This is a genomic window from Paraburkholderia monticola (assembly GCF_001580545.1).
Taxonomy (GTDB): Bacteria; Pseudomonadota; Gammaproteobacteria; order Burkholderiales; family Burkholderiaceae; genus Paraburkholderia; species Paraburkholderia monticola.
Map to the genome: position 1 here is coordinate 1 of NZ_LRBG01000039.1, position 57,487 is coordinate 57,487.

Below are 57,487 nucleotides of genomic sequence, written 5' to 3' on the forward strand. Positions count from 1 at the left end.
TACTTCTTCCAGATTGGCTGTGGCGCACACCCTGCGACGCAGCAACCCCTCATGCCTGATGACCATAGCGAGTCGGTCCCACCCCTTCCCATCCCGAACAGGACCGTGAAACGACTCCACGCCGATGATAGTGCGGATTGCCCGTGTGAAAGTAGGTAATCGTCAGGCTCCTTACCCCGTCAGAAACCCCACCCCCTACAGGGTGGGGTTTTTGCGTTTACGCGCCGATTTTGCGCGCTCCATCACTTTCCAGTCCGCAGCGCACCGGCGTAACCCGTCAGTTCCAGATAGGCGCGTCCTACATCCGCATTCTGTCGACTCACCCGCACTGCGCCTTCCCAATACACCGCGCCAGCCGACTGCCGTGAGTCGAGTTCCTGATCATCCATCAACGGATCGAGTCGCCACGTCTCGGAACCCGTTCTCACCGTCATCGAGACGGGATACAAAGCACTCGTGCGCGGTGAGCGCCATGTGCGACGCGGCGTGAATTCGACGTCGGCGGGGCCGAAGTTCGTGACCTGCCCGTCGGGCCTGCGAAGCGTCGCGTGGGCCCATAGTGCCTGTCCATCGCGGCTGCGAATCCTGAATGCCATCAGCGCCGAGCCGTCCGTCAGATTGGCGCCGAGCCAGTCCCATCCGACCGCATTGGGGTCGAGCAGCGTGCTCGACCATTCGTGATCCAGCCACGCCGCGCCCGACACCGCAGTATCGCGCGTCGAGTGGTTGCCTCCCGCGGCCGGGCGGACCACCGAGCCCGTCACGTGCAGTTGCGGTTCGCTGTAGTAATAGCTCGCCTGTTCGGGCCGCGGTCCTTTGCGCGAGTAGCCGCGCTCGCCCTGAAGCAGCGCGGGCTGCGTCGGCGTGAGTTTGAGATGTAGCGAGAATCCGCTCGCGTCGGCGGTGACGTCGTAATGGCCGTCCGCGCCGCGAATCATTTTCCATCCGTCGAGTTTGACGTCGGTGTTGGCGGCCTTCGCATAGGCCAGCTCGAATCCCTGGCGAGCGACGTGCTGATCGTGAACGAGGTGTCCGACGGCAGGATCGCTCAACGCGGCATGCGCGATGATCAGTTGCGAGGGAGCGAAGGCGCTGGGATCGGCGGCGTCGTGACCGGTCGCCGAACGGAAAAACGTGATTTGGAAGCCGAGCGGCTGCTTGTCGGGCGTCGTGAGCCAGCCCGTCGCGTACCACCATTCGGTGCGGAAAGCCGGATGGGCACCGCCGTCCTGCGGCAACGAGATAGGATGGTCCGGCGTGACTGTCGCGAAGGCGGCGGACGTCGACGTGGAGAAGTCGTTATTCGCCGCGAACGAGTGTGTCGCAGCGGCTATGCCAACGCAAAGCAGGCCCGGAAAAAGCAGGCGAGGGCGTCTCATCGATGACCCGCTGCGCCCGCGCGCAATTGCAATCGGAATCAGGGACTGCACTTCAAGCAGCCTTGCGCGCGCAGTCATCCTGAACCTGGTCACACCCATTCGCAGCGAAACGCTCGACCTCCGAACCATCCAAGTCGCGCATCGCCACAGCGAGGAGCAAACCTCGCCAATAGCGACGTGATCCGAGATCGACCGCATTCCCCGGGCATACCGCACAACTCGCATCACCAGTCCTCCTTCACCGCGCGCACCGCATCCACGGACACCGCGCCGCGCCCCGCGACCACCGCCGTCGAGCACGACAGCACCAGCATCACCAACGCGACTGTACCCAGCACGAACCACGGCACATGGAGCGACATGCTCCAGTGAAACGACTGCGGATTGACGACGAACACGAGAATCAGGCTGATCGCGAAACCCAGCGCGAAACCGAGCGCAATACCGCATGCGGTGAGCAGGCCACCCTCTGAAGCGAGAATCGAAAGAATTTGCGCGCGCGTCACGCCGACGTGGCGCAACATCCCGAACTCGCGGGCGCGCGCGAGCGTCTGCGCGGAAAACGTGGCGGCGACCCCGAACAATCCGATCACGATCGCCACCGCCTCGAGAAGATAAGTGACGGCAAAACTGCGATCGAAAATCACGAGCGTGCGCGCGCGAATCTCACCCGGTTGCGACAACTCGAGCGACGCGCCGAACGGCAACGCCTTCAATCCTGCGACGACGCGTTCGACACTCACGCCCGGCTCGACGGTCACGGCGACATCGGTTGCGCTCGACTCGCCGGTCAGCCGCCGGTAATCGGCGAGCCGCATCTGGATCGCGCCGCTTTGCCGCGCGTAATCGCGCCAGACGCCGGCCACGACGAACATCTGTCCATGCTCGCCAAGCGGCAACTGCAGTCGCTGACCCAGCTGATAGCCATACAGGTCGACCATTGCTTCGGAGACCCAAACAGGCACGTCACCGGCGTGAAATGCGGACGGCGGCAGCACCGCGCCGGTGATCTGCAGGTTCGCGCCGGGATCTGCCGCATCGATTTCGCGCGCGAGCAGCGCGACGTCCGGGCGCGCGGGATCGAGCGTCAGATGGCTGATGCGCGCAAACGCGGCGCGGCGGATGCCGGGCACCGCTGCAATGCGCGCCTGTTCGTCGGGCCGCAAACCGCCACTGTCGCCGCTGTTGCCGCCCGACGCCACGCGCACGTACAGATCGGCGGACAGCAGATGCGTGACCCAGTCGTCGACGGAGACACGGAAGCTCGCCACCATGATCGCCATCGCGACGATCAGCGCGAAGCTCGACAGCACGCCGCCCATCGCGATCGATGCCTGCCCCGGCGCATTCGCGAGACGCGCGATTGCGAGCGTGCCCGTCGCGCCCGCCCGGCGTCGCGTTGCGTGCATGCGGCTTGCCGCGCCGAATATCAGCGCGGTCACGCGCGGCATCAGTGCAATGCCGCCGACGAGCGATAACCCAACCGCCAGATAGCCGGCGATCGGCGCGTCGAACCACGGCGGCACGCGCGTCAACACGGCGGCCAGCAGCAAACAGCCGAGCGCGGGCCAGGGTGTCGCGAGCCGCGCCAACGCATTTTCCTCGGCGCCGGCTTTCAGTGCGGCGGCAGGCCGTGCGCGAGCCGCGTCGATGGCGGGCGCGACGCTGCCCAACACCGACACCGCGACCCCGAGCGCCAGAAACACCGCGCTCGCGAACGGCTCGAAGCTGACGCGCGGTTGCACGCCCGGAAAATAGCCGCCACCGAGATCGCTGCCGAAAAAGCGCAACGCACCGCTGGCCATCGCGTAGCCGAGCGCAAGTCCGCACAGCGAGCCGAGCAGCCCGAGCAACGCGCCTTCGAGCAGGATCTGCCGTAACAGCTGCGCGCGCGTGAGTCCGAGCACGCGCAGCATGGCGAATTGCGAGCGGCGTCGCACGACACCCAGCGCCTGCGTCGAAAACACGAGGAACGCGCCTGTGAACAACGCGACCAGTGCGAGCACGTTCATGTTGATCCGATAAGCACGCGACAGCCGATCGGTGCGGCTTTCGGTGTCGCTCGTCTCGGCGACCACCCACGCGTTGCCGAGCCGCTGCTGCAGATCGCGTTTGAAGCGTTGCCGATCGACGCCGCGTTCGAGTTGCACGTCGACGCGCGTTAGCTTGCCCACCTTGTCGAACTTCCACTGCGCGGCGGCGATGTCCATCGCCGCTAGCCGTTGACCCGGCCGGGTCCGCACGAGGCCTCCAGCGACACGCAGAGGCAAGTTCGCCGTACCACTGCGCAGTGTTATCAGGTCGCCGGTCTTGACGTTCAGCCATTGCTGCGCGGCCGGAGACAGAAATATCGCATCGGAGGCGAGCGAGTCGAACGGCTTCTCCTGCGAGGGCACGCCGATCAGATCAGGCGTGATCCGGCTCGCCTTGAACACGTCGATGCCGAGGACGGGCAGCGCACCGTAGTGTCCCGGTACCGCGACGTCGAGCGCGAGCACGGGACTCGCCAGCGCCACCGCCGGGTCGTTGGCGAGTCGCGGATAAAGGGACTCGTCGACGAAAGGCTGCGCGCCGCGCACCTGCAGGTCCGCTTCACCGGACAGGCTGCGCGCGGCTGCCGAGAATTCGTTGAACGCCGCGCTGTTGATCAATTGCACCGCATAGCCGAGCGCGACGCCGAGCGCGATCGTCGCGATGGCGACGAGTGCGCGCCCACGATGACTGCGCCATTCGGCTGCCAATAGCCAGCGCGCAAGCACGCGATATCCGGGCGTGCGCGGCAGTGGGCGAAGGTCAGCGGCCATCGTCGGTCGAACGGGCCGCGGCGTGCGCGGCGACGTTCGCGGTCTTATCGCGGGCGGCATGCAGGCCGCCGTCGCTGAGGATCAGCACCCGATCGGCCACGGCGGCCGCGGCCTCCGAATGCGTGACCATGATCGTCGCCGCGCCGGTTGCCTTGCTTTGCGCGCGGAACAGGGCGAGCACATCGTGCGCGGTGGTGGGGTCGAGGTTGCCGGTTGGCTCGTCGGCGAGAAGCAGTGTCGGACGATGCACGAGCGCACGCGCAATCGCGACGCGCTGCAGCTCACCGCCGGATAGCTGGCGCGGAAAGTCATCGCCGCGTCCGCCGAGGCCGACCTCCGCGAGCATGTCGAGCGCGGCCGCTATCGGCAGATCGTTCAGCAGCAGAGGCAGCGAAACGTTCTGTGCGAGCGTCAGATGCGGCAGCACATGAAACGCCTGAAAGACGAAGCCGAGCTTCTGGCGGCGCAGACGTGTCGCGGCGTTATCGTCGAGTTGCTCGACGGCGCGTCCGTCGATTAACACGCAGCCGCTATCGGCGCGGTCGAGTCCGGCGATCAGGTTGAGCAGCGTCGATTTGCCGACGCCCGAGTCGCCCATGATCGCGACGAACTCGCCTGCCGCAAGTGTGAAGTCGAGCTGATCGAGCACGATGCGGCCGGTGCCGTACCGCTTGCTGAGACCGCGGCATTCGAGTGCGGGTACGACGATGTCGTTACGAAGCGCCATGCGAAGATCCGGGAAAGAAACCGGGCGAGGGGAGCCGGTCGGGCGAAATGAGTGTGCCTCGCCGCGAGAATTTCCGCAGCAGGTAGCTTGGCACATCGCATTATCTGTAAGGAAATTGGAAGTTAGGCGTATCGGAAGCGCGCGGCTTCGGCGTTCGGTCATCGAAGCGATTGGCATGGTTGCCGCCGCGCTTGCGATTGGTTTTTAGAGCGCCGGCCCAAAAAATTTTTTATCTTCGGAAGGGCAAATTTTCGTTTCATTACCGACCGACCATGCGGGTCACAGAGCACTAGACAGCACGATCCGTTCCAGCCGAATCGACCCCATAAGAAGCGAACGCTTAAAAGTTGTCAAACTACGGGTAATTGCTAGCTTTTTCTGTCAAATTTGTGAGGTCGCCCGAGCCCTTTGTAACAATGTGCAAACGCACATTTCGATGCGATTTGCAAGCGCCCAAGTCGCAACAATGTATTGTGGTGCGGATTCTGCCGCTGTTGCGCTGCAAAAATATTCTTATCTTGGTAATCTCCCACCCTTGGTCAGTCGGCTGCGGGTAAACGTGTAGCAGGAAACCCCTTCGCACGTCAGTTTCAGCACACTCCAACTTACATTTCCATTTCAATGCCTGCTGTTTCGGGGGCGTTGATGCGGCGTTTTGTACTTCAAGTTTTGACAGAGCACATGCCATTGCCTCTCCTAAGTCTTCTCATCTGGATTCCCATCGTCGCCGGGTTCGTGGTCCTGCGCGCCGGGTCCGACGCGGCGCGTAATCGCACGCGCTGGCTCGCGCTGATCGGCGCGGTGGCGGGTTTCCTGCCGGTGATCCCGCTCGTGGCGAATTTCCGTAACGACGTGACCTCGATGCAGTTCGTCGAGAACGTCCGCTGGTCGCCGACGTTCGATATCGCATGGCATGTGGGGATCGACGGGATTTCGCTGTGGCTCGTCGCGCTGACCGCGCTGACGACGATCATCATCGTGATCGCGTCGTGGGAGTCGATCACGCAACGTACCGCACAGTACTTCGGCGCGTTCCTGATGCTGTCGGGCTTCATGCAGGGCGTGTTCACGTCGCTCGACGGCATGATGTTCTTCGTCGCGTTCGAGGCGACGCTGATTCCGCTGTATCTGCTGATCGGCACGTACGGTCACAAGAACCGCACGTACGCGGCGGTCAAGTTCTTCTTCGTGTCGTTCCTCGGCTCGCTGATGATGCTGATGTCGATGCTCTATCTGTATAGCCAGACGCACAGTTTCGACCTCGCCGTGTGGCGCGAAGCGCATCTCGACATGGTGCCGCAGGCGCTCATTTTCCTCGGCTTCCTCGCCGCATTCGGCGTGAAGGTACCGATGTGGCCGCTGCATACGTGGCTGCCCGACGTGCACCTCGACGGCCCGACCGGCGCCGCGGTGATGATCGGCATGCTGAAGATCGGCGGCTACGGTCTGCTGCGTTTCGCGTTGCCGATCGCGCCACAAGCGAGCCACTTCTTCGCGCCGATGATGATCACGCTGTCGCTCGTCGCGGTGATCTACTCGAGCCTGCTCGCGCTCGTGCAAACCGACATGCGCCGCCTGCTCGCGTATTCGACCGTCGCGCACATGGGCCTCGTCACGCTCGGCCTGTTCGTCTTCAACCGCTTCGGCCAGTCCGGCGCGATCGTGCAAATGATCTCGTACGGTGTAGTTTCCGGCGCGATGCTGTTGTGCACCGGCATGCTCTACGACCGCACGAAGAGCGCCTCGATCGCCGAATACGGCGGCGTCGCCAACACGATGCCGAACTTTGCCGCGTTCGTGATGCTGTTCTCGATGGCCAACATCGGTCTGCCGGGCACGTCGGGCTTCGTCGGCGAATTCATGGTGCTGATGGGCGCGATCCGCTTCAACTTCTGGATCGGTGCGATTGCCGCGACCACGCTGATTCTCAGCGCGGCCTACACGCTGTGGATGTACAAGCGGGTGATTTTCGGCGCGATCGCCAACGCGCGCGTCGCGAAACTAAAGGACCTCGGCAAGCGCGAATTCGTGCTGCTTGGTGCGATGGCGCTGCTCGTGCTCGCGATCGGTCTCGATCCGAAGCCGTTCACCGACGCGATCGATCCGTCGGTCGGCACGCTGCTCGCGCAATCGGAGCGCTCGGCGCTTCCTTCTGACGCCGCGCCGGGCGAAGGCAGTGAGCATCTGCAGGCAGCGGCGCCGGGACCGGCTCCCGTCGCCGCGCACACTCCGGGTTAAAAGAAAAGAGCGCAAGAGTCGTTGTCGCATCCGCGCGTCAGGATGCGGCGACGTTCTTGCGCTTTCGCGCGTCGCAACCAATCCCTTCGTTAATGAAGCCGCTGCCTGTCCAGCGATTTTTAGCGCCTATTTCAAGGGACTTTGCGATGCGTCAACTTTTCGATGCTTCGTTTTGAAGCATTGCAAACGACGCTGGTGAATAGGGTGTGCGGGGAAATGCGGCAACGTGTCGCACTGCGTCACGGCGCAATAGATCGTTGCGAAATCGAGTGTTTATCGGCATTCGATGCCCCCCTATTATGCGAGCGCTTATTAAGGAGAGCCGTCGAATGACGTTCGTTGAAGTCAAAAAAACGAGGCAGTGGATATGAAAGGACGGACGCTGAGAAGGCCGGCAAGTTTCATTTCCGCCAGCCTCATGTTGCTGCTCTCGGGTTGCAGCAACCTCGATATTCTGAATCCGAAAGGGAGTGTGGGGCTCGCGGAGCGTGATCTGATCGCGACTTCGACCTGGGCCATGCTGATCGTCGTGGTGCCGGTGATCGCGTTGACGCTCTGGTTTGCATGGCGTTATCGCGCGTCGAATAAAAACGCCGAATACAAACCGGGCTGGACCCATTCGACCGGTATCGAAATCGCCGTCTGGACGATTCCGACGCTGATCATTCTGTTCCTGGCCGTGTTGACGTGGAAGAGCACGCATGAGCTCGATCCGTATCGTCCGCTCGAGTCGCAGGTCAAGCCGATCAACGTCGAAGTCGTCGCGCTGGACTGGAAGTGGCTGTTCATTTATCCGGACCTCGGCATTGCATCGGTGAACCAGCTGGCGATTCCGGTCGGCACGCCGGTGAACTTCCGCATCACGTCGGACACGGTGATGAACTCGTTCTTCATCCCGCAGTTGGGCGGCCAGATCTACGCGATGGCGGGCATGCAAACGCGCCTGCACCTGATCGCCGATCACAGCGGCGACTACGCGGGTCTCGCGGCGAACTTCAGCGGCAAGGGCTTCTCGGACATGAAGTTCCGCACGCTCGCCACCTCGCCTGAAGACTTCAACGCGTGGGTTGCGAAGGTGCGCGCTTCGTCGGACCGCCTCGACATGGACCGCTACCACGCGGTGTCGGAGCCGAGCGAAAAGGACCCGGTGCGCTACTTCTCGACCGTCGATCCGAAGCTCTTCAACAACATCATTGCCCGATACAACAACGGCAACGTCATCGACAACATGAAGGACGCCAACTGTGCGCCTAAGGGGTAACGCATGTTCGGAAAACTAACGCTCGATGCGATTCCGTATCACGAGCCAATCATCGTCGTGGCCGGCGCCGGCATGGTGCTCGCAGCGCTGGCGGTGCTCGGCGGAATCACGTATTTCGGCAAATGGCGCTACCTGTGGAGCGAATGGCTGACGTCCGTCGATCATAAGAAGATCGGCGTGATGTACATCGTCGTTGCGTTCATCATGCTGCTGCGCGGCTTCGCCGACGCGATCATGATGCGTATGCAGCTGGCGCTGTCGTACCTGAGCCCAGGCTTCCTGCCGCCGCATCACTACGACCAGATCTTCACCGCGCACGGCGTCATCATGATTTTCTTCATGGCGATGACGTTCATGGTCGGCCTGATGAACCTCGTCGTGCCGCTGCAGATCGGTGCGCGCGACGTCGCGTTCCCGTTCATCAACTCGCTGAGCTTCTGGATGACGGCGGTCAGCGCGATTCTGATCAACATCTCGCTGGTGATCGGTGAATTCGGCCAGACCGGCTGGCTCGCTTATCCGCCGCTGTCCGAACTGCAGTTCAGCCCCGGTGTCGGCGTCGACTATTACCTGTGGAGCTTGCAGCTCTCCGGTATCGGCACGTTGCTGACCGGTGTGAACTTCTTCGTGACGATCGTGAAGATGCGCGCGCCTGGCATGTCGTTCATGAAGATGCCGGTGTTCACGTGGACCGCGCTGTGCACGAACGTGCTGATCATGGCGTCGTTCCCGATCCTGACCGTCACGCTCGCGCTGCTCGGTCTGGACCGTTACCTCGGCATGCACTTCTTCACGAACGAAGCCGGCGGCAACGCGATGCTGTACCTGAACCTGATCTGGGCCTGGGGTCACCCCGAGGTGTACATCCTAATCCTGCCGGCGTTCGGTATTTTCTCGGAAGTCGTCGCGACCTTCGCGAAGAAGCCGCTGTTCGGCTATAAGACGATGGTGTGGGCGACCTGCGCGATCATGGTGCTGTCGTTCCTCGTGTGGCTGCATCACTTCTTCACGATGGGTTCGGGCGCTGACGTCAATGCGTTCTTCGGCATTGCGACGATGGTGATTGCGATCCCGACCGGCGTCAAAGTGTTCAACTGGCTGTTCACGATCTACAAGGGCCGTCTGCAATTCACGACGCCGATCCTGTGGACCCTCGGCTTCATGGTCACCTTCACGATCGGCGGTATGACCGGCGTGATGATGGCAATTCCGGGCGCAGACTTCGTGCTGCACAACAGCCTGTTCCTGATCGCTCACTTCCATAACGTGATTATCGGTGGCGTGCTGTTCGGCTATCTGGCCGGCTTCAACTACTGGTTCCCGAAGGCGTTCGGCTTCAAGCTGAACGAGAAGATCGGCAAGGCCGCGTTCTGGTTCTGGCAAGTCGGCTTCTGGGTCGCGTTCACGCCGCTGTACGTGCTCGGCTTCATGGGCATGACGCGTCGTCTGAATCATTACGACAACCCGGCATGGCATCCGTGGCTGATCGCCGCCGCGTTCGGCGCGGTGCTGATCGCGATCGGTATCGCTTGCCAGTTGCTGCAGCTGTTCGTCAGCATCCGCGACCGCAATCTGCCGGAAAACCGCGACCTCACGGGCGATCCGTGGGACGGCCATACGCTGGAATGGGCGACGAGCTCGCCGCCGCCGGCTTATAACTTCGCGCACATCCCGACGGTTCGCTCGCTCGACGCGTTCACCGAAATGAAGTCGCGCAAGGGTGCCCAGAAGGTGCCGGTGTATCGCGACATTCACATGCCGTCGAATACGTCCGCGGGTCTGCTGGTGGGTCTGTTCTCGCTGGTGCTCGGTTTTGCAGGCGTGTGGCACATCTGGTGGCTTGCGATCGTCGGCTTCGTCGGCGCGATCGTCACCGTGATCGTCCACAGCTTCCAGGACAACGAGGGCTATTACATTCCGGCCGACACTGTCGCGCTGATTGAAGAGAAACGCAGCGGCGGTGCTGCCGTAGCCGGTGTTGGCGCAGGTGCTCGCGCCGATGCGCAGGTCGCGCTGGAGGTGGACTGATGTTACAGAAGACTATTGCGGTTGAACCGCAACTCGCGCCGGACCACGTGCCGTCGCACTCGGTGTTCGGTTTCTGGCTGTATCTGATGACCGACTGCATCATCTTCGCGGCGCTGTTCGCGGTGTTCGCGGTGATGAGCCACCAGTTCGCGGGCGGTCCGAGCGGCAAGGACCTGTTCGAGATCCCGGGCGTCGCGCTCGAAACGGCGATGCTGCTGCTCTCGAGTATCACGTACGGCTTCGCGATGCTCGGCGCGCACAAGAATCGCAAGGGCCAACTGCTCGGCTGGCTCGGCGTGACGTTCCTGCTGGGCCTCGCGTTTCTCGTGCTGGAAATGCGCGAGTTCTCGCATCTGATCGCCGAAGGCGCAGGTCCGAGCCGCAGCGCTTTCCTGTCGTCGTTCTTCACGCTGGTCGGCACGCACGGTCTGCACGTGACGTTCGGCCTGATCTGGATGGTGGTGCTGGCGCTGCAGGTGATGCGTCATCGCGACCTGACCGAACGCGACATGATCCGTCTGACGTGCCTGAGCCTTTTCTGGCACTTCCTCGACGTCGTGTGGATCGGCGTTTTCACCTTTGTCTATCTTGCGAGCGTGATCTAAATGGACCATAGTCATAGCGCCCATGGCGCACACTCGGAAGGCGGCCACGGCAGCTTCGGTAGCTATACGGCGGGCTTCGTGCTCTCCGTCATTCTGACCGTCGCGGCATTCGCGATCGTGATGACCGGCACGTTGACGGGCCAGAACGCGTTGCTCGCAATCGCCGGCCTCGCGTTCGTGCAGATCCTCGTGCATCTGGTGTTCTTCCTGCATATGAACACGTCGTCGTCGCAGCGCTGGAACGTGACGGCGTTTGCGTTCACCGTGCTGACTGCGGTGATCGTGGTTGGCGGCACGTTGTGGGTGATGCATAACGTCAGCATGAATATGATGTCGCGGTAAGCGGATAACGCTTTAGCGATAGGCTGAAAAAAGCCCCGCAAGATTTCGGTCTTGCGGGGCTTTTGTTTTGTGCGGCCGGTTTGTTCCTATTGAATCCGTGAGCCGTGCTTCTGCTGAATACGCCACGCCGATTCATTCGCCGCGTGCCCGAACATTTCCGTCGACCACGCCGAGGTGCAGTCGGGCGCGTATCTCGGCGGGGACGACATCGTGCGGTTCGAGGATACGAATGGGCGTGTGGCGAAGGTTTAAGGCGCTCGACCATTAGTCTCGGCGATGCGTTTCAAAGGCCACCGGTCGAAAGACCGGTGGCCTTTTTTCATGGCCGCACAGAGCGTCAGGCGGCAGTGCACAATAGCCTGAGGTACCTACCCAACCGCCGCCAAGGAGCCCGCATGAGCCAGCCCAAACCCATCGAATACGCCGACGCGCCGCCCGAAGTCAAAGCCGTCTTCGACGACATCAAGGCGACCCGCCAGGTCGACGACGTGAACAACTTCTGGAAATACATCGCGCAGCATCCACCGACACTCGCGCGTACATGGGACAGCCTGAAGGAAGTGATGGCGCCGGGCGCGCTCGATCCGCTCGTCAAGGAGCTGCTGTACGTGGCGGTCAGCGTGACGAACAACTGCGGCTATTGCGTCGCGAGCCACACGGCAGCGGCGCGCCGCGCCGGCATGACCGACGAGATGTTCGGCGAGCTATTGGCAATCGTCGGGATGGCTAATGAAACGAACCGGCTCGCGGTCGGTTATCGTGTGCCGATCGATCCGGCTTTCGAGTAAAGCGCATGAAACGCGCGATGCGGCCCAGTCGTACCGACCCGGGCCGCATGCATGATCGCGCCGTCCCACGCGACGGCGCGAGACCTCGTGCTTACAGCGGCACGATCTTGACCGGACCCGGATGGCAGACCGGGGTGTAGACCGGCTCGCAACCGTAATGGACCGGGTGGCAGGGGTTGTAGGAGGGCGGGCTGTAGTGCGGCGGGCTGCAAACCGGCGGCTTGTAGCACGAAGGTGGGTACTCGGGCGTGTAGCACGAGTGGCCGCCGCGCACGGACTGTGCATCGGCATGGTCGAGATCGTCGCAGCGCGACAGGTCGGCAAGGGTCAAGAGGGACATGATGTATCTCCGGCAACGTTGAGTGGGCATCGAGCGCGCGAATACTCTGCGCTCGGGTGTTCCCGTTGCACGCACCATGCCATGCGGCGCGATTCACCGTCCGTGCTGGCGCGAGCGCCGATCGACGGCCTCTCTACACCCGCAAACTGATCGCCGTCGGCCAACTTGCGACAGGCCGGTGTCGTTCAGCCGCCAACACGTAGGACACGTCGCACGATCAGCGTTCGACCCATGCCGCGAGCAAGGCCGGCAACTCGGCCATCTTCCTGAACACGTGCACCGCGCCCGCGCCATGCAATGCGGTCGCGCTGCTGTGGCCGAGGTGAGTGGGGCAATAGCCGAACACGGTCGCGCCGGCCGCGACGCCCGCGGTCGCGCCCGTCACCGTATCCTCGATCACCGCGCAGCGCGCCGGATCGACACCGAGTCCTGCGGCCGCGGCGAGGTAGACATCGGGAAACGGCTTGCTGCGCGGCATTTCGTGGCCGCTGAAGATGCGTCCGCCGAAGCAGTCGAGGATGCCCGCTTTCGCGAGCTGCAATTCGATCTTCACGCGATCCGCGCCCGATGCCACCGCAATGCGTCCGTTCAGCGTCTGCTGTAGCGCGCGCACCGCCTCAGGTGCGCCTTCGATGGCGCTCAGTTCGTTGTCGAGCGCCTCGTTGCGGCGCGCGCGGAAGTGCGTCAGCCACTCGGGCGTGATCGCAAAGCCGGTGCGCGCCTCGATCAGCGCGGCCTCGTCCTTGACCATCTTGCCGACGAAAATGCGCATCGTCTCTTCGACGCTCAAATGCCAGCCAAGCTCGCCGAGCATCTCGGTGAGCACGCGGTTCGTGATGGGTTCTGAGTCGACCAGCACACCGTCGCAGTCGAAGAGCACGGCGTCGAAAGGGAAATTGGCCATCGGGCAGGGTACAGATCAGGTTCGCGAAGCGAGAGAGCATACCGCATCGGACTCGCGCGTCGTCGGGTGCACGGCGAAGCGTTCGTCCGCGAATTTTTTCGCCGATCCAGCGACGGATTTTTCTCGCTGCCGCGTTCAAGTAGAAACGGAGCCGATCGAGGCTCCGACCTGTTCCGGCTTTGAAGGGAGAAACCGACATGAACACCAACCGCATGATCCGTCTGCTGGGTTCCACGTTCGCCGCCGCGCTGTGCTGCGCGGCCACGCTGACGGCCGTACCCGCATCCGCCGAAGTCATCATCGCGCCGCTGGCGCCGCCGCCGCCCCGCGTCGAAGTCGTCCCCGCGCAGCGAGACGGCTATGTGTGGGATCAAGGGCGCTGGCGCTGGGATCACGGCCGCTACGTGTGGGCGCCGGGCCACTGGCAGCCGGTGCGCGTCGGCTATCACTGGGTGCCAGGGCACTGGGCGCAACGCGGGCCGCATTGGCGCTGGATCGAAGGACATTGGGCCTGAGCGAGGTTCATGATGAAAACACTCGTGATGATTCTGCTGGCGGCCTCGCTCGCCGGCTGCGTGGTCTATCCGGCACGCCCAGCCGTTTATCGGCCAGCGGTCGTCGTATATTGATCGCGTACGTGATACCAGACCGGGTCGCGCCATAGCGGCGTAGCGGCATGGCGACAGAGCGGCACCAAACCATAACGACACCACGGCTTAAGGAGCGGCGGCAAGTGAACGAGGTAGATCCCGTGATGCGGTCTTCACGCGCGCGCGTGATGTCGCGACGGAGCCGTGCGCCTTGAGCGACGTGCCACCCGATCCGGACGCCGAGCTGATCGCGCGGGTGGGCCGCGAGGAGCCCGGTGCGGTTCGTTCGCTGGTCGCGCGCAAGCTGCCGCGCCTGCTCGCGCTCGCCACGCGCATGCTCGGCGATCGCATGGAGGCCGAGGACGTCGCGCAGGAGGTGTTCGTGCGAATCTGGAAACAGGCTGCGCGCTGGCGTGAAGGCGAAGCGAAGTTCGACACGTGGATGCATCGCGTCGCGCTCAATCTTTGTTATGACCGTCTGCGCGGCCAGCGCGAAGACCCGAGCGACGAGCCTCCCGATTCGATCGATCCCGCCGCGCTACCCGAGGCGCGGCTAGAAGCGCGCGCCGACGAGGCGCGCCTACGCGCGGCGCTGGCCGCGCTGCCGGCGCGACAGCGCGAAGCGCTCGTGCTGACCTACTACCAGGAAATGTCGAACCTCGACGCTGCCGCCTTGATGGGCGTCAGCGTCGATGCGCTGGAGAGTCTGCTGACCCGCGCGCGCCGCAATCTGCGCGCTCAACTGGCCGGCAGCGGCCTTAGCAAGGACAAGTCATGACGCCCGAAAGATTCCATCAGATCGTCGCAGCGTACGGCGCCGATGCGCGCCGCTGGCCGGAGCGCGAACGCGAAGCCGCGCAGGCGTGGGCGCGCGCGCATCGCAGCGAAGCCGACGCGGCGTTGCGCGACGCGGCCGGTCTCGACGCATGGCTCGCCGCCGATCAGCTCGAGCCGCCGAGCCTCGAATTGCAGCGCCGCATCATCGACGCCGCGCCGTCGCGGCGCCCGGCCGCGCGCTGGCGTCTGTGGTGGTCGGGCGCGGCGGTGGCCGGCGTCGGGCTGCTGGGCGGCGTGGCCGGCGCGTTCGCGGTGTCGTTCTTCGTACTCACCGAGAACACGCCGCTCGTGCATGAATCCTCTTATCTGACTTCGAGCTTCGGCGGTACCACCGCCGATTGGAGCGGCGAATGAAAGGGTGCTCGTGGAAATTTGCGCTGCTGGGCTCCGTGGTGCTCAACGTGTTCCTGCTCGGCGCGATTGCAGGCGGCGCCTATCAATGGTTCGCCGCGCACGGGGCGAATGTGCCGGCGGCGGCCCAGGACCAGCGCGCGCTGCGTTTCGCCGCCGAGCCTCTGTCGGCCGAACAGCGGCAGGCGTTTCTGGACGGCCTGAAGAACGCGCGTCGCGAGGGGCGGCAGTATGCGCGCGATGGACGTGACGGGCGTCGCGAGGTGCTGCGTCTGCTCGCCGCGCCGCAGTTCGATCGCGCGGCGCTCGATGCCGCGCTCGCGCGCACGCGCGCCGCCGACAGCAGCCTGCGCGCGATGGTCGAGGCGAGCGTCGCCGATTTCGCGGCGACGCTGACGCCCGAGGAGCGCGTCGAGTTCGCCGAAAGTCTGAAGTTGCGCGGGCAATGGCGCGAAGCGCAGCCGGCGCCGAACGCGAACAAGCCGGCGACGAATGGCGCATCGGGAGGATAAAAAAATGCGCTTGTTCGCGACGGGTTTCGGCGTGCCGGCCGTTTAAGGGATATGCAGGCGTCGTACCTGCCGACGAGGATCGTATGGCCAACTCACCGAATCTGAATGCCGCGGCGATCGCACTGAATCGCTTCGGCCTCGGCGCGCGCGCCGATGAAGCGCCGCCCGCCGATCCGAAGGGCTGGCTGCTCGCGCAGTTCGAGCAATATCAGCCTCGGCCGGACGCGTGGGCGAACCAGCCCGATTCGATCGCGTTGTCGAAGGAACTCTTGCAGCAGCGCATGGAGATCGAGCAGCAGCGCAAACAGAAGCCGGGCGAGGAGACCAATGCAAGCCCGAGCGCGATCAACAACGCGACCAACTCCGCGAGCAGCAACACCCCAGCCGCCAGCCAGTCCGACCCGCAATCCGCGCGGCAAGCACAACGAAAAGCCCTGCGCTTCGAAGTCCTCGACCTATACCGCTCCTCGGTCAATGCGCGGGTTGCGAGCGCGCTGAACACGCCGACCCCGTTCATCGAACGGCTCGTGCATTTCTGGGCGAATCACTTCGCGGTGTCGAGCGAAAAGCCCGGCGTCGCGGCGCTGGCCGGCTCGTTCGAAGCGGAGGCGATCCGCCCGCACGTGCTCGGCCGTTTCGAGGACATGCTGGTGGCCGTCGAGCGTCATCCGGCCATGCAACTGTTCCTCGACCAGGCCCGCTCGGTCGGACCCGACAGCATGGCCGCGCTGCGCGCCGCGCAACGCAATCCGGACAACAAGCGCGGACTCAACGAGAACCTCGCGCGCGAGATCATGGAGCTGCATACGCTCGGCGTGCGCAGCGGCTATAGCCAGGACGACGTGACCGAGTTCGCGCGCGCGTTGACCGGCTGGAGCCTCGTCGGCAATCCGGGCAATGGCGGCGCCAACGCGAACCCTCGCGCATTGGCGCAGAACGGCGAACCCGGCAGCTTCGTGTTTCGCCCCGCGCTGCACGAGCCCGGCTCACGCACGATCATGGGACGCCGCTACGACGAAGCAGGCGAACAGCAGGCGCTCGCGATCCTGCACGACCTCGCGCACGCGCCGGCCACCGCGCAGCATATCGGCACCAAGCTCGCCCGTCATTTCGTCGGCGACAATCCGCCCGCGGGCGTCAGCGATCGTCTCGCCGACGCGTTCGCGCGCAGCGACGGCGATCTGCCGACCGTCTATCGCGCGTTGATCGATAGCCGCCAAGCGTGGTCGCCGAACGCGGTGAAGTTCAAGACGCCGTGGGAGTGGACCATTTCGTCGATGCGCGGACTCGGTTGGCACGACCTCGGCAATCTGCAGAGCGCGCCGATTCTCACGCAGCTCGGCCAGCCGGTGTGGCGCCCCGGTTCGCCCGCCGGCTACGACGATATCGCCGCGAGCTGGGCCGCGCCCGATGCGCTCGTGCGTCGCGTCGAAGTCGCGCAACGTTTTGCCGCGCACGTCGGCGACCGGCTCGATGCGCGCTCGCTCGGCCAAACCTTGCTGGCTGGCTCGCTCAGCGAGCCGACGGCCACGGCGGTGGCGCGCGCGGAAAGCGCGTCGACCGCGATCGCGCTGCTGCTCGTATCGCCCGATTTTCAACGGAGATGAATGCCATGCTGTCACGTCGCCAGTTTCTGAGCGTCGCCGCCGCCGGTGCCGGCGCGCTGCTCGTGTCGCCGCGCCTCGCGTTCGCACATGTCGCGACCGACCGGCGCTTCGTGTTCGTGATCCAGCGTGGCGCGGCGGACGGCCTGAACATCGTCGTGCCGTACGCGGACCCCGCATACGCGACGCTGCGCGGACCGCTCGCGATCGATGCGTCGAACGCACCGCATCTGGACGGCACGTTCGCCTTGCATCCGGCGCTCACGCAGATGGCAAAGCTCTACGCGGACCGCGAGGCGCTGTTCGTGCACGCGGTCGCCTCGCCGTATCGCGACCGCTCGCATTTCGACGGACAGAACGTGCTGGAAACGGGCGGCACCTCGCCCTATCAGACGAAGGACGGTTGGCTCAACCGGCTCGCCGCGCAATTGCCCGCCGCCCGCGAAAACGCGATCGCGTTCGCGCCGACGGTGCCGATGGCGCTGCGCGGTTCGGCCTCGGTGACCTCGTATGCGCCGTCGGCGCTGCCGCAGGCGCCCGACGATCTGCTCGCACGCGTTTCGCAGTTGTACGAGCAGGACGCGCAGTTGCGGCCGCTGTGGGAATCGGCGATGGCGGCGCGCGGCCTCGCAGGCGATGCCGGCGCGCGCCAGGACCCGGCGAGCCTCGGCAAGCTCGCGGCGAGTTTTCTCTCGCGCGACGACGGTCCGCGCATCGCGATGATCGAGACCGGCGGATGGGACACGCACAGCGCGCAGAACGCGCGGCTCGCGAATCAGTTGAAGGCGCTCGACACGATGCTCGCCGCGTTGCGCGACGGCATGGGGCCGTCGTGGAACAAGACCACGGTGCTGGTCGCAACCGAGTTCGGCAGGACCGCGGCCGCGAACGGCACGGGCGGCACCGATCACGGCACCGGCTCGGTCGCGATGGTGCTAGGCGGGGCGGTGCAGGGCGGACGCGTGATTGCCGATTGGCCGGGCCTCGCGCCGCATCAGCTGTATCAGTCGCGTGACCTGCGGCCGACCGCTTCGCTCGATGCGTTGATTGCCGGCACCGCGAGTGAAAGTCTCGGGCTCGATCCCGAGCGCACCGCGGCCGCGTTGTTTGGCCGGACCGTGGCGGCCAGACCCATGACGGGCATCGTGAGAGCGTGAGGCGTCGATGGCATGACAGCGTCGAATAACGATGGCACGGAGGCGTGATGGGCGATCGAGGGTTCGGTGGGCGAGCGGCGCGGGATCGTGGCGGACGGGGGTTCGGCTCATATCGGCGCGGGGAGTCGCAGGAGTTGACGTTGACAGCCTTGCTCGACGCGTTGATCGTCGGCGCGGCGAGCGAGAGTATCGCGCTCGATCTGGAGCGCACGGCGGCCGCGCTATTCGACCTGACAATCGTGGCGCGGCCGTTGACGGGGGTGGTGAGGAGCTGGTGAAGCGGCGGACGTCACGGTGACGTCCGCCCTGATCCTGCGGTGCGAACTCAACGTGCGCGGACAGCGGCGTCGCATTGACTCGCCGCGAGCGCATGCGTCGCGTGCACCGAGCGCTCGCCGACGCGATGATAGCGGCGTCCGTAGTAGATCAGCGCATCGCCCGCGCCTTGCGTGCGCGCGGCCTTCACCGCGCAGAAGAACACCGTGTGCGTGCCGACTTCGGTCACCGACTCGATCTCGCAGTCGAGCGACGCGAGCGCGTCCTGCAACACCGGTGCGCCGGTCGCGAGGCGGTCCCATTGCGCGGCGGCGAAACGCTCTTCGATTGCGAGCGCGCTCGTCGCGAAGTGTGCGGCCAGCGCCTGTTGCTCGGCGCTCAGCACGTTCACGCACAGCTTGCCGTTGGTGCGAAACGCCGCGTTGTTACGGCTGCCGCGATTGATGCAGACGAGCAGGGTGGGGGGCTCATCGGTCACGCCGCAGACCGCCGACGCGGTGCAGCCCGCGAGGCCGGCTTCCCCGTCGCTGGTGATGATGTTGACGGCCGCGCCAAGGCCAGCCATCGCGTCGCGGAACGTGCTCTTGTCAACCATGGGGGCCTCTTCCTGGAAATCGGGTGCCGTCGCACGGCGCGCGCGATGGCATTCGTTGAAACGACGCTGCTCGTGTCAGTCGTGCGCCGCGTCGGCCGGTGCCCCCGCGCAAGCGGGCGAACGAAAGCGCGCCGCCGTGTGACTCTCGGGCAGCCGTGCATGGCCGAACAGCTTTTCGCGCAGCGTGCCGTCGCGATACCCCCGCTTGTACGCGCCACGTTCCTGCAGCAGCGGCACCACCAGCTCGATGAAATCGTCGAAGCACTCGGGCACGACGGTGCGCGACAGATTGAATCCATCGACGCCGGTTTCCTCGGTCCACGCGATCAGCTCGTTGGCGATTTTCTCGGCCGAGCCGACGAGCGGTTGCTGGCGGCTGCCGAGCACCATCTGTTCGAGCAGCTTGCGGCGGGTCCACTGCGGACCGGCCGCGCGCGTCATCGCTTCGACATTCGACACGATCGCCTGACTCTTGCCGGTCTCGATCGGCTCGTCGAGGTCGTAGCGCGCGAAGTCGATGCCGAGCGAGGCGGCCGCATGCACGAGCGCTGCTTCCGAGCTGACATAGCGGCGGTACTCGTCGAATTTCTCCTGCGCTTCCTGATCGGTGCGGCCCGTAATGACGGTCTGGCCGAGCAGCACCTTGATGTCGTCGGCGCGACGGCCGCCGGCGAGCGCATGCGCGCGAATGTCGTCGACGATCGACTTGACCGCCGGCTTCGCCTGGCCGTTGACGAACACGCACTCCGCGTGGGCCGCCGCAAACTGCTTGCCGCGCGCCGACGACCCGGCCTGATACAGCACCGGCGTGCGCTGCGGCGACGGCTCGGCGAGATGCATCGCATCGACGCGATACTGCTTGCCGTGGTGATGGATCACATGGACCTTCGACGCGTCCGCATAGACGCCTTGCGTCCTGTCGCGCAGCACCGCGCCGTCTTCCCAGCTGCATTCCCACAGCTTGTAGACGAGCTCCATGTACTCGTCGGCGAGATCGTAGCGGTCGTCGTGCGCCATCTGGCCGGTCAAACCGATCGCGCGCGATGCGCTGTCCAGATAGCCGGTCACGATGTTCCAGCCGACCCGGCCGCGCGTCAGGTGATCGAGCGTCGACATGCGGCGCGCGAACAGATACGGCTGCTCGACCGACAGATTCGACGTGACGCCGAACGACAGATGCCGGGTGACCGCGGCCATCGCCGGAATCAGCAGCGTCGGATCGTTGACGGGTACCTGCACGGCGCCGCGGATCGCCGCGTCGGGATTGCCGCCGTAGACGTCGTAGACGCCCACCACGTCCGCGAAAAAGATGCCGTCGAACAGACCCGCTTCGAGCTTGCGCGCGTAGTCGGTCCAGTACTGCAGATCGGTGTAGCGGCTGGACTGGTCGCGCGGATGGGTCCACAGCCCTTGCTGGATGTGGCCTACGCAATTCATGTCAAACGCGTTGAGAACGATTTCCTTCGGCATGGCGGATTCCGGCGGGTAAGCGGGTTCGGACGATGACGTTTCGTTTAATATAGTGGACGAAAAATCACTATGCAAGACTTTATTCGGTGACGGTACGGATGCCCGGTCGAACGCCGCTTGCCCGCCCGCTACCGCCACGCATCGATATAATTTCGCGGTACTCACTTGCGCACCGACGACCCCGCCATGTCCGAAACCTCCGCCATCGATCTGACCCAGGCGATCTCCGCGCGCGTGAAGACCGAGCGGGAGGCGCGCAACTGGTCGCTTGCCGAGCTGGCCGAGCGCTCGGGCGTGTCGAAGGCGATGATCAGCAAGATCGAGCGCGGCGAAGCGAGTCCGACCGCGACGGTGCTCGGGCGGCTGTCGGGTGCGTTCGGATTGACGCTGTCGACGTTGCTCGCGCTCGCCGAGCAGACCGGCGAGCGGCTCGTGCGTCATGCGGACCAGTCGCTGTGGGAAGACCCCGAGACCGGCTACACGCGGCGGCGCATTTCACCGCCGACCGGCGGCGTGCTGGAGTTGCTCGAAATCGAATTGCCGGTTGGCGTGAGGGTGCCTTATCCGTCGGATGCGTTCGTGTTCCAGCATCAGCAGATCTGGGTCACCCAAGGGGTGTTGACGTTTCGCGAAGGCACGCTGACGTACCGGCTCGAAGCGGGGGATTGTCTGCAACTCGGTGCGCCGGTCGAATGCGAGTTCTTCAATGCGGGTGCCGAGGTCTGCAGCTATGTGGTGGGGTTGGTGCGGCGTTGAGGTGGATTGGCGGGAGACGCCGCATGCATCGCATGGTCGCGGCGCCCCCTTCGCGAGTCGAAGGCCGACGCTCAGCCTCCGCCACCACTTCCGCGGGATGGCAGGCCGAGCGTGAGCCTGTTGTTCACCGAGGTCACGCCCGGAACGCCTTTTGCGACATCGCCAGCCTGCTGGATCATGCTGCCATCGGGCACCGAACCCGACAACGTCACTGCGCCGCTGCGCGCCCGTACGAACACATTCGACACGTTGAAGCCCTGCGTTCTACCGAGCGCGCGCCGCACGTCGCGGCCGAGCTTGCGATCGGCCGTACGTGTCGATGTGGCAGGCGCGGCTGCCGTGGCGGCGGGTGCCTGGGCGTCGCTCGCCTGGGCATAGGCGCTGGATGCGGTCGCCACGCACAGGACAAGACCGAGCGCCTTCAAGAGATTGAGTGTTTTCACGTTTTCACCACCCTCGAAAAGTTGATGTCGCTTCGTTGCATGTTAGAAACGCTGCGCGCTGTCGAGCTGGTCTGGACTCTGGGAAGCGCCCGTCTTATAGAAGAGTTGAGGTTGTGGCGCTCCCGGCGCGCTTAAACGATACTCCAGCAAGGGCCGGGATGCTGAAAAAAACTGGCAGAGGTGTGGCCGCGCCTGATCGATGTCGTGACCCAACTGGAAATCGCGCTGTCGCATTGAGCGGCAGCGCGATTCATTGCTGGCGCGCGCGCCCGCTCAGAACCACTGCGGCGCCATGCTGAGCGTCGTATCGTCGAGCGTGCGCAGCGGCGCCAGCATCGACGCGACGCGCGGCAACTCGCAGCGGAAGAACCACTGGCACGCGTGCAGCTTGCCGCGATAGAAGTCCTGATCCGCCGCGCCGCTCGCACCCGGCAACGCGGCGTTGGCCACCAGCGCCTGCCTCAGCCACGTCCACGCCATCACGATGTGACCAAAAGCTTCGAGGAACGCGTTCGCATTGGCAAGCGCGCGGTCGGTATCGGTTGCGAGCGCGGGCAGCAGCGCTTCGAGCGTGCCGTTCAGATCACGCCATGCGGCGCCGAGCGCATCGGCGTGGGCCTGAAGCGTGGCATGCTCGCGCGCGGCGTCGATGCTTCGCTGGAGTTCGCGGGCGAGCAGCTTCAGCGCCGCGCCCTGTTTCATCGTGACCTTGCGGCCCAGCAGGTCGATCGCCTGAATGCCGTGCGTGCCCTCGTGAATCATGTTCAGTCGATTGTCGCGATAGAACTGCTCGACCGGATATTCGCGCGTGTAGCCGTAGCCGCCGTGGATCTGGATCGCGAGGCTGTTCGCTTCGAGGCACCATTGCGACGGCCACGACTTGACGATCGGCGTCAGCAGATCGAGCAGCAGCGCCGCCTCGGCGCGCGCGTCGTCGCTCTCGCCGGTGTTCTGTTCATCGACGAGCCGCGCCGCGTACAGGCTCAGCGCGTAAGCCCCTTCTACGTAGGCCTTTTGCGCGAGCAGCATGCGGCGCACGTCCGCATGTTCGATCAACGGCACTTGCGGATCGAGCGGATTCTTGCTGGTCGGATGACGTCCTTGCGGCCGTTCGCGCGCGTATTCGAGCGAGGCCAGATAGCCGCGATAGCCGAGCATCACCGCGCCGAGACCGACGCCGATACGCGCCTCGTTCATCATATGGAACATATAGGCGAGCCCATGATGCGGCTCGCCGACCAGTTCGCCGACGCACTCGCCATGCTCGCCGAACGACAGCATCGTCGAGGTCGTGCCACGCCAGCCCATCTTGTGAATCAGGCCCGCGAGCGCGACGTCGTTGCGTGCGCCGAGGCTGCCGTCCTCGTTGACGCGAAACTTCGGCACGGTGAACAGCGAGATGCCTTTGACCCCCGGCGGCCCGCCCGGAATGCGCGCGAGCACCAGATGCACGATGTTCTCGCTCAACTCGTGATCGCCGCCCGAAATGAAGATCTTGTTGCCGCGAATCGAGTAAGTGCCGTCCGGGTTCGGCGTGGCCGTGGTCGTCAGATCGGACAGGCTCGAACCCGCCTGCGGCTCGGTCAGTGCCATCGTGCCGAACGCCCGGCCTTCGAATAGCGCGCCCAGGTACTTGCGCTTCTGCGCGTCGGAGCCAAACCGTTCGATCACGTTCGCATTGGCGCTCGTCAACATCGCATAGGACGACGTCGCAATGTTCGCGCTCTTGAACAGCGATAGACACGCAAACGAGATCACCGCCGGCAACTGCATGCCGCCCCATTCGTAGTCCTTGCTCGCGGCGAGAAAGCCGGTCGCGCGCAATGCGTCGAGCGCGTCCTTGACCTCGTGCGGCATCGTCACGCGCTGGCCGTCGAACTGCGGCTCGTGCTCATCAGAGAGCCGGTTGTGCGGCGCGAATTTCTCGACCGCCACCGCATGCGCGGTGTCGAGCGCCGCGTTGAAGGTCTCGCGGCTGTGATCGGCGTGACGCGCGCGCTGCGTCAGCGTCTCGGCGTCGAGTACTTCGAATAGCTGGAATTCCAGATCCCGCGTGTTGATGATCAGCGCATCTTGCATCGGTGAAAGCCCGTTTAAAGGTAAGCCGCTGTGCGGAACCGCATCGCGAGGCGCCTGGTTCGGTGCTCGCTGATACGTGCCGCTTCCATGGCGTGGAGCGTTTGAAAAACGCGCTATGCGGGTAAGTCCCGAGGAACTGCGCGCTGCCGATGCACGTCAGTTTATAACGAAAAAGAATGAGCGTGCTTTTATTTACACGCCGAATTTCGGCACGTATGATGGTCCGAAATCGCGGAATACAAATCTGCATGGCAGAACAACTGGAGGAGCGACGCATGTCAGTGAAGGACCTGTTTCAACTCGACGGCAAGGTTGCCTTGATCACCGGCGGTTCGCGCGGGCTCGGGCTGCAAATGGCCGAAGCGCTCGGCGAAATGGGCTGCCGCGTGGCGATTACCGCGCGCAAAGCCAACGAACTCGACGAAGCGAAAGCACATCTGCAAGGCCGCGGCATCGAAGTGCGGACCATCGTCAACGACTTGCAGCGCTTCGAAGGTATTCCCGCGCTCGTCGATGAAGTGATCGGCGCGCATGGGCACATCGATATCCTGATCAACAACGCGGGGGCCACGTGGGGCGCGCCCGCCGAAGAGTATCCCGACGAAGCGTGGCACAAGGTGATGAACCTGAACGTCAACGCGCCGTTCTTTCTCGCGCGCGAAGTCGGCAAGCGCAGCATGATTCCGCGGCGCGCGGGCAAGATCATCAACGTCGCGTCGGTGGCCGGGTTGAAGGGCTCGCCGCCGGGCATGAACACGATTGCCTACAACACGTCGAAGGCCGCGGCGATCAATTTCACGCGTGCGCTCGCGGGCGAGTGGGGCAAGTACAACATCAACGTCAACGCGATTTGCCCCGGCTTCTTCCCGTCGAAGATGTCGGCGGGACTGCTCGACACGCTCGAAGACGCAATCGTTGCAAGCACGCCGTTGCGGCGGCTCGGCGGCGAGGAGGATCTGAAGGGTCCCGTGGTGTTTCTCGCGAGCGAGGCATCGCGGCATATCACCGGTCAGTATCTGGCGGTGGATGGCGGGGCGATCATCGTCTGAGTCTGCAACGTTCTGGCGCCGCAAGCCGCGCGAGCGGCTGAACGACCACCTGGGAGACGTTGCATGAATGTCGAGTACTCGGACCAGGTCAATATCGAACATCCCGTGTGACGGATCACGCGCAACGCGCGTAAGCACGCGTGCACAGAAAAAGCTGGAGACACCCATGAACGACCGCCATTTTCCGCATTGGCCGCCGAAAGTACCGCTGCATCTGACGCTGCCGCACACGAATCTTTTCTACAACGTCGAAGTTTCGGCGACGCGTTTTCCCGACAAGCCGTTCATCATCTACTACGACACGCCGATCACGTTCGCCGGGTTCAGGGACGAGACCGAGCGCCTCGCCGGTTTTCTGCAACAGGAGTGCGGCGTGAAGGCCGGCGATCGCGTGTTGCTCTACATGCAGAACAGTCCGCAGTGGATCGTCGCGTACTACGGCATTCTGCGCGCGAACGCGGTGGTGGTGCCGGTCAATCCGATGAACATGAGCGCGGAGCTCGCGCACTATGTCGAGGATAGCGGCGCGACGACGATCATCGCGCCGCAGTGTCTGTTCGACAACGTCGAGCCGTTGCTCGGCGAGGGACCGGGGCAAGGGCTCGAGCATGTGATCGTCGCGACGTATAGCGATTATCTGAAACGGCCGTCGCCGATCGCGGTGCCGGAGTTCGTCGCGGCGCCACGCAAGAGCTTCGATCGGGCGGGTGTCACGGCGTGGCAGGACGCGCTCGATCGACGCATCGCGCCCGGACCGCTGACCACCGGTCCCGACGATCTGTGCGTGATGCCGTACACCTCGGGCACCACGGGCCGGCCGAAGGGCTGCATGCATACGCATCGCAGCGTGATGAGCACGCTGCTCGGCGGCTGCGTGTGGTTCGGCTCGGCCTCGGATGGCGTGCATCTGTCGGTGCTGCCGTTTTTTCACGTGACGGGTATGCAGGGCGGCATGAACAGCGCGCTGTATTCGGCCGCCACGATCGTCGTGATGTCGCGCTGGGATCGCGATGCCGCCGCGCTCTGCATGCAGCGATACCGGATCACCGCATGGCAGTCGATCTCCACGATGATGGTCGATTTCCTGTCGAACCCGCGGCTCGGCGAATACGATCTGTCGAGCCTGTCCGGCACGCGCGGCGGCGGCGCGGCGATGCCCGAGGCGATCGCGAAGAAGCTGAAGACGCTGACCGGCCTGGATTACGTCGAGGGCTACGGCATGTCGGAGACGATCGCGGGCACGCACATCAATCCGCCCCATCGTCCGAAGCCGCAATGTCTCGGCATTCCGGTGTTCGACGTCGATTCGCGCGTGATCGATCCGGTTACGCGGCAGGAGTTGCCGCCAGGCGAGACCGGCGAGATCGTCGTCAACGCGCCGCAGGTGATGCGCGGCTACTGGCGCGACCAGAAGGCCACCGACGAAGCGTTCATCGAACTCGACGGCAAGCGTTTTCTGCGCACGGGCGACCTCGGGCATATCGACGAGGACGGCTATTTCTTCATGACCGACCGTCTCAAACGCATGATCAACGCGTCGGGCTACAAGGTCTGGCCGGCCGAGGTCGAGGCGCTGATGTACCGGCATCCCGCGATCCACGAAGTCTGCGTGATCGGCGTGAAGGACGAGAAGCGCGGCGAGACCGTGAAGGCGCTGGTCGTGCCGACGGCGGCGCAGGCGGGCAGAATCGGCGCGCAGGAGATCATCGACTGGGCGCGTGATCAGATGGCCGCCTACAAGGCGCCGCGTATCGTCGAGATCGTCGCGTCGTTGCCGAAATCGGGCACCGGCAAGATTCTGTGGCGCAAGCTGCAGGAGGAGGATGCAGCGGCGAGGGCGGCGAGGGCAGCTGACCAGGCGGGCAACGGAGGCGCGCCGCGATGAACCGGCTCGATCTATCGTGGCCACCCGTATCCCGCTATTTGCCTGTAAGCTTCCCTTGACGGGTTCGCGTGGAGGCTGCGTGACTCGCCCTGATGAATCAGGATTTGCAGACGGACTCGTACGTTCTTGCCAATTTTTTTGAGGGGATATCAGTCATGAAGAGCTTCGCCATCAAACGAATCATGCTTGGGGTTTCGGTCATCGCACTGGTGACCGGCACGGTCCCGGCCGCGCTCGCGCAAGGCTCGACGGACGCCGCAGCGCAGGAAGGCACGGCTGCGACCACCCCGAAGCCAACCAAGGCCGAGCGCAAGGCAGAGCGCAAACAGGCTCGCGCGAAAAAGAACGCCGAACTGAAGAAGCTCGAAGACGCTGGCTACCAGCCGGCGCAGAACGATCCGAACTATCCGGACAAGCTGCAGGCGGCCCAGAAGAAGGCCGGCATCGGTGCGCCCGCCAGCCAGTAACGAACAGGCGGAGGCCCGGCGCGATATTCATCGTGATGACGCGCCGGGCGTTTTCGCGGTTTTCGAAGTTTCAAGCCCTAAATCGATTTCATCCGCGGAAATAATTGCTGGCCCGCGCGGCTCAATGCAAAATTTTCTGATAGCCGGGCGGTGGCGGCGCTGTGCGTCGGCTAAATAATCCAGGTAATCGGGAATTACAAATAAATTCAAGGCGCTAACTAGAATGCGCCGAGATTAATAAAACACGGGCATGTTGAATAGTATTAAAGAAGATTTTGAACAGAACGGTTTTGCCATTCTTTCGGGGTTTTATTCTTTTGGTTGAGCGGAAGGCCGTCGCGTTTGAACTCCATTCACGGGCGGAAAGAGGTGGGCAGTGTGCCGCCCCAATTCCGCCCATGAAAAAAACCGGCGCACTTTCGCCTTCGAATGCAGAAAGAAGCAGTATTGCTTCTCGCTCACCCCACGCTTTAGGGCCTTTCCTGCCGCTGTGACCGAATCGGTTACGCTTTGCCGTAAACAACGCGACCGGCGGGGCATGTGATCATGGCCACGAAGCACGAAGTCAGGCGCTACAAGTCGAATTTCTTCGACGAACTGCACAGCGCCGCGCTCTATGAAACGCTCGCGAGCGTCGAGCAGGACGAGACCCGCAAGCAGGTCTATCAGGATCTCGCGCAATCCGAACACAGTCACGCGCAAGTCTGGGCCGACAAGCTCAGGGCCAATGGCGTCGAACCGAAAGGCCGTGGACACGCGGTCAAAACACGACTGATGAAGGGGCTCGTGCGCACGTTCGGCGCGAACTTCGTGCTGCCGACTCTCGCCGCCGCCGAATACGCGGACCGCAACAAATATCAAGGCCAACGCGACGCGGGCCGCATGTCGGCCGACGAACATCATCACGCGGCCGTCGTGCAGACGCTCGCGGGTAACGGCGACGCGAACCTCGTGCCCGGCGCGCGCATCGCCGCGGCCGAGTCCTGGCATAGGGGGGCGGCGTCGGGCAACGATTTGCGCGCGGCCGTCCTCGGCGCGAACGACGGCCTCGTGTCCAACTTCTGCCTGATCATGGGCGTCGCCGGCGCGGGCACCGGCAACAAGGCGATCCTGTTGACCGGCCTCGCCGGGCTGATCGCCGGTGCCTGTTCGATGGCGCTCGGCGAATGGCTGTCGGTCACCAATGCGCGCGAACTCGCGAGCACGCAGATCGCCAAGGAAGCCGAGGAGATCGCCGATCAGCCCGAGGCGGAGGAGCACGAGCTTGCGCTGATCTACCGCGCGAAAGGGCTCGACGCGATCGAGGCGAAACGCGTGGCCGCGCAGATGATGCGCGACAAGGACAAGGCGCTCGACACCCTCACGCGCGAGGAACTCGGTCTCGATCCGGCGGAGCTCGGCGGCAATCCGTGGTCGGCGGCCGGCGTGTCGTTCTGTCTGTTCTCGCTCGGCGCGATTTTCCCGGTCATGCCATTTCTCTGGACGCACGGCGTCGCCGCGATCCTGCAGTGCGTGGTGCTGAGCATGCTGGCACTCGCGTCGATCGGCGTGTTCACGTCGTTGTTCAACGGCCGCAGCGCGGGGTTTTCGGCGCTGCGCCAGATCGTCATCGGGCTTATCGCAGCGGGGTTTACGTTCGGTGTCGGGCGCTTGCTGGGCGTGTCGATTTCCTGAGCGCGGCGTCTCACCACGGCAACCCGGCCGCCGCCGTCGTGATGGCCGGGTGTCGCATTTCCTCATGTGCCTGTCGGAATTAGTCGGCTCGCCGCACTTTTTTCTGGCAACTATGTAGGCACAGCGCGGACGCATGTCCGCACGCGAGGAGAGCATTCGATGAATTCCCCCAAGGTCGTGGTCGAAGGGCTGTGCAAGGTGTTCGGCACCAACCCGAAACAGGCGCTAGCGATGCTGGCCGGCGGCGCCACGAAAGAGGAGGTGTTTGCCCGCACCGGCCAGATCGTCGGCGTTCACAACGCGTCGTTCGAGGTTCGGGAGGGCGAGATCTTCGTGCTGATGGGCCTGTCCGGCTCCGGCAAGTCGACGCTGATTCGCCTGATCAATCGGCTGGTCGAGCCGAGCGCGGGCAAGGTGCTGATCGACGGCCGCGATGTCGCCAGCGTGCCGCGCGCCGAACTGATCGCGCTGCGCCGCAAGGACATGAGCATGGTGTTCCAGTCCTTCGCGCTGATGCCGCAACGCAACGTGCTGTCCAACGCGGCATTCGGACTCGAGGTGGCGGGGGTCGGGCGCAAGGAACGCGAGGCGAGGGCGCTGACGGTGCTCGAACAGGTCGGACTCGCGCCGTTCGCGCACAAACTGCCTGCCGAGCTGTCGGGCGGCATGCAGCAGCGCGTCGGGCTCGCGCGGGCGCTCACGGTCAACCCGTCGCTGATGATCATGGACGAGGCGTTCTCCGCGCTCGATCCGCTCAAGCGCAAGGAAATGCAGAACGTGCTGCTCGAGCTGCAACGCGAGCAGCAGCGCACGATCCTGTTCGTGTCGCACGATCTGGAGGAGGCGATGCGCATCGGCACGCGGATCGCGATCATGGAGGGCGGGCGCGTCGTGCAGATCGGCACGCCGCAGGAAATCATCAAGAACCCGGCCGACGACTACGTGCGCGCGTTCTTCGAAGGCATCGACACGAGCCGCTATCTGACGGCCGGCGATCTGATGCAGACCGACGCTGTGCCACTGATGCACGCGCCGCAGATCGACGCGTCGAGCGTCGCCGCGACGCTCAACGGCAGCGCCGACTACGCGTTCGTGCTGGACGGCGAGCGCCGGATCCGCGGCTTCGTGTGCCGCGATGCGACCGGCAGCGCGTCGCCGCAGCTGAACCAGATCGAATGCATCCGCCGCAGCACGCCGCTCAACGACGTGGTCGAGCGCGTGGTGGCTAGCCGCGCGCCGCTGCCGGTCGTCGAGGCGGACGGCTCCTACTGCGGTTCGGTCAACAAGACGAACGTGCTGAACGTTCTCACGCGCCATCGAGGTTCCCATGTCTGAAGTCATTCCTGTTGGCGCCTGGGTCGATCACGGCGTTCACTATCTGCTCGATCACGATGCGAAGACCTTCGACACGATCGGCAAAGTCATCGAGAGTTTTGCCGCGACGGTCGAGCACGGCTTGCAGGCCGTGCCGATGTGGGCGCTGATGGCGTTTTTCGTCGGTATCGGCTTGTGGCGCGTCGGCTGGCGCTTCGCGCTGTTCACGCTGGCCGCGCTGCTCCTGATCTACGGCACCGGTTTCTGGGATCAGATGGTGATCACGCTCGGCCTCACGTTGTCTTCGACGGTGATCAGTCTCGTGCTCGGCGTGCCGCTCGGCATCTGGATGGCGAAGAGCCGCACCGTCGAGATGGTCGTACGCCCAGTGCTCGATCTGATGCAGACGATGCCCGCCTTCGTCTACCTTATTCCGGCCGCGATGCTGTTCGGCCTCGGCCGCGTGCCGGGCATCCTGTCGACCGTGATATTCGCGATGCCGCCCGCGGTGCGTCTGACCGCGCTCGGCATCAAGCATGTCAATCACGAGATCGTCGAAGCGGGCCAGGCGTTCGGCTGCACGCCGTGGCAACTGCTGTACAAGGTGCAGTTTCCGAACGCGCTGCCGTCGATCATGACCGGCGTGAACCAGACCATCATGATGGCGCTGTCGATGGTGATCATTGCGTCGATGGTCGGCGCCGGCGGCCTCGGCAATGACGTGCTCGCCAGCATCCAGCGGCTCGATATCGGACTCGGCTTCGAAAGCGGGATGTCGGTCGTGATGCTGGCGATCATTCTGGACCGCATCACCGAGAGCTTCGGCCGCGCGCCGGGCAAGGCACGCGCGCCGCTGTTCGCGGGCTTGCGCCAGGCGATAAGAGTGCGCCGCGAGCCGGCGGCGCAGCACGGTTGATCGATCGGCCCATGAAGCGCGACGCCATCGCCACTGCCGAAGCCGATGCACGGCTGTCCGCCGTCGCGCACGTCGGCTTCCTGACGTTGCCGAATTTTTCGATGATCGCGTTCACGAGCGCGGTCGAGGTGCTGCGCATGGCGAACTACGTGGGCCGCGCGCAGCACTACCGGTGGTCGGTGATCAGCCCGGACGGGGAGCCCGCGCGCGCGAGCAACGGCATCACGGTGAAGCCCACCACCACGCTCGCCGAGGCCGGCATGCCGGACCTGCTGTTCGTATGCGCGGGCTGGCACGTGCGCGACTACGTGAACGACGAGGTGATCGCGCTGCTGCGCGAGGTGGCCGCGCAACGCGTGCCGCTCGGCGGCATCTGCACGGGGCCGTACGCGCTGCTCGCGGCCGGGCTCCTCGACGGCTATCGCGCGACCGTGCATTGGGAAGACATGTCGCCGTTGCACCAGCGCTATCCGCACGTGCATTTCGACGACGAACTGTTCGTGATCGATCGCGATCGGCTCACCTGCACCGGCGGCACCGCGCCGCTCGATCTGATGCTGCATCTGGTCGGCATGCGGCTCGGGTCCGCGGTGGCTGCGCAGGTGTCGGAGCAGTTCATCGTCGAGCGGATTCGCGGCTCGACCGATTACCAGCACATTCCGGTCGACGCGCGGGTCGGCTTGTCGCGCGCCGAGCTGATCGAAGTCGTGCGGCTGATGGAAGCGAATATCGAGGAACCGCTGTCGCTCGACGAACTTGCGCGGCTCGTCAATCTGTCGCAGCGTCATTTGCAGCGAATGTTCAAGCTGTTCCTGAACGTGTCGCCGACGCATTACTACCTGAGCTTGCGGCTGCGCCGCGCGCGCGACCTGTTGCGCAATACCGACGCGTCGATCGCGCGCGTGACCACGGTGTGCGGCTTTCATTCGCCGTGCCATTTCAGCAAGGCATATCGGGCGCAGTTCGGGCATGCGCCGAGCGTCGAGCGGCGGTTGTCGGCTTAGCGGCGCAATTCAGATTGCCTGGGCGCGGCCGGGAAAGGTTTCGTCGTAGCACGAGCCATCGTCGGCTTGCGGCGCGGTGCCGCGTTGCTCGCGATACATCACCGGCGGCAGGCCGAACTGTTTGCGAAATTCGCGTCCCAGGTGCGACGCGTCCGAAAAGCCGCAGCTCGATGCGATATCGGCGACGGTCTTGTCCGAACTCGTCAACAGCCACGCGGCAGTGCGCAGGCGCACCTGCTTCGCGTAGGCCTGCGGCGCCTTGCCGGTCTGCGCCTTGAACAGCCGCTCGAGCTGACGCGGCGACAGATCGAGCTTGCGCGCCAGTTCGTCGAGCGACAGCGCGCGGCCGACGTGTTGCTCCATCAGCAGGATCGCGCGCTTGACCTTCGGATGCGAGGCCGGTGCGAGCCCGGGCGGGTGCGGTTGGGGCGCATTGCCTTTCTGCAGATCGTCGACGAGCAGGATGCGCAGCGCCTTTTGCACCGTTGCGGTTTCGAAATGACGCAGCAGGATCGCGGCGGCGACGTCGATCGATGCACGCCCGCCGGAACACGTAATGCGCCGCCGGTCGATCACGAACAGCCGGTCGGCGACCAGCATCTCTTCGTCGACCGACGGAAAGCGCTCGATGAAATCCCAGTAGTGAAACCAGCTCACGCAGATGCGATGGCCGGCGAGCACCCCCGCGCGCATCAGCGAGAACACGCCGGTGCACATGCCGACCAGCGTGGCGTCGTCAGCGGCGGCGCGGCGGATGAACGCGAGCGTCGCCTCGCTTGCGGTCGGCCCGGAGTGCAGCAGTCCGCCGACCACCACCACGTAATCGAACGGCTCGGCGGTCTCGAAGGTTTCCCACGGCGTGATCTGGATGCCGCAACTCGCGCGCACGGGAGCGAGGGTTTCCCCGATGACGCTCCACGAACAGCGCACCGGCTTGCTGAAGTCGCCTTCGTCGGCCGACAGACGCAGCAGGTCGACGAAACCCGAGAACGCGGTCAGCGTGAAGTTCGGCAGCAGGATGATGCCGAAGCGGATGCGCTGCTTCGAGGCGGTGTCGAGCGTTGGAGAGGGAAGCGTTTCAGCGGAATTCATGCGCGCGGCGGGTCGGCGAAAAGAACGGCGAAGGAGGAAGGAACATTAACCGCAAGGGTGAAAGCAAGCATAGCACCGCGGACCTTCAGCATCGCGGGCCGCAATCGAGGCGCCTGTCGCAAATGCGTCGGAAGTCATCGCAAATGCGTCGTGACGCTTGCCGGCCGGGCCGCCCGATGGCTCACTTGACGAGGCCATCCCACCGCGATGCCGTTTTTGTTCTATCGATCGGGCCCGGTGTGCGGTGCAATAGGCGCACATTCCATCCGGCCATCGCAACTCGCAGCGCACAACGCACAGGGCACGCCATGAACGTCAGCGTCTTCGATCTGTTCAAGATCGGCATCGGTCCATCGAGTTCGCACACGGTCGGGCCGATGATCGCCGCGTGCCGTTTCGCCTCGCATATCGAGGACGCGAATCTGCTCGGCTTCGTGCAGCGCGTGCGGGTTGAGCTGTTCGGCTCGCTCGGCGCGACCGGCAAGGGCCACGGCACCGACAAGGCGGTGCTGCTCGGCCTCGAAGGCAATCTGCCCGACCGGCTCGACCCGGACCTGATCGAGCCGCGGCTGTGCGCGATCCGCGAGAGCAAACAGCTCGTGCTGCTCGGCAAGCATCCGGTCGCGTTCGACGCGCGCGAACATCTCGGCTTCTTTCGCAAGCTGATGCCGGGCGCGCCGGGCTCGGGCGTCGTGCATCCGAACGGCATGCGTTTTCAGGCCTTCGACGAAAACGCTCAGTTGCTGGTCGAGAAGGAGTATTACTCGATCGGCGGCGGCTTCGTCGTCAATCGCGAAGGGGATCGCGTGAATGGCCGGGGTGCGAGCGCCCAGGTGCCGTATCCGTTTCGCACCGGCGACGATCTGATGCGCGTATGCCGCGAAAATGGACTGTCGATCGCGGAGGTGACATTGCGCAACGAGTGCACGACCCGGCCCGAGCACGAAGTGCGCGAAGGCTTGCTGGCGATCTGGCGCACGATGGCCGCGTGCGTCGAACGGGGCTGCAAGGTGCGCGGCGAGTTGCCCGGCCCGATGCACGTGAAGCGCCGCGCGGCCGAACTGTGCGAGCGTCTGCGCGCGCGCTCGGAGGAGTCGCTGCGCGACCCGCTGTCGATGCTCGACTGGGTCAACCTGTACGCGATGGCGGTCAACGAGGAAAACGCCGCGGGCGGCCGCGTCGTCACCGCGCCGACCAACGGCGCGGCCGGTGTGATCCCGGCAGTGCTGCATTACTACGTGAAGTTCATGCACGCGGCGAGCGACGCGGGCATCGTCGATTTTCTGCTGACCGCCGCGGCGATCGGCATCATCTACAAGGAAACCGCGTCGATTTCCGGTGCCGAAGTGGGCTGCCAGGGGGAAGTCGGCGTGGCCTGCTCGATGGCCGCCGCGGCGCTCGCGGCCGTGATGGGTGGCACCCCTGCCCAGGTCGAGAACGCCGCCGAAATCGGCATGGAGCACAACCTCGGCATGACGTGCGACCCGGTCGGCGGGCTCGTGCAGATTCCGTGCATCGAGCGCAACGCAATGGGCGCGATCAAGGCGATCAACGCGGCGCGCCTCGCGATGAAAGGCGACGGCAAGCACGTGGTGTCGCTCGACAGCGTAATCCGGACGATGCGCGAAACCGGCGCCGACATGAAGACGAAATACAAGGAGACGTCGCGCGGCGGTCTGGCCGTGAACGTCATCGAGTGTTGAACCTCCAGCAGTATCAGCAAAACCGCAAAGGACCGACGATGAGCCGCTATTCGATATTCAGCCTGCTGCGCAACGGGATGTCGTATCACGAGAACTGGGAGCGGCAATGGCGCAGCGCCGAGCCCAAGCGTGAGTACGACGTCGTGATCGTCGGCGGCGGCGGGCATGGTCTCGCGACCGCGTACTACCTCGCGAAAGAACACGGCGTGCGCAACGTCGCGGTGCTCGAGAAGGGCTGGATCGGCGGCGGCAATACTGCGCGCAATACGACGATCGTGCGTTCGAACTACCTGTGGGACGAATCCGCCGCGCTCTACGAAAAGGCGATGAAGCTGTGGGAAGGGCTTGCCCAGGACCTTAACTACAACGTGATGTTCAGCCAGCGCGGCGTGATGAATCTCGCCCACACGCTACAGGATGTGCGCGATACCGAACGCCGCGTGAACGCGAACCGCCTGAACGGCGTCGACGCCGAATTCCTCACGCCCGCGCAGATCAAGGAACTCGAGCCGACCATCAATCTGAATAGCCGCTACCCGGTGCTCGGCGCGTCGATCCAGCGGCGCGGCGGCGTGGCCCGGCACGATGCGGTGGCCTGGGGTTTCGCGCGCGGCGCGGATCAGGCGGGTGTCGATATCGTGCAGAACTGCCAGGTCGTCGGCATTCGCCGCGACGGCAATCAGGTGACGGGCGTCGACACGACCAGGGGCTTCATCAAGGCGAACAAGGTCGCGGTGGTCGCGGCCGGCAACACCTCGACACTCGCCGATATGGCCGGCGTGCGGCTGCCGCTCGAAAGCCATCCGCTGCAGGCGCTGGTGTCGGAGCCGATCAAGCCGGTCGTCAACACGGTCGTGATGTCGAACGCGGTGCACGCGTATATCAGCCAGTCCGACAAGGGCGATCTCGTGATCGGCGCCGGCATCGATCAGTACACGGGCTTCGGGCAGCGTGGCAGCTTCCAGATCATCGAGAGCACGCTGGAGGCGATCGTCGAAATGTTCCCGGTGTTTTCGCGGGTGCGGATGAACCGGCAGTGGGGCGGCATCGTCGATGTGTCGCCGGACGCGTGCCCGATCATCAGCAAGACCGATGTGAAGGGCCTCTATTTCAATTGCGGTTGGGGCACGGGCGGCTTCAAGGCGACGCCCGGCTCGGGGTGGGTCTATGCGCACACGATCGCGCGGGACGAACCGCATCCGTTGAACGCGCCGTTTTCGCTGGATCGGTTCTACACCGGTCATCTGATCGATGAGCATGGCGCTGCCGCCGTGGCCCACTAGTCGAAGGAGACGCACATGTTGCTGATCGAATGCCCGTGGTGCGGTCCCCGCGCCGAAACCGAATTCACCTGCGGCGGCGAAGCGGATATCGCCCGGCCGCTCGACACCGAATCGCTCACCGACAAGGAATGGGGCGACTACCTGTTCATGCGCAAGAACCCGCGCGGCGTGCATCGCGAACAATGGCTGCACGCGCAAGGCTGCCGCCGCTGGTTCAAGGCGCAGCGCGATACAGTCAGCTATGCGTTCCAGGGCTACGAGACGTTCGAGCGCCCGTTGCTGGCGCTCGACAGCCGCGACGCGCAGACAAAGGCACAAGAGGGCAACGCATCATGAGCCAGAAAGACCGACTCCCAACCGGCGGGCGCATCAACCGCGCGATCGCGCTGACTTTCACATTCAACGGCGTCCAATATCAGGGTTATCAGGGCGATACGCTCGCGTCCGCGTTGCTCGCCAACGGCGTGCATTTCGTCGCGCGTAGCTGGAAATATCATCGACCGCGCGGCATCGTGACGGCGGGTGTCGAAGAGCCGAACGCGGTCGTGCAACTCGAGACCGGCGCCTACACGGTGCCGAACGCGCGGGCCACCGAAGTCGAGCTGTACCAGGGGCTCGTCGCGACCAGCGTGAACGCGAAACCCAGCATCGAAAACGACCGCATGGCGATCAACCAGAAGATCGCGCGCTTCATTCCGGCGGGCTTCTACTACAAGACCTTCATGTGGCCGCGCAGATTCTGGCCGAAGTACGAGGAAGCGATTCGCGACGCGGCCGGCCTCGGCACCGCGCCGCAACAGCGCGACGCGGACCGCTACGACAAGTGCTTCGCGCATTGCGACGTGCTGGTGGTCGGCGGCGGCCCGACCGGGCTCGCGGCCGCACACGCGGCGGCTTTGTCCGGCGCGCGCGTGACGCTCGTCGACGATCAGCCCGAGCTCGGCGGCTCGCTGCTGTCTTGTCGCGCGCAGATCGACGGCAAGCCCGCACTGCAATGGGTGCAGAAAATCGAGGACGCATTGCGGCGCTTGCCCGACGTGAAGATCCTGAGCCGCAGCACCGCATTTGGCTATCAGGACCACAATCTCGTCACGGTCACGCAGCGCCTGACCGATCACCTCCCGGTGTCGCAACGCAAGGGCACGCGCGAACTGCTGTGGAAGATCCGCGCCAAACGCGTGATTCTGGCGACCGGCGCGCACGAACGGCCGATCGTGTTCGGCAATAACGATCTACCCGGCGTGATGCTCGCGTCGGCGGTGTCGACCTATCTGCATCGTTATGCGGTCCTGCCGGGGCGCAACGCGGTCGTGTTCACGAACAACGACGACGGCTATCAATGCGCGCTCGATCTGAAAGCGGCCGGCGCGCAGGTCACCGTGATCGACCCGCGCGCGGGTGAATCGAAGGGCACGCTACCCGCGCTCGCGCGGCGCGGCGGCATCAAGCTGCTGAACGGCACGGTCGTCACGGCGGCGCACGGCAAGCTGCGCGTTGCCTCGGTGTCGATCGCCTCGTATGCGAACGGGCAGGTCGCCGCGCAGCAGGGCGAACTGCCGTGCGATCTGCTCGCGATGTCCGGCGGCTGGAGTCCGGTGCTGCATCTGTTCGCGCAGTCGGGCGGCAAAGCGCATTGGCATGACGACAAGGCCTGCTTCGTGCCGGGCAAGGCGGTCCAGCCGGAGACCAGCGTCGGCGCGTGCGCGGGCGACTTCATGCTCGGCCGGGGCATCCGCTTCGCGCTCGATGCCGGTGTCGAAGCGGCGCGCGCGGCCGGGCACATCGTCGCGCGGCCGAATCCGGTGCAGGTCGCCGACTTGAACGAAGCGAAGCTGGAGCCGCTGTGGCTCGTCGGCGGACGCGAACTGGCCACGCGCGGACCGAAACAGTTCGTCGATTTCCAGAACGACGTCGCGGCCGCCGATATCTTCCTCGCCGCGCGCGAAGGCTTCGAATCGGTCGAACACGTGAAGCGCTACACGGCGATGGGCTTCGGCACCGACCAGGGCAAGCTCGGCAATATCAACGGCATGGCGATTCTCGCGCAGGCGCTTGGCAAGACGATTCCCGAGACCGGCACGACGACGTTCCGGCCGAACTACACGCCGGTCACGTTCGGCACGTTCGCCGGCCGCGAGCTCGGCGAATGGCTCGACCCGGTGCGCAAGACCGCGGTGCACGAATGGCACGTGGAACACGGCGCGGCGTTCGAGGACGTCGGCAACTGGAAGCGTCCGTGGTACTACCCGAAGGCGGGCGAGGAGATGCATGCGGCGGTCGCCCGCGAAGCGCTCGCGGTGCGCACCAGCGTCGGCATGCTCGATGCGTCGACGCTCGGCAAGATCGACATTCAGGGCCCCGATGCGGCGAAACTGTTGAACTGGGTCTACACGAATCCGTGGGGCAAGCTCGAAGTCGGCAAGTGCCGCTACGGCCTGATGCTCGACGAAAACGGCATAATCTTCGACGACGGCGTGACCGTGCGCCTCGCCGAGCATCACTACATGATGACGACCACGACGGGCGGCGCGGCGCGTGTGCTCACATGGCTCGAACGCTGGCTGCAAACCGAATGGCCCGACCTGCGCGTGCGGCTCGCGTCGGTTACCGACCACTGGGCGACGTTCGCGGTGGTCGGTCCGATGAGCCGCAAGGTGCTGCAACAGGTTTGCGGCGACATCGACTTCGCCAACGCGGCGTTCCCGTTCATGACGTATCGCGAAGGCACGGTAGCGGGCGCGGCGGCGCGCGTGATGCGCATCAGCTTCTCGGGCGAACTCGCGTACGAGGTGAACGTGCCGGCCAACGTCGGGCGCGCGGTGTGGGAAGCGTTGATGGCCGCGGGCGCGCAGTTCGACATCACGCCGTACGGCACCGAGACGATGCACGTGCTGCGCGCCGAGAAGGGCTACATCATCGTCGGCCAGGATACCGATGGCTCGATGACGCCGCACGACGTCGGCATGGGCGGGCTCGTCGCGAAGTCGAAGGACTTTCTCGGCAAGCGCTCGCTCGCCCGCTCGGACACCGCGAAGGCCGGGCGCAAGCAACTGGTCGGACTGCTCTCGGACGATGCGTCGTTCGTGATACCCGAAGGCTCGCAGATCGTCGCCGGGCCGTTCCAGGGCGACACCGCGCCGATGCTCGGGCACGTCACGTCGAGCTACTACAGCCCGATCCTGCGGCGCTCGATCGCGATGGCGGTCGTCAAGGGCGGTCTCGACAAGATCGGCACGAGTGTCACGATTCCACTCGCGAACGGCAAACAGATCGCGGCGAAGATCGCGAGCCCGGTGTTCTACGACAGCGAAGGAGCACGTCAACATGTGGAATGAAACAGGCGGCACGGTGTCGATCGTGGATCGCACGATCGGGCGGCAAGGCGGCGTGTGGCAGGAGTCGCCGCTGGTCGGCGCGCAGGCGCTGCTCAAGCACCATCAGGCCAACGCAACGGCCGCGTTCCGGCTCGGCGAGCGGCCGTTTCTCGAACTCGTCAACGTGCGCGGCGATACGCGCGACGCGGCGTTCATGCGCGCGGTGGAAGAGGCGATCGGCTGCAAGCCGCCGCAGACGCCGAACACGGTCGCGCGCGGCAACGGCTACGACATGCTGTGGCTCGGCCCGGACGAATGGCTCGTGCGCTCGGAGGCCGCCCACGACGCGACGCGCACGGCGCCCTTGCAGGCGAAGCTCGGCCCGGCGTTCGCTGGCGTGTTCGCCTCGGCGGTCGATGTCGGCAGCGGCTATACGGTGCTGGAAATCAGCGGCACGCGGGTGCGCGATGTGCTCGCGCGCGGCTGTCCGCTCGATCTGCATCCCGGGCTATTCGGTGTCGGGCAGTGCGCGCAGAGCCATTATTTCAAAGCGTCGATTGCTTTGCTGCCGACTGGTGCGGACAGCTTCGATATCGTCGTGCGCCGCAGCTTCGCGGATTATTTCGTCAGGATCATGCTCGACGCCGCCGAGCCACTGATGTCCTGAGCGATGTGCGGTTCGCTTCGCTGATTTCGCCATGACGTCGACACGCGCGGCCACCGCTCGTCTCACGGCGCGCGCGTGCGACGAGCACGATGCCGGCGCCGCGCTCGCTCTGCTCGACCAAAGCATCGCGCTGCGTCACCGACGCATTGCGCTGATCCGTTATCTGCTGGCGCGGCAGCTCGGCGCGCCGCTCGAAGCACGGCATCACGCGTACGTCGAAAAAATCGCGGCCCGCCTCAGCCCGGATGCGCTTGCGTGCATCGCCGGCGCCGCGCGTGCACGGCTGCGCGCGTAACTACGCGTGCCTCTCAATGGCCGCCGCCGTCCAACACCGAGAGAATCTGATGCGCTGCGCTCACGCGCGCTTCGTTCGGGAAATTGCGGTTGGCGAGCATCACGATGCCGATCCGCTTTTGCGGCACGAACGCGACATACGCACCGAAGCCGTTCGTCGAACCGGTCTTGTTGATCCAGACGTTCTGCTGCGGCGGCAGCGGCGGCTTGATCTCCGTCGACGGCGTCCCGTTGAGCACCATCTCCGGCGAATTACCCGCCTGCAACGTGCGCAACTCGACCGGATACGGGTACTGCTCCCAGATCAGATCCTGAGTCAGCACGCCGGCCTGGAAGTAGCCGGTATGGGTGTCCGTGATCGCGCGCTGGAACTGGCTGTCGAGCGGAATCAGGTTCATGTTCGCCTGCACGAAACGCAGCATGTCGGCGGCGGTCGACTTCACCCCGTAGGCTTCGGCGGAAATCACGCCGCCCGTCAGGCGGATCGGCGCGCCGTCTTTCGTATAGCCCTGCGCGTAGTCCGCCATTTTCGCCGCGGGGACGTGCAGGTAGGTGCTCTTCATGCCGAGCGCCGGAAACACGCGTTGCTGCATCAGCGCGGTGAAGTCCTCTCCCATGCTCTTCGCGGTGATCAGGCCGAGCGTGCCGATGCCGGGGTTGGAGTAGGTGCGGAACGTGCCGGGCGCATGGGCCGGCTGCCAGTCGTAGAAGTACTGCAGCAATTGCGCGTCGTTATGGATGTCGTCCGGCACTTGCAACGGCAGGCCGCCAGGCGTGTGCGTGCCGAGGTTCAACAGGCTGACTTTGCCGAACGGACGGCCGCGCAAGCTCGGCAGATAGCGTTCGGTGCCGTCCGACAACGACAGCTTCCCGTCGACCTGCGCATACGACGCGAGCGTCGCCGTAAAGGTCTTGCTGATCGAGCCGAGTTCGAACAGCGTGTCGCGGTTGACCGGCTTGCCGGTTTGCGTCGAGGCGACGCCGTAGTTGTACACGTAGGGCTTGCCGTCCTCGATCACGCCGACCGCCATCCCGGCGATATGGTATTTCGCCATCAGCGGCCGGATCGCGGCATCGACGGTGGGTTGGAGTTGCGCGGCGACGGGCTCGGCCGCGTGGCTGGCCGCTGAGGTCGCGCACAGGGTGAACAGTGCAAAGGTTGCGGTCGAGATGAGATTGAACGCGCGGGTCTTCATGGCAGACGGTTCCTGGGTCGTGGATCGACGATTCGCTTGAGGTCGCCACTATCGGGCTTTTGCGAACCGCTGGCAAACGAGGATAAGTTGGGCGAGGGTAAAGAAAAAGTTGTGGGCGTCAATTCACGTGACGCCGGCGTTGTCGGTTCAGGCCAAACGCGTGTCGCGTTCGGCACAGGTGTCGCCGCGGGCGAACGCTACGCTCGTGGAACGGTGCGCCGCGCGGCGTGCATGGCGTGCCGCTCACGGACATGGAGACGAGACAATGAGCAGCAATCGCGGCGTCGTGTATCTGGGGCAGGGCAAGGTCGAAGTGCAGTCCATCGATTATCCGAAGATGGTCGATCCACGTGGCCGTTCGATCGGCCACGGCGTGATCCTGAAGGTGCTGAGCACGAATATTTGCGGCTCCGATCAGCACATGGTGCGCGGCCGCACGACCGCCGAGGTCGGCCTCGTGCTCGGCCACGAGATTACGGGAGAAGTGATCGAGGTGGGGCGCGACGTCGAGACGCTGCGGATCGGCGATCTGGTGTCGGTGCCGTTCAACGTCGCCTGCGGACGCTGCCCGACCTGCAAGGCGCAGCACACGGGAGTCTGTCTGAACGTTAATCCGTCGCGCGCGGGCGGCGCGTATGGCTATGTCGACATGGGTGGCTGGATCGGCGGCCAGGCCGAATACGTGATGGTGCCGTATGCGGACTTCAATCTGCTGAAATTTCCGGACCGTGCGCAGGCGATGTCGAAGATCCGCGACCTGACCTGCCTGTCCGACATTCTGCCGACCGGCTATCACGGTGCCGTGATGGCCGGCGTGAAGCCTGGCGCGACCGTCTATATCGCGGGCGCGGGACCGGTCGGCATGGCGGCGGCCGCTTCGGCGCGTCTGCTCGGCGCGGCCTGCACGATCGTCGGCGACATGAACGAGGCGCGCCTCGCGCACGCGCGCAAGATGGGCTTCCAGACCATCGATCTGTCGAAAGACGCGACGCTCGGCGAGCAGATCGAACAGATCCTCGGCAAGCCCGAAGTGGATTGCGCGGTGGATTGCGTCGGCTTCGAGGCACACGGTCATGGCAGCAGCGGCTCGCACGAGGAGGCCCCCGCCGCCGTGCTCAATTCGCTGATGGAAATTACCCGCGCGGCCGGCGCGATCGGCATTCCCGGCCTCTACGTGACCGACGATCCAGGCGCGGCCGAGGCCGCCGCGCGCAAAGGCAGCCTCAGTTTGCGTTTCGGGCTCGGGTGGGCCAAGTCGCATTCGTTCCACACGGGCCAGACGCCGGTCATGAAGTACAACCGCAATCTGATGCAGGCGATTCTGTGGGATCGCTTGCCGATCGCCGACATCGTCAACGTGACGGTGGTGTCACTCGACGATGCGCCCGAGGGGTACCGGCAATTCGATGGGGGCGCGCCAAGGAAGTTCGTGATCGACCCGCACGGGTCGTTGAAAGCGGCTTGAGGTTCGTGGGCCGCTGAAGCGCTGCGTGGCCCTTCGCGCACGCAGCGTGTGTGTCCGATGATCAAGCCACCAGGATCGGCGTGCCCGACAATGAAGGCGCCTGCTTTCGCCGCTCGCGCGTCGGCGCGGTGCCGAACGCGTCGCGATAGCTCTTCGAGAAGTGGCAGGCCGACTGAAAGCCGCACGCCATCGTGATGTGCATGATCGACATGTCGGTCTGCAACAGCAGTTCGCGCGCGCGCCGCAAGCGCAGCGTCAGATAGTAGTGCGTGGGCGTCATGCCCAGATGCTCGCGGAACAGTCGTTGCAACTGCCGTTGCGACATGCCGGCGAGCCGCGCGAGCTCTTCGCGCGAGAGCGGCTCTTCGATGTTGTTCTCCATCAGCGAGATCACTTCGAACAGCGACTTGTTGGCCGAGCCGAGCCGCGCGACGAGCGGCATCTTCTGCTGCGCGCTGGTGTCGCGCACGTGTTCGACGATGAACTGCTCGGCGATCTGCGTGACACGCGCGGTACCGACGCGCGGCGCGATCAGGTTCAGCATCATGTCGAGCGGCGCGACGCCGCCGGTACAGGTCACGCGATCGCGATCGATCACGAACAGCTCTTTCAGAAAACGCGTGTCGGGAAACTCCTCTTTCAGCGCCGACATGTTTTCCCAATGAATCGCACACGCATAGCCGGCCAGCAGACCGGCGCGCGCGAGCGCATAGGTGCCCGTGCACAGACTGCCGAGCACGCAGCCCATGCGCGCGAAACGGCGCAAGGCGGACAGATGCTCGACGGTGGTGGAGCGCTGCACGTCGATGCCGCCGATCACGAACACGATATCCGGTTGCCCGAGGCATTCGACCGGACCCGTATCGACGGATAACCCGTTGCTCGCCATGACCGGGCCGCCGGCCGGACTCACGATCGACCAGCGGTAAAGCGGCTGCCCCGACAGATAGTTCGCCATGCGCAACACTTCGATCGCGTTGGAGAAGGCGATCATCGTGAAGTTGGGAACCGGCATGAACGCGAAATGCGACAGCGACGCCGTGCGATCGGTGGACATGGGAACGGTCATTCCTGAGGTGAATGTCGCGTCGCCGTGGGGAGGGGCGACTACCTGGATTCTGAGTATCAGGGCAACTACCGTGCCATCAGGCTAAACCCTTGGATCCTGCAAAAGAAAGCCTGGAATGACTAAGCAATCGACTGAAGAAACGACACCACGCGGCACCAGAACGGCGCCGCGACGCTCGTACGGCGCACCCGATCGGCGCAGCAAACACCACTTTCCAGTGCAGCCCTGCGCGGGCGAACCGCGCCGACTTGTGGAAAAAGGACGCGCATGGCGGAAAAGGCAAAGAACACGTCTGAATTCATAAATCGGCGCGCAGGCCGACCGTCAAGAATAGACCCAAGGCGAAGCGGTGGCGCTACCCCGCCGGCAAGCCGCAGCGGCTTTCCCGTCAACGATCTCACGGACCTTCCATGTCGAACCCGAATCCCTTTTTCGAAGACTCGCTAGCGGCGCGCGATCCGGCCGTGCGCGGCGCCATTCTGAAAGAACTCGAGCGTCAGCAGTCGCAAGTCGAGCTGATCGCGTCGGAAAACATCGTGTCGCGCGCGGTGCTCGACGCGCAGGGCTCGGTGCTGACCAACAAGTACGCGGAAGGGTATCCGGGCAAGCGTTACTACGGCGGTTGCGAATATGTCGATGCGATCGAGACGCTCGCGCTCGATCGCATCAAACAGCTCTTCGATGCGAAGTTCGCCAATGTGCAGCCGCATTCCGGTGCGCAGGCGAACGGCGCGGTGATGCTCGCGCTGACGAAGCCGGGCGACACGGTGCTCGGCATGTCACTCGACGCGGGCGGCCATCTGACCCACGGCGCGAAGCCGGCATTGTCGGGCAAGTGGTTCAACGCGGTGCAGTACGGCGTGCGGCGCGACACGCTGCTGATCGACTATCAGCAGATCGAAGAGCTGGCGCAACAGCACAAGCCCGCGCTGCTGATCGCTGGTTTCTCCGCCTATCCACGTGCGCTGGACTTCGCGCGGCTGCGGGCGATCGCCGATGGCGTCGGCGCGAAGCTGATGGTGGACATGGCGCATATCGCCGGCGTGATCGCGGCGGGCCGTCATGACAATCCGGTTCCGCATGCGCACGTGGTCACCTCGACCACCCACAAAACCTTGCGCGGTCCGCGCGGCGGCTTCGTGCTGACGAACGACGAGGAGATTGCGAAGAAGATCAACTCGGCGGTGTTCCCGGGCTTGCAGGGCGGCCCGCTGATGCATGTGATCGCCGGCAAGGCGGTCGCATTCGGCGAGGCGCTGCAGCCAGGCTTCAGAACTTATATCGACAGCGTGCTCGCGAACGCGCGGGCGCTCGGTGAAGTGCTGAAAGGAGGCGGCGTCGATCTCGTGACTGGCGGCACCGACAACCATCTGCTGCTGGTCGACCTGCGGCCCAAGGGGCTCAAGGGCAATCAGGTCGAACAGGCGCTGGAGCGTGCGGGCATCACCTGCAACAAGAACGGCATTCCGTTCGACACGGAAAAGCCGACGATCACCTCCGGTATCCGTCTCGGCACGCCGGCGGCGACGACCCGCGGCTTCGGCGTCAGCGAATTTCGCGAAGTCGGGCGGCTGGTCGTCGAGGTGCTCGATGCGCTGCGCGCGTCCCCCGAAGGCGATGCTGCCACCGAAAAACGCGTGCGCCGCGAGATTTTCGCGCTGTGCGAGCGCTTTCCCATCTACTGAGTACGCGTGGAGCAAACGATGAGTCAACTGCACGAGAACAGCATCATCATCGACGGACTGAACATTTCGAAGTTCGAGCGCTCGGTGTTCGAGGACATGCGCAAGGGCGGCGTGACCGCGGTGAACTGCACGGTATCGGTCTGGGAGAGCTTTCAGAAGACCGTCGACAACATCGCCGCAATGAAGCAGCAGATCCGCCAGTACAGCGAGATTCTGACGCTGGTGCGCACCACCTACGACATCTTCCGCGCGAAGAAAGAGAACAAAACCGGCATCATCTTCGGCTTCCAGAACGCGCATGCATTCGAGGACAACCTCGGCTACATCGAAGCATTCAAGGATCTCGGCGTCAACGTCGTGCAGCTTTGCTACAACACGCAGAACCTCGTCGGCACCGGTTGCTACGAGCGCGACGGCGGCCTGTCCGGCTACGGGCGCGAAGTGATTCAGGAGATGAACCGCGTCGGCATCATGGTCGACCTCTCGCATGTGGGCGGCAACACGTCGTCGGAGGCGATCGCGGCGTCGAAAAAGCCGGTCTGCTATTCGCATTGCTGCCCATCCGGGCTCAAGGAGCATCCGCGCAACAAGAGCGACGAGCAGTTGAAGGAAATCGCCGATGCGGGCGGCTTCGTCGGCGTGACGATGTTCGCGCCGTTTCTGAAGCGCGGCCCCGATGCGACCGTAGACGACTACATCGAGGCGATCGAGTACGTGGTGAACCTGATCGGCGAGGACCAGGTGGGGATCGGCACGGATTTCACCCAGGGCTATAGCACCGAGTTCTTCGACTGGATCACCCACGACAAGGGCCGTTACCGCCAACTGACGAACTTCGGCAAGGTCGTCAATCCCGAAGGCATTCGCACCATCGGCGAGTTTCCGAACCTGACGGCCGCGATGGAGCGTGCCGGCTGGAGCGAGACGCGCATTCGCAAGATCATGGGCGAAAACTGGGTGCGGGTGTTCGGCGAAGTCTGGAAGGTGTGAGCCTCACCCCTTCTTCTCATAGCGGATCAAAGCGGAGCCTGCACATGCAACCCCAACTGCCCATCGACGTCGATCCCGATACCGGCGTCTGGACCACCGACGCGCTGCCGATGCTGTACGTGCCGCGTCATTTCTTCACCAACAACCACGTCGCCGTCGAGGAAGCGCTCGGGCGCGATACGTACGCACAGATTCTCTACAAAGCCGGCTACAAGTCCGCGTATTTCTGGTGCGACAAGGAAGCGAAACAGCATGGCCTCGCCGGCATGGCGGTGTTCGAGCATTACCTGAATCGCCTGTCGCAGCGGGGCTGGGGCCTGTTCAGGATCGTCGAAGCCGATCCGGCGAGCTCGCATGCGCGAATCGAATTGCGTCACTCGTCGTTCGTGCTCGCGCAACCGGGCAAGGCCGGCAAGCTTTGCTACATGTTCGCCGGCTGGTTCGCGGGCGCGATGGACTGGGTCAACGACACCGCGCCCGACGGCGCGCGCAAGGGGCCGCCGTCGCAATCGCAGGAAGCGCGTTGCGCGGCGGAAGGACACGAGCACTGCGTGTTCGAAGTCGCGCCACGCGCGTCAATCTAATCCGAGCATTCCGAGGTCGATCGCAATGCGTTACCCGAACCTTTTCAAGCCGCTCACCTTGAACCAGTTGACGCTGCGCAACCGCATCGTCAGTACCGCGCACGCGGAGGTCTATGCGGAGCCAGGCGGCCTTCCCGGCGACCGTTATATCCGCTACTACGAGGAAAAGGCGAAGGGCGGGGTCGGACTTGCCGTGTGCGGCGGCTCGAGCCCGGTGTCGATCGATAGCCCGCAAGGCTGGTGGAAATCGGTGAATCTTGCCACCGACAAAATCGTCGAGCCGCTCGCGCGGCTTGCCGAAGCGATGCACGCGCACGGCGCGAAAATCATGATACAGGCCACTCATATGGGACGGCGCTCGGCGTTTCACGGCGAGCACTGGCCGCATCTGATGTCGCCGTCCGGGGTGCGCGAACCGGTGCACCGCGGCAACGCGAAGATCATCGAGGTCGAAGAGATCCGCCGCATCATTTGCGATTTCGCGGCGGCAGCGAAGCGCGTGAAGGATGCGGGCATGGACGGCATCGAAATTTCGGCCGCGCATCAGCATCTGATCGATCAGTTCTGGAGCCCGCGCACCAACTTTCGCACCGACGAATGGGGCGGCTCGCTCGAGAATCGCCTGCGTTTCGGCGTAGAAGTGTTACAGGCCGTGCGCGCGGCGGTGGGTACCGATTTCTGCGTGGGCCTGCGCATGTGCGGTGACGAATTCCACGAAGACGGACTCGATCACGAACAGCTGAAGGAAATCGCCCAGGCAATGAGCGAGAGCGGCCTGATCGACTATCTCGGCGTGATCGGTTCCGGCGCCGACACGCACAACACGCTCGCCAACTGCATGCCGCCGATGGCCCTGCCACCCGAGCCGTTCGTGCATCTCGCGGCCGGCATCAAGCAGGTCGTGACGGTGCCGGTGATGCACGCGCAAAGCATCCGCGACGCGGGCCAGGCCGAACGGCTGCTGGCGAGCGGCATGGTCGACCTCGTCGGCATGACCCGCGCGCAGATCGCCGACCCGCACATGGTCATCAAGATCCGCGATGGGCGCGAGGACGAAATCAAGCAGTGCGTCGGCGCGAACTACTGTATCGACCGGCAGTACAACGGGCTCGACGTGCTTTGCGTGCAGAATGCCGCGACCTCGCGCGAAGCGACGATGCCGCACGTGATCGCGAAGTCGCGCGGGCCGAAGCGCAAGGTCGTGGTGGTCGGCGCGGGGCCGGCGGGGCTTGAAGCGGCGCGCGTCGCGAAGTCGCGTGGGCACGACGTCGTGCTATTCGAGAAGAACGATCATGTAGGCGGCCAGATCATGCTGGCAGCGAAGGCGCCGCAACGCGAGCAGATGGCGGGCATCGTGCGCTGGTTCGACATGGAGACGAAGCGCCTCGGCGTGGACCGGCGCCTCGGTGTCGCCGCCGACGAGCTGACCATCATGGCCGAGAAGCCCGACATCGTCGTGCTCGCGACCGGCGGTTCCGCGTTCACGTCGCAGGTCGCCGCGTGGGGTGTCGAGACAGGGCTCGCGGTCAGTTCGTGGGACGTGCTCGCCGGCAAAGTCGAGCCGGGCCGCAACGTGCTCGTCTACGACGGCGTCAGCACGCATGCGGGTGCTGGCGTGGCGGACTATCTCGCGAGCCGCGGCGCGAACGTGGAGATCGTCACGCCCGACGTGAAGGTTGCCGACGACGTCGGCGGTACCACGTTCCCGATCTTCTACCGCCGCCTTTACGCGCAGGGCGTGATCCACACGCCGAATTACTGGCTCGACAGGGTGTACGAGGAGGACGGCAAAAAGATCGCCGTGATCCGCAACGAGTACACCGAGGAACAGGAAGAGCGCGCGGTCGATCAGGTGGTGATCGAAAACGGCAGTACGCCGAACGACCAGCTTTACTGGCGGCTGAAACCGGAGTCGGTCAACCGCGGCCAGCTCGACGTGCACAAGCTGTTCGCGGCCGAACCACAGCCGTGCCTCGACGAGCCGCTCGGCAATGGCCGCTTTCTGTTGTTTCGGGTCGGCGACTGCATCTCGATGCACAACATTCACGGCGCGATCTACGACGCGCTGCGCCTTTGCAAGGATTTCTGACGATGAGCCCCGTGTTTGTCATCACCGTCCTGCTGTGGGTGTCGCTTGCCGGTCTCGCGTTCGCGCTCGCGCGCCGCGCCGCCTACTGGCGCGCAGGCCGCGCGAGCGCCGCGGGCGCGTATGGCTGGACCAATCTACTCGCGATCCCGAAGCGTTACTTCGTCGATCTGCATCATGTGGTCGCGCGCGATCCGTATATCGCCCGCACGCACGTCGCCACGGCGGGCGGCGCGCTCGTCGCGATGGCGCTCGTGTTCGTCAACTACGGCCTCGCGATCTACTCGCCGTGGCTCGACAAGCTGATCTTTCTCGCCGCGCTGGCGATGCTGACCGGCACGGCGTTCGTGTGGCATCGCCGGCATGGCGCGAAGGCCGTTCCGGCGCGGCTCTCGCGCGGACCATGGGATCAGTTGCCGCTGCTGCTCGGCTCGTTCGCGCTCGGCCTTGCGTTGTTCGTTGCGCTGCCCGCGACGGCGATGTCCGGCGCGCTCGCCGTGATCGTCGCGCTGCTGATTGCGGCAGGCGCGTTCGCGATGACGTTCGGCGCGGCACGTGGCGGTCCGATGAAACATGCGGTGGCAGGCTTGCTGCACCTCGCGTTTCATCCGCGTCAGGAGCGCTTTGCCGATTTCACCGCGGCGCGCGACGCAGTGCCGCCCACCGCACTGAAAACACCGCAGCTCGATGCGAAGGAGTATGGCGTCGGCCGACCGGTCGAGTTCCGCTGGAACCAGTTGCTGAGCTTCGACGCCTGCGTGCAATGCGGCAAATGCGAAGCCGCATGCCCCGCCTTCGCGGCCGGTCAGCCGCTCAATCCGAAGAAGCTGATTCAGGATCTGGTGACCGGCATGGTCGGCGGCACCGACGCGTCCTACGCAGGCAGCCCCACCCCGGGCATTCCAGTCGGCAAGCACGGGGGCACGCCAGACAAGCCGCTGATTTCGACGCTGATCGAAGCGGACACGCTGTGGTCCTGCACGACCTGCCGCGCCTGCGTGCAGGAGTGTCCGATGCTGATCGAGCACGTCGACGCGATCGTCGACATGCGCCGCAATCAGACCCTCGTCGAAGGCAGCGTGCCGGGCAAGGGGCCGGCGACGCTCGCCAATCTGCGCGAAACCGGGAGCCTCAACGGCTACGACATCGGTGCGCGCTACGACTGGGCCGTCGATCTGCAGGTGCAGGTCGCTCAGCCGGGACGTCGCGTCGATGTGCTTCTGATCGCCGGCGAAGGCGCGTTCGACATGCGCTATCAGCGCACGCTGCGCGCGCTCGTCAAGGTGCTGAACCGTGCGGGCGTCGACTACGCGGTGCTGGGCGGTGTCGAAACCGATACCGGCGACACCGCGCGGCGGCTCGGCGATGAAGCGACGTTCCAGCAACTGGCCCGCGCGCTGATCGGCACACTCGCCCAGTACTCGTTCACGCGCATCGTCACGGCCGATCCCCATGTGCTGCATAGCCTGCGTAATGAATATCGCGCGCTCGGCGGCTTCTATCAGGTGCAGCATCACACGGCCCTGATCGACGAGCTGATCGCGAGCGGCAAGCTGTCGCCGCGCGCAGGTGCAGCCATCACGGAGCGCGGCATCACGTATCACGACCCCTGCTATCTAGGCCGCTACAACGGTGAGACCGAAGCGCCGCGCCGGGTGCTGAAGAGCATCGGCATCAAGGTGGTCGAGATGGAGCGTCACGGCCTGCGCGGGCGCTGCTGCGGTGGCGGCGGCGGCGCACCTTTGACGGACATTCCCGGCAAACGGCGGATTTCCGACATCCGTATCGACGACGCGCGTGCGAGCGGCGCTCAGATCGTCGCGGTGGGCTGCCCGAATTGCACGGCGATGCTCGAAGGCGTCGTGGGACCGCGTCCGGAAGTGCTGGACGTGGCCGAACTGGTCGCCGCGGCGCTGGAGTAAGGCGATGACGAATACGCTCAAACGGATCGACCCGCGCCGCCCATTCACCCTGACGGCACAGGGACTCAGGCGCATCACGCTCGGCGCGGTTGGCGTGGCGGATGCCGGCGCTGCCGCGCTATCGGGCGCGCGTCACCCCGCGCATCAGGAGCAGCCGAAGCCACGCCGCACGACGGCCACGCCGCAGCATGTGCTGTTGGTCGCCGCCCATGCGGACCGCGGCGCGCTCGATGAGCACGCGCGCCAGACGCTCGCCGGCGCCGCGCTGATCGCGGACGCATCCACCGAGGTCGTGCTGCTCGTGTTCGGCGAATTCAGCGGCGATGCCGCCGCGCTCGGCGCCGACAAGCTGATCGAATTGCCGATGTTCGATCGCCGCACGTACGCGCCCACCGATGAACTGAACGCGTTGGCGGCTTGCGTCGCCGCCTACGCGCCAGCCCACGTCCTGCTACCCGACAACGCGACGGGCGATGGCGAACTCGGCCGCCGTTATGCGGCGGCTGTCAATGCAAGCGTCGCGACGCATGTCGTCGAGATCGATGCCGGGCACGTGTCCACCTATATTCGTGCGAACACGGCGCTCGCGAGTCGGAGGCTGCCCGAGGTCGTGCTGCTCGCGCCGAATGCGGTCGAACCGAACCTGCCGTTCGTCGGCGCAGGCGAGCGGATCGCGTGGCGCTTCGACCGTGAAGCGCGGGACACGGCCGCGCATCCCCTGATCCGCGATCTCGGCATCGACGAGATCGACGCCGCGCAAGTCTCACTCGAAGAGGCGGACTTCATCGTGTCGGCCGGCAACGGCGTGCGCGACGTGCCCGCGTTCGAGCGGCTCGCGGCGACTCTCGGCGCGGCGATCGGCGCGAGCCGGGTCGCCGTCGACGACGGCCGGTTCACCCGCGACAAGCAGATTGGCGCAACCGGCAAGACCGTCGAGGCCAGCGTCTATATCGCGTTCGGCATCTCCGGCGCGGTGCAGCATCTGCAGGGCATCAAGGATTGCCGTCATGTCATCGCGGTGAATCTCGACGCGAGCGCGCCGATCGCGAAGCGCGCGAATCTGACCGTGATCGCGGACGCCGAGGCAACCATCGTGGCGCTCAACGAGGCAGCGGCCGCGGCGCGCGGCGCGCGTGCCACCTCGACCGCGCTGCTGCAGCCGGGCAAGCTCGCCGAAGGAGTGCTCGCATGAAGATCGCCGTGCTGGTTTCAGTCGGACGTCATCCGGTCAGCGGCGTGGCGCGCTACAGCCGCAACGACGCCGCCGCGTTGACGTTGGCGCTGTCGCTCGCCAGGACCAACGGCGCGACGCTCGACGTGTTGCACGCGGGCGACCCGTCGAACGCCGCGTTGAAAGAATACCTGGCGCTCGGCGCGCGCTCGGTCGAAGTACTCGAGATGCCGCCCGAGGCCGATCCGGCGCCGCCACTCGCCGCGCGTTTGCGTGGCTACGAACTGGTGCTGACCGGCACGTGTGCCGAAGGCGGCTTCGATAGCGGCATGCTGCCGTACCGCGTCGCGCATGCGCTGGCGGTACCGCTCGTCGGTGCCGCCGTCGAGCTGGCTCTGCACGATGGTTGCGCGCAGGTGCGGCAGTTCATGCCGAAAGGTGTGCGACGGCGCGTGGAGGTGCGGCTGCCCGCGTTGATCGCCGTGCATCCGCTCGCGAACGCGGCGACGTCGTACGCGTATGCGCGGCTGCGCGAAGGCACGATCGGGTGCGCCGCAGCGCCGGCCGCAGACGCTGCGCGAGCTTGCGACGCCGACCGCGCCGCATGGACCATCCGCGCCGCGTCCGCAAAACCGGTGCGACTCGCCGCGGCCGAAAAGCGCTCGGGCCACGCCCGCATGCTGTCGGCGACGACGACCGAGAGCCGTGGCGGCAGCGTCGTAATTGAAGGGAGTTCCGTCGAAAAAGCACAAGTGATCCTCGCGTATTTGCGCGAGCATCAACTGGTGGATTACTAGGGTTCGGGCCAGCATGCGACCAGGAGGGCCTGGCGCAGCGCCAGACGTGACACGCAACGGAGCACACAATGAAAGTTTCCGCAGACGTTCGCGCAATGATCGAACGCCGCAAGCAGAATCACACGCTGGAAGCGCCGTTCTATACGAGCGAGGACATCTTCGCGCTCGACATCGACGCGATTTTCCGGCAGCACTGGATTCAGGTCGCGGTCGATCCCGACGTGCCCGAGCCGGGCGACTACGTGACGGTGGAAATCGGCGACGATTCGATTCTGATCGTGCGCGACGACGACATGCGGGTGCGCGCGTTTCATAACGTGTGCCGCCATCGCGGCGCGCGTCTGTGCAATTCAAGCAAGGGCTCGCTCGGCAATATCGTCTGTCCTTATCACAGCTGGACCTATAGCCTGAACGGCGAGCTGATGTTCGCCGAGCACATGGGCGAACGGTTCGACCGCTGCAAACACAGTCTGAAAGCGGTGCATGTCGAGAATCTTGCCGGGCTGATCTTCATTTGCCTCGCGCCGCAGCCGCCCGCCGATTTCGCCGTGATGCGCGCCGCGATGGAGCCGTACCTGTTGCCGCACGATCTGGCCGGCTGCAAGATCGCCGCGTCGATCGACCTCATCGAGGAGGGCAACTGGAAGCTCACGATGGAGAACAATCGCGAGTGCTATCACTGCGTCGCGAACCATCCCGAGCTGACCATCTCGCTGTACGAGTACGGCTTCGGCTATCAGCGCACGCCGGCGAACGAGGAGGGCATGGCCGCGTTCGAGGCGACGGTCGCACGTCGCACCGCGCAATGGGAGGCGATGCAGTTGCCATCGGCGGAAATCGACCGGCTCGCCGATCTCGTCACTGGATTTCGAACGCAACGTCTGCCGCTCGATCGCGACGGCGAATCGCAGACACTCGACGCCAGGGTCGCGTCGAAGAAACTGCTCGGCGGCTTCGACTCGCCCGATCTTGGTGGACTGTCGTTCTGGACCCAGCCGAATTCGTGGCATCACTTCATGAGCGATCACATCGTCACGTTCTCGGTGATTCCGCTCTCGGCCGGCAAGACGCTGGTGCGCACCAAGTGGCTCGTGCACAAGGACGCGCGCGAGGGCATCGATTACGACGTCGACAACCTGACCGCCGTGTGGCGGGCGACGAACGACCAGGATCGCGCGCTCGTCGAATATTCGCAACGCGGCGCGATGAGCAGCGCGTACGAGCCGGGTCCGTACTCGCCGTTCACCGAAGGGCTCGTCGAAAAGTTCTGCGAGTGGTACATCGGCCGCCTCGCCGATTACGACGCGAACCCGCAGGCGTCACACGGCGAGCGAGTCGTGTCGTTCGTGCGCTGAGCGCAACACCGCAACGAGGAGCGGGGACAATCATGATGCGCGATCAAGCCATGTTTCAACCGGGCATCGATCAGACTTCAGCCGAGGCGCCGAGCCGTGTCACGCAGCCGCGCTTCTGGGACGCGCTGCCCGCGCGCTGGAGCAGCGACGCCGACGACACGCTGGTGTGCTGCCAGGTCCGCAACGAAACGCATGACGTGAAGAGCTTTTTCTTCCGCGCACCATCCGGGCGCGCGTTCGTGTTCGAGCCGGGGCAGTTCATCACGCTGGAGTTGGAGATAGACGGCGAGTGCATCAATCGCTGCTACACGATCTCGTCGCCGCCCACGCGGCCGCACACGATTTCGATCACCGTGAAGCGCGTGCCGGGCGGCACGGTGTCCAACTGGCTGCACGACCATCTGCATGCGGGCATGCAAGTGCGCGTGTTGGGACCGGCCGGCGAATTCACCTGCGCGCGGCACCCGGCGCACAAGTTCCTGTTTTTGTCGGCGGGCTCCGGCATTACACCGTTGATGTCGATGAGCCGCACGCATCATGAACTCGGCGAGGACAGCGATATCGTGTTCGTGCATAGCGCGCGCACACCGGACGACATCATCTTCGCGCGCGAACTCGATCTGATCGCGTCGAATCAGGCGCATTTCCGCACCGCGTTCGTGTGCGAGCGCGTCGGAGCGCGCACCAATTGGCCTGGCGTCACGGGCTTTCTGACGCTGCCACTGCTGAAGCTGATCGCGCCGGACTTTCTGGAGCGCGAGATTTTTACGTGCGGCCCTGCGCCGTATATGCAGGCCGTTCGCAAACTGCTCGACGAAGGCGGCTTCGATCGCCGGCACTACCACGAGGAAAGCTTTTCGTTCGAGACCGTCAGCGAGGTGGCCGCGCAGTTGGCCGAGGCGCCTGTCGCTGACGCGCCTCGCGATGCGCCCACCCTGGCCGAAACCGCCGCGCGTTTCAAGGTGAGCTTTACGCGCAGTCATCGCGAGATCGAGTGCGGCGGTGGCCAGCATGTGCTCGATGCCGCGAAGCAGGCGGGACTGCGACTACCCGCGTCGTGTACGCAAGGCATGTGCGGCACCTGCAAGGTGAAGCTCGTGTCGGGCGAAGTGGCGATGAAGCACGCAGGCGGCATCCGTCAGCGCGAGATCGATCAGGGCATGGTGCTGCTGTGCTGCAGCAAGCCGCTGACCGATCTCGTCGTCGACAAGTGACACGACGACAACACGGCAAGCGATGGAGCGAATGTGCGTGGAAGTCGCGTGCGGACAATTGCATGTCGCAAAACGACGCTACCCGGCAATTCTGGTTGGCGATTCTAACTACACGATGGGCGGTTCGATGACAAGCGCGTCAATGGGCAATGGGATCAATGGGAGAACGTCGATGAGACTGATCGGAAAGATGGTGGTGGCAAGCGCGTTGGGAGCGATGCTGGCGGCGGCCAGTGTAAGCGTGTCGGCCGATTCGAAGCCGACCATCAAGATCGGCTACGTGGAGGGCTGGGACGACAGCGTCGCGACGTCGAACGTGGCCGCCCAGGTGATCGAAAAACGCCTCGGTTATCAGGTGCAACTGGTGCCGGTCGCGGCCGGCGTGATGTGGCAAGGCGTGGCGCGCGGCGATCTCGACGCGACGCTGTCCGCGTGGCTGCCGGTCACGCACGGGGCGTACTGGAACAACTTCAAGGACAAGGTGGTCGACCTCGGGCCGAATTTCACCGATGCGAAGATCGGTCTGATCGTGCCGGACAACGCGGACGTGAAGACCGTCGGCGATCTGGAGGCGAAGAAGGCGGAATTCGGCGCCCGCATCGTCGGCATCGATGCCGGCGCGGGCGTGATGCAGAAAACCAGCGAAGCGATCAAGGCCTACGGGCTCGATTATCAGCTGATGCCGAGCTCCGGCAGCGCGATGACCGCGGAACTCGCGCGCTCGGAGGCGGCCAGCAAACCGATCATCGTGACGGGTTGGAAGCCCCACTGGATGTTCGCGAAGTACAAGCTGAAATTCCTCGACGATCCGAAGAAGGTATTTGGCGAAGCGGAGCACGTGGATAGCGTCGTGAATCCCGAGCTCGAGAAAAAAGCGCCGACGGTGGTCGCGTTCCTGAAGAAGTTTCAATGGAAGCCCGGTGAGATCGATACGGTGATGCTTGCGACCCAGAATGGCGAAAAGCCGACCGCGGCCGCCGATGCATGGATCAGCGCGCATTCGGATCGCGTGGATGGTTGGGTGAAGTGAGTCGGCCAGCCTGAACGCAGCGCGCCAAAAAACGCCGCTTGTCAGCGGCGTTTTTCTGTTTACCGCAGCACGACGGTGCGCTCGCCGTTGATGAATACGCGCCGCTCGACGAACGCCTTCACGGCGCGCGCGAGCGTAATGCATTCGACATCGCGCCCGGTCGTCAGCAGCCTTT

51 protein-coding genes and 1 rRNA gene (1 of these 52 cut by a window edge) are annotated in these 57,487 nt (G+C 64.7%); 39 read left to right on the plus strand and 13 right to left on the minus strand.

The features are described 5' to 3' along the window. Window positions 1-54: 54 nt before the first annotated feature. Window positions 55-168: ribosomal RNA gene (gene rrf, locus CI15_RS31110) — 5S ribosomal RNA — on the plus strand. Between the two features lie 74 nt (window positions 169-242). On the opposite strand, the gene CI15_RS31115 is transcribed toward rrf, so the two are convergent. From CI15_RS31115 to CI15_RS31125, 3 genes are all read right to left on the minus strand, one after another. Beyond that, a complete protein-coding gene (locus CI15_RS31115) occupies window positions 243-1,379 on the minus strand; it encodes a lipocalin-like domain-containing protein (RefSeq protein WP_062138291.1) in 1,137 nt (378 codons plus the stop codon). Window positions 1,380-1,603: 224 nt separating this feature from the next. After that, on the minus strand, window positions 1,604-4,183 hold the full coding sequence (locus CI15_RS31120) for an FtsX-like permease family protein (RefSeq protein ID WP_062136338.1): 2,580 nt from the start codon (window positions 4,181-4,183) through the stop codon (window positions 1,604-1,606). Next, a complete protein-coding gene (locus CI15_RS31125) occupies window positions 4,173-4,910 on the minus strand; it encodes an ABC transporter ATP-binding protein (protein ID WP_062136341.1) in 738 nt (245 codons plus the stop codon). The genes CI15_RS31120 and CI15_RS31125 overlap by 11 nt, the downstream gene beginning before the upstream one ends. Before the next feature lie 681 nt (window positions 4,911-5,591). On the opposite strand from CI15_RS31125, the gene CI15_RS31130 reads away from it, so the two are divergent. The 6 genes from CI15_RS31130 (at window position 5,592) to CI15_RS31155 (ending at window position 12,172) form a co-directional block, all read left to right on the plus strand. Next, entirely contained in the window at window positions 5,592-7,148 is a 1,557-nt protein-coding gene (locus tag CI15_RS31130; protein WP_062136345.1) for an NADH-quinone oxidoreductase subunit M, read from the plus strand. A 367-nt stretch (window positions 7,149-7,515) separates the two neighbouring features. After that, window positions 7,516-8,409: a ubiquinol oxidase subunit II gene (gene cyoA / locus CI15_RS31135; RefSeq protein ID WP_062136348.1), complete on the plus strand. Its 894-nt coding sequence runs from the start codon at window positions 7,516-7,518 to the stop codon at window positions 8,407-8,409. A 3-nt stretch (window positions 8,410-8,412) separates the two neighbouring features. Next, window positions 8,413-10,437 (plus strand): cytochrome o ubiquinol oxidase subunit I, encoded by a 2,025-nt coding sequence (cyoB, locus tag CI15_RS31140; protein WP_062136350.1) that lies wholly within the window; start codon window positions 8,413-8,415, stop codon window positions 10,435-10,437. Beyond that, window positions 10,437-11,042 (plus strand): cytochrome o ubiquinol oxidase subunit III, encoded by a 606-nt coding sequence (cyoC, locus tag CI15_RS31145; protein ID WP_062136353.1) that lies wholly within the window; start codon window positions 10,437-10,439, stop codon window positions 11,040-11,042. The genes cyoB and cyoC overlap by 1 nt, the downstream gene beginning before the upstream one ends. After that, complete coding sequence (cyoD, locus tag CI15_RS31150) at window positions 11,043-11,384, plus strand: cytochrome o ubiquinol oxidase subunit IV (RefSeq protein ID WP_062136356.1); 342 nt, start codon at window positions 11,043-11,045, stop codon at window positions 11,382-11,384. It abuts the gene before it with no gap. A 395-nt stretch (window positions 11,385-11,779) separates the two neighbouring features. Next, the gene (locus tag CI15_RS31155) at window positions 11,780-12,172 is read left to right on the plus strand and encodes a carboxymuconolactone decarboxylase family protein (protein WP_062136359.1); all 393 of its coding nucleotides are present in this window, start codon (window positions 11,780-11,782) and stop codon (window positions 12,170-12,172) included. 91 nt (window positions 12,173-12,263) lie between these two features. Here CI15_RS31155 and CI15_RS31160 read toward each other — a convergent pair whose 3' ends face one another. Both CI15_RS31160 and CI15_RS31165 read right to left on the minus strand, forming a co-directional pair. Next, entirely contained in the window at window positions 12,264-12,512 is a 249-nt protein-coding gene (locus CI15_RS31160; protein WP_062136362.1) for a hypothetical protein, read from the minus strand. A 217-nt stretch (window positions 12,513-12,729) separates the two neighbouring features. After that, complete coding sequence (locus CI15_RS31165; protein WP_062136366.1) at window positions 12,730-13,416, minus strand: HAD family hydrolase; 687 nt, start codon at window positions 13,414-13,416, stop codon at window positions 12,730-12,732. Window positions 13,417-13,613: 197 nt separating this feature from the next. On the opposite strand from CI15_RS31165, the gene CI15_RS31170 reads away from it, so the two are divergent. The 7 genes from CI15_RS31170 to CI15_RS37095 all read left to right on the plus strand — a co-directional run bounded on the left by CI15_RS31170 (window position 13,614) and on the right by CI15_RS37095 (window position 18,745). Further along, window positions 13,614-13,931, plus strand: coding sequence for a YXWGXW repeat-containing protein (locus CI15_RS31170; RefSeq protein WP_062136370.1), 318 nt, complete (start codon window positions 13,614-13,616; stop codon window positions 13,929-13,931). A gap of 286 nt (window positions 13,932-14,217) precedes the next feature. After that, window positions 14,218-14,784 (plus strand): RNA polymerase sigma factor, encoded by a 567-nt coding sequence (locus CI15_RS31175; protein WP_062136371.1) that lies wholly within the window; start codon window positions 14,218-14,220, stop codon window positions 14,782-14,784. Then, entirely contained in the window at window positions 14,781-15,197 is a 417-nt protein-coding gene (locus CI15_RS31180; protein WP_062136374.1) for a hypothetical protein, read from the plus strand. The genes CI15_RS31175 and CI15_RS31180 overlap by 4 nt, the downstream gene beginning before the upstream one ends. After that, window positions 15,194-15,706: a periplasmic heavy metal sensor gene (locus CI15_RS31185; RefSeq protein ID WP_062136377.1), complete on the plus strand. Its 513-nt coding sequence runs from the start codon at window positions 15,194-15,196 to the stop codon at window positions 15,704-15,706. Before CI15_RS31180 ends, CI15_RS31185 begins: the two co-directional genes overlap by 4 nt. Before the next feature lie 83 nt (window positions 15,707-15,789). Then, a complete protein-coding gene (locus CI15_RS31190; RefSeq protein WP_062136380.1) occupies window positions 15,790-17,313 on the plus strand; it encodes a DUF1800 domain-containing protein in 1,524 nt (507 codons plus the stop codon). Between the two features lie 5 nt (window positions 17,314-17,318). Beyond that, entirely contained in the window at window positions 17,319-18,467 is a 1,149-nt protein-coding gene (locus CI15_RS31195) for a DUF1501 domain-containing protein (protein WP_062138293.1), read from the plus strand. A gap of 140 nt (window positions 18,468-18,607) precedes the next feature. Further along, window positions 18,608-18,745 carry a hypothetical protein gene (locus tag CI15_RS37095; protein ID WP_161950079.1) on the plus strand — a complete coding sequence of 46 codons (138 nt, stop codon included), beginning with the start codon at window positions 18,608-18,610 and terminating at the stop codon, window positions 18,743-18,745. A 47-nt stretch (window positions 18,746-18,792) separates the two neighbouring features. Here the strand turns inward: CI15_RS37095 and CI15_RS31205 are convergent, their stop codons facing one another. Further along, window positions 18,793-19,338, minus strand: a complete 546-nt coding sequence (locus CI15_RS31205; protein ID WP_062136387.1) for a flavin reductase — start codon at window positions 19,336-19,338, stop codon at window positions 18,793-18,795. A gap of 75 nt (window positions 19,339-19,413) precedes the next feature. Beyond that, window positions 19,414-20,808: an LLM class flavin-dependent oxidoreductase gene (locus CI15_RS31210; protein ID WP_062136390.1), complete on the minus strand. Its 1,395-nt coding sequence runs from the start codon at window positions 20,806-20,808 to the stop codon at window positions 19,414-19,416. 186 nt (window positions 20,809-20,994) lie between these two features. Here CI15_RS31210 and CI15_RS31215 point away from each other — a divergent pair, with 186 nt between their 5' ends. Next, the gene (locus CI15_RS31215) at window positions 20,995-21,564 is read left to right on the plus strand and encodes a helix-turn-helix domain-containing protein (protein ID WP_062138296.1); all 570 of its coding nucleotides are present in this window, start codon (window positions 20,995-20,997) and stop codon (window positions 21,562-21,564) included. A gap of 71 nt (window positions 21,565-21,635) precedes the next feature. Here CI15_RS31215 and CI15_RS31220 read toward each other — a convergent pair whose 3' ends face one another. Both CI15_RS31220 and CI15_RS31225 read right to left on the minus strand, forming a co-directional pair. After that, window positions 21,636-22,007: a BON domain-containing protein gene (locus CI15_RS31220; RefSeq protein WP_062136393.1), complete on the minus strand. Its 372-nt coding sequence runs from the start codon at window positions 22,005-22,007 to the stop codon at window positions 21,636-21,638. A gap of 273 nt (window positions 22,008-22,280) precedes the next feature. Next, window positions 22,281-24,086: an acyl-CoA dehydrogenase gene (locus CI15_RS31225; RefSeq protein WP_062136396.1), complete on the minus strand. Its 1,806-nt coding sequence runs from the start codon at window positions 24,084-24,086 to the stop codon at window positions 22,281-22,283. Between the two features lie 275 nt (window positions 24,087-24,361). On the opposite strand from CI15_RS31225, the gene CI15_RS31230 reads away from it, so the two are divergent. The 7 genes from CI15_RS31230 to CI15_RS31260 all read left to right on the plus strand — a co-directional run bounded on the left by CI15_RS31230 (window position 24,362) and on the right by CI15_RS31260 (window position 32,395). Then, entirely contained in the window at window positions 24,362-25,135 is a 774-nt protein-coding gene (locus CI15_RS31230; protein ID WP_062136399.1) for an SDR family oxidoreductase, read from the plus strand. A gap of 166 nt (window positions 25,136-25,301) precedes the next feature. Further along, window positions 25,302-27,020, plus strand: a complete 1,719-nt coding sequence (locus CI15_RS31235) for a long-chain fatty acid--CoA ligase (protein ID WP_062136402.1) — start codon at window positions 25,302-25,304, stop codon at window positions 27,018-27,020. 155 nt (window positions 27,021-27,175) lie between these two features. Beyond that, complete coding sequence (locus CI15_RS31240; RefSeq protein WP_174543287.1) at window positions 27,176-27,487, plus strand: DUF4148 domain-containing protein; 312 nt, start codon at window positions 27,176-27,178, stop codon at window positions 27,485-27,487. A gap of 546 nt (window positions 27,488-28,033) precedes the next feature. Then, complete coding sequence (locus CI15_RS31245) at window positions 28,034-29,161, plus strand: VIT1/CCC1 transporter family protein (RefSeq protein WP_062136405.1); 1,128 nt, start codon at window positions 28,034-28,036, stop codon at window positions 29,159-29,161. A 159-nt stretch (window positions 29,162-29,320) separates the two neighbouring features. Next, on the plus strand, window positions 29,321-30,496 hold the full coding sequence (locus CI15_RS31250) for a quaternary amine ABC transporter ATP-binding protein (protein ID WP_062136407.1): 1,176 nt from the start codon (window positions 29,321-29,323) through the stop codon (window positions 30,494-30,496). Further along, window positions 30,489-31,391, plus strand: a complete 903-nt coding sequence (gene choW, locus CI15_RS31255) for a choline ABC transporter permease subunit (protein ID WP_062136410.1) — start codon at window positions 30,489-30,491, stop codon at window positions 31,389-31,391. The genes CI15_RS31250 and choW overlap by 8 nt, the downstream gene beginning before the upstream one ends. An 11-nt stretch (window positions 31,392-31,402) precedes the next feature. Then, on the plus strand, window positions 31,403-32,395 hold the full coding sequence (locus tag CI15_RS31260) for a GlxA family transcriptional regulator (RefSeq protein WP_062136413.1): 993 nt from the start codon (window positions 31,403-31,405) through the stop codon (window positions 32,393-32,395). 9 nt (window positions 32,396-32,404) lie between these two features. On the opposite strand, the gene CI15_RS31265 is transcribed toward CI15_RS31260, so the two are convergent. Further along, the gene (locus CI15_RS31265; RefSeq protein ID WP_062136416.1) at window positions 32,405-33,487 is read right to left on the minus strand and encodes a GlxA family transcriptional regulator; all 1,083 of its coding nucleotides are present in this window, start codon (window positions 33,485-33,487) and stop codon (window positions 32,405-32,407) included. A gap of 308 nt (window positions 33,488-33,795) precedes the next feature. Between CI15_RS31265 and CI15_RS31270 the strand changes: the two genes are divergently transcribed. Genes CI15_RS31270 through CI15_RS31295 form a run of 6 tightly spaced genes read left to right on the plus strand, consistent with a single transcriptional unit; the run spans window position 33,796 to window position 40,749 of the window. Beyond that, window positions 33,796-35,190 (plus strand): L-serine ammonia-lyase, encoded by a 1,395-nt coding sequence (locus CI15_RS31270; protein ID WP_062136420.1) that lies wholly within the window; start codon window positions 33,796-33,798, stop codon window positions 35,188-35,190. A 38-nt stretch (window positions 35,191-35,228) separates the two neighbouring features. Then, window positions 35,229-36,473 (plus strand): sarcosine oxidase subunit beta family protein, encoded by a 1,245-nt coding sequence (locus CI15_RS31275; protein ID WP_062138300.1) that lies wholly within the window; start codon window positions 35,229-35,231, stop codon window positions 36,471-36,473. A gap of 15 nt (window positions 36,474-36,488) precedes the next feature. After that, a complete protein-coding gene (locus tag CI15_RS31280; protein WP_062136423.1) occupies window positions 36,489-36,809 on the plus strand; it encodes a sarcosine oxidase subunit delta in 321 nt (106 codons plus the stop codon). After that, window positions 36,806-39,808, plus strand: coding sequence for a sarcosine oxidase subunit alpha family protein (locus CI15_RS31285; protein WP_062136427.1), 3,003 nt, complete (start codon window positions 36,806-36,808; stop codon window positions 39,806-39,808). Before CI15_RS31280 ends, CI15_RS31285 begins: the two co-directional genes overlap by 4 nt. Next, a complete protein-coding gene (locus CI15_RS31290; RefSeq protein ID WP_062136430.1) occupies window positions 39,798-40,454 on the plus strand; it encodes a sarcosine oxidase subunit gamma in 657 nt (218 codons plus the stop codon). The genes CI15_RS31285 and CI15_RS31290 overlap by 11 nt, the downstream gene beginning before the upstream one ends. Window positions 40,455-40,485: 31 nt before the next feature. Further along, window positions 40,486-40,749, plus strand: coding sequence for a hypothetical protein (locus CI15_RS31295; protein WP_062136432.1), 264 nt, complete (start codon window positions 40,486-40,488; stop codon window positions 40,747-40,749). A 13-nt stretch (window positions 40,750-40,762) separates the two neighbouring features. Here CI15_RS31295 and ampC read toward each other — a convergent pair whose 3' ends face one another. Further along, window positions 40,763-41,944 carry a class C beta-lactamase gene (ampC, locus tag CI15_RS31300; RefSeq protein WP_062136435.1) on the minus strand — a complete coding sequence of 394 codons (1,182 nt, stop codon included), beginning with the start codon at window positions 41,942-41,944 and terminating at the stop codon, window positions 40,763-40,765. A 265-nt stretch (window positions 41,945-42,209) separates the two neighbouring features. Between ampC and fdhA the strand changes: the two genes are divergently transcribed. Continuing rightward, window positions 42,210-43,409: a formaldehyde dehydrogenase, glutathione-independent gene (gene fdhA / locus CI15_RS31305; protein WP_062136439.1), complete on the plus strand. Its 1,200-nt coding sequence runs from the start codon at window positions 42,210-42,212 to the stop codon at window positions 43,407-43,409. Between the two features lie 61 nt (window positions 43,410-43,470). On the opposite strand, the gene CI15_RS31310 is transcribed toward fdhA, so the two are convergent. Continuing rightward, complete coding sequence (locus CI15_RS31310; RefSeq protein ID WP_062136442.1) at window positions 43,471-44,466, minus strand: GlxA family transcriptional regulator; 996 nt, start codon at window positions 44,464-44,466, stop codon at window positions 43,471-43,473. A 422-nt stretch (window positions 44,467-44,888) separates the two neighbouring features. Between CI15_RS31310 and CI15_RS31315 the strand changes: the two genes are divergently transcribed. The 10 genes from CI15_RS31315 (at window position 44,889) to CI15_RS31360 (ending at window position 57,312) form a co-directional block, all read left to right on the plus strand. After that, window positions 44,889-46,163: a serine hydroxymethyltransferase gene (locus CI15_RS31315; RefSeq protein WP_062136445.1), complete on the plus strand. Its 1,275-nt coding sequence runs from the start codon at window positions 44,889-44,891 to the stop codon at window positions 46,161-46,163. Between the two features lie 18 nt (window positions 46,164-46,181). After that, window positions 46,182-47,153, plus strand: coding sequence for a dipeptidase (locus CI15_RS31320; RefSeq protein WP_062136448.1), 972 nt, complete (start codon window positions 46,182-46,184; stop codon window positions 47,151-47,153). 44 nt (window positions 47,154-47,197) lie between these two features. Then, window positions 47,198-47,737: a DUF5943 domain-containing protein gene (locus tag CI15_RS31325; protein WP_062136450.1), complete on the plus strand. Its 540-nt coding sequence runs from the start codon at window positions 47,198-47,200 to the stop codon at window positions 47,735-47,737. Window positions 47,738-47,762: 25 nt separating this feature from the next. Then, window positions 47,763-49,826, plus strand: a complete 2,064-nt coding sequence (locus CI15_RS31330; protein ID WP_062136453.1) for an NADH:flavin oxidoreductase — start codon at window positions 47,763-47,765, stop codon at window positions 49,824-49,826. A gap of 2 nt (window positions 49,827-49,828) precedes the next feature. After that, window positions 49,829-51,745 (plus strand): (Fe-S)-binding protein, encoded by a 1,917-nt coding sequence (locus CI15_RS31335; protein WP_062136457.1) that lies wholly within the window; start codon window positions 49,829-49,831, stop codon window positions 51,743-51,745. A gap of 4 nt (window positions 51,746-51,749) precedes the next feature. Continuing rightward, window positions 51,750-52,937, plus strand: a complete 1,188-nt coding sequence (locus CI15_RS31340; RefSeq protein ID WP_062136460.1) for an electron transfer flavoprotein subunit alpha/FixB family protein — start codon at window positions 51,750-51,752, stop codon at window positions 52,935-52,937. Then, window positions 52,934-53,713, plus strand: coding sequence for a drug:proton antiporter (locus tag CI15_RS31345; RefSeq protein WP_062136462.1), 780 nt, complete (start codon window positions 52,934-52,936; stop codon window positions 53,711-53,713). Before CI15_RS31340 ends, CI15_RS31345 begins: the two co-directional genes overlap by 4 nt. Window positions 53,714-53,781: 68 nt before the next feature. After that, on the plus strand, window positions 53,782-55,068 hold the full coding sequence (locus tag CI15_RS31350) for an aromatic ring-hydroxylating oxygenase subunit alpha (protein WP_062136465.1): 1,287 nt from the start codon (window positions 53,782-53,784) through the stop codon (window positions 55,066-55,068). Window positions 55,069-55,100: 32 nt separating this feature from the next. Continuing rightward, on the plus strand, window positions 55,101-56,282 hold the full coding sequence (locus CI15_RS31355) for an FAD-binding oxidoreductase (RefSeq protein WP_062136468.1): 1,182 nt from the start codon (window positions 55,101-55,103) through the stop codon (window positions 56,280-56,282). Window positions 56,283-56,454: 172 nt separating this feature from the next. Beyond that, window positions 56,455-57,312 carry a glycine betaine ABC transporter substrate-binding protein gene (locus CI15_RS31360; protein WP_062136471.1) on the plus strand — a complete coding sequence of 286 codons (858 nt, stop codon included), beginning with the start codon at window positions 56,455-56,457 and terminating at the stop codon, window positions 57,310-57,312. A gap of 59 nt (window positions 57,313-57,371) precedes the next feature. On the opposite strand, the gene purU is transcribed toward CI15_RS31360, so the two are convergent. Further along, window positions 57,372-57,487, minus strand: the 3' portion of a protein-coding gene (gene purU, locus CI15_RS31365) for a formyltetrahydrofolate deformylase (protein ID WP_062136474.1). The gene runs 760 nt beyond the window's last position; 116 of the gene's 876 nt are visible here — the last part of the coding sequence; the start codon falls outside the window, past its right edge; its stop codon occupies window positions 57,372-57,374.

Bases quoted from the DNA above. Each gene is read 5' to 3' on its own strand.
- CI15_RS31115 (WP_062138291.1), bottom strand. From the start codon at position 1,379: ATGAGACGCCCTCGCCTGCTTTTTCCGGGCCTGCTTTGCGTTGGCATA.
- CI15_RS31120 (WP_062136338.1), bottom strand. From the start codon at position 4,183: ATGGCCGCTGACCTTCGCCCACTGCCGCGCACGCCCGGATATCGCGTG.
- CI15_RS31125 (WP_062136341.1), bottom strand. From the start codon at position 4,910: ATGGCGCTTCGTAACGACATCGTCGTACCCGCACTCGAATGCCGCGGT.
- CI15_RS31130 (WP_062136345.1), top strand. From the start codon at position 5,592: ATGCCATTGCCTCTCCTAAGTCTTCTCATCTGGATTCCCATCGTCGCC.
- cyoA (WP_062136348.1), top strand. From the start codon at position 7,516: ATGAAAGGACGGACGCTGAGAAGGCCGGCAAGTTTCATTTCCGCCAGC.
- cyoB (WP_062136350.1), top strand. From the start codon at position 8,413: ATGTTCGGAAAACTAACGCTCGATGCGATTCCGTATCACGAGCCAATC.
- cyoC (WP_062136353.1), top strand. From the start codon at position 10,437: ATGTTACAGAAGACTATTGCGGTTGAACCGCAACTCGCGCCGGACCAC.
- cyoD (WP_062136356.1), top strand. From the start codon at position 11,043: ATGGACCATAGTCATAGCGCCCATGGCGCACACTCGGAAGGCGGCCAC.
- CI15_RS31155 (WP_062136359.1), top strand. From the start codon at position 11,780: ATGAGCCAGCCCAAACCCATCGAATACGCCGACGCGCCGCCCGAAGTC.
- CI15_RS31160 (WP_062136362.1), bottom strand. From the start codon at position 12,512: ATGTCCCTCTTGACCCTTGCCGACCTGTCGCGCTGCGACGATCTCGAC.
- CI15_RS31165 (WP_062136366.1), bottom strand. From the start codon at position 13,416: ATGGCCAATTTCCCTTTCGACGCCGTGCTCTTCGACTGCGACGGTGTG.
- CI15_RS31170 (WP_062136370.1), top strand. From the start codon at position 13,614: ATGAACACCAACCGCATGATCCGTCTGCTGGGTTCCACGTTCGCCGCC.
- CI15_RS31180 (WP_062136374.1), top strand. From the start codon at position 14,781: ATGACGCCCGAAAGATTCCATCAGATCGTCGCAGCGTACGGCGCCGAT.
- CI15_RS31185 (WP_062136377.1), top strand. From the start codon at position 15,194: ATGAAAGGGTGCTCGTGGAAATTTGCGCTGCTGGGCTCCGTGGTGCTC.
- CI15_RS31190 (WP_062136380.1), top strand. From the start codon at position 15,790: ATGGCCAACTCACCGAATCTGAATGCCGCGGCGATCGCACTGAATCGC.
- CI15_RS31195 (WP_062138293.1), top strand. From the start codon at position 17,319: ATGCTGTCACGTCGCCAGTTTCTGAGCGTCGCCGCCGCCGGTGCCGGC.
- CI15_RS31205 (WP_062136387.1), bottom strand. From the start codon at position 19,338: ATGGTTGACAAGAGCACGTTCCGCGACGCGATGGCTGGCCTTGGCGCG.
- CI15_RS31210 (WP_062136390.1), bottom strand. From the start codon at position 20,808: ATGCCGAAGGAAATCGTTCTCAACGCGTTTGACATGAATTGCGTAGGC.
- CI15_RS31215 (WP_062138296.1), top strand. From the start codon at position 20,995: ATGTCCGAAACCTCCGCCATCGATCTGACCCAGGCGATCTCCGCGCGC.
- CI15_RS31225 (WP_062136396.1), bottom strand. From the start codon at position 24,086: ATGCAAGATGCGCTGATCATCAACACGCGGGATCTGGAATTCCAGCTA.
- CI15_RS31230 (WP_062136399.1), top strand. From the start codon at position 24,362: ATGTCAGTGAAGGACCTGTTTCAACTCGACGGCAAGGTTGCCTTGATC.
- CI15_RS31235 (WP_062136402.1), top strand. From the start codon at position 25,302: ATGAACGACCGCCATTTTCCGCATTGGCCGCCGAAAGTACCGCTGCAT.
- CI15_RS31240 (WP_174543287.1), top strand. From the start codon at position 27,176: ATGAAGAGCTTCGCCATCAAACGAATCATGCTTGGGGTTTCGGTCATC.
- CI15_RS31245 (WP_062136405.1), top strand. From the start codon at position 28,034: ATGGCCACGAAGCACGAAGTCAGGCGCTACAAGTCGAATTTCTTCGAC.
- CI15_RS31250 (WP_062136407.1), top strand. From the start codon at position 29,321: ATGAATTCCCCCAAGGTCGTGGTCGAAGGGCTGTGCAAGGTGTTCGGC.
- choW (WP_062136410.1), top strand. From the start codon at position 30,489: ATGTCTGAAGTCATTCCTGTTGGCGCCTGGGTCGATCACGGCGTTCAC.
- CI15_RS31260 (WP_062136413.1), top strand. From the start codon at position 31,403: ATGAAGCGCGACGCCATCGCCACTGCCGAAGCCGATGCACGGCTGTCC.
- CI15_RS31265 (WP_062136416.1), bottom strand. From the start codon at position 33,487: ATGAATTCCGCTGAAACGCTTCCCTCTCCAACGCTCGACACCGCCTCG.
- CI15_RS31270 (WP_062136420.1), top strand. From the start codon at position 33,796: ATGAACGTCAGCGTCTTCGATCTGTTCAAGATCGGCATCGGTCCATCG.
- CI15_RS31275 (WP_062138300.1), top strand. From the start codon at position 35,229: ATGAGCCGCTATTCGATATTCAGCCTGCTGCGCAACGGGATGTCGTAT.
- CI15_RS31280 (WP_062136423.1), top strand. From the start codon at position 36,489: ATGTTGCTGATCGAATGCCCGTGGTGCGGTCCCCGCGCCGAAACCGAA.
- CI15_RS31285 (WP_062136427.1), top strand. From the start codon at position 36,806: ATGAGCCAGAAAGACCGACTCCCAACCGGCGGGCGCATCAACCGCGCG.
- CI15_RS31290 (WP_062136430.1), top strand. From the start codon at position 39,798: ATGTGGAATGAAACAGGCGGCACGGTGTCGATCGTGGATCGCACGATC.
- CI15_RS31295 (WP_062136432.1), top strand. From the start codon at position 40,486: ATGACGTCGACACGCGCGGCCACCGCTCGTCTCACGGCGCGCGCGTGC.
- ampC (WP_062136435.1), bottom strand. From the start codon at position 41,944: ATGAAGACCCGCGCGTTCAATCTCATCTCGACCGCAACCTTTGCACTG.
- fdhA (WP_062136439.1), top strand. From the start codon at position 42,210: ATGAGCAGCAATCGCGGCGTCGTGTATCTGGGGCAGGGCAAGGTCGAA.
- CI15_RS31310 (WP_062136442.1), bottom strand. From the start codon at position 44,466: ATGTCCACCGATCGCACGGCGTCGCTGTCGCATTTCGCGTTCATGCCG.
- CI15_RS31315 (WP_062136445.1), top strand. From the start codon at position 44,889: ATGTCGAACCCGAATCCCTTTTTCGAAGACTCGCTAGCGGCGCGCGAT.
- CI15_RS31320 (WP_062136448.1), top strand. From the start codon at position 46,182: ATGAGTCAACTGCACGAGAACAGCATCATCATCGACGGACTGAACATT.
- CI15_RS31325 (WP_062136450.1), top strand. From the start codon at position 47,198: ATGCAACCCCAACTGCCCATCGACGTCGATCCCGATACCGGCGTCTGG.
- CI15_RS31330 (WP_062136453.1), top strand. From the start codon at position 47,763: ATGCGTTACCCGAACCTTTTCAAGCCGCTCACCTTGAACCAGTTGACG.
- CI15_RS31335 (WP_062136457.1), top strand. From the start codon at position 49,829: ATGAGCCCCGTGTTTGTCATCACCGTCCTGCTGTGGGTGTCGCTTGCC.
- CI15_RS31340 (WP_062136460.1), top strand. From the start codon at position 51,750: ATGACGAATACGCTCAAACGGATCGACCCGCGCCGCCCATTCACCCTG.
- CI15_RS31345 (WP_062136462.1), top strand. From the start codon at position 52,934: ATGAAGATCGCCGTGCTGGTTTCAGTCGGACGTCATCCGGTCAGCGGC.
- CI15_RS31350 (WP_062136465.1), top strand. From the start codon at position 53,782: ATGAAAGTTTCCGCAGACGTTCGCGCAATGATCGAACGCCGCAAGCAG.
- CI15_RS31355 (WP_062136468.1), top strand. From the start codon at position 55,101: ATGATGCGCGATCAAGCCATGTTTCAACCGGGCATCGATCAGACTTCA.
- CI15_RS31360 (WP_062136471.1), top strand. From the start codon at position 56,455: ATGAGACTGATCGGAAAGATGGTGGTGGCAAGCGCGTTGGGAGCGATG.